48 protein-coding genes (2 of these 48 cut by a window edge) are annotated in these 57,671 nt (G+C 64.7%); 35 read left to right on the top strand and 13 right to left on the bottom strand.

Annotated elements, in window-relative coordinates:
• The 8 genes in view from ACUJB0_RS16815 to ACUJB0_RS16780 are tightly spaced (at most 12 nt apart) and all read left to right on the top strand, a layout consistent with a single transcriptional unit that may run on beyond the window.
• A protein-coding gene (locus ACUJB0_RS16815) for a TldD/PmbA family protein (protein ID WP_444846206.1) crosses the window boundary here: on the top strand, positions 1-185 show its 3' end. The gene continues 1,453 nt to the left of window position 1, outside the view; the window shows 185 of its 1,638 coding nt (coding positions 1,454-1,638); its start codon lies off the left edge, out of view; it ends in the stop codon at positions 183-185.
• 3 nt (positions 186-188) lie between these two features.
• Positions 189-1,526, top strand: coding sequence for a TldD/PmbA family protein (locus ACUJB0_RS16810; RefSeq protein ID WP_444846205.1), 1,338 nt, complete (start codon positions 189-191; stop codon positions 1,524-1,526).
• A gap of 9 nt (positions 1,527-1,535) precedes the next feature.
• The gene (locus ACUJB0_RS16805; RefSeq protein ID WP_444846204.1) at positions 1,536-2,156 is read left to right on the top strand and encodes a DUF4159 domain-containing protein; all 621 of its coding nucleotides are present in this window, start codon (positions 1,536-1,538) and stop codon (positions 2,154-2,156) included.
• A gap of 2 nt (positions 2,157-2,158) precedes the next feature.
• Entirely contained in the window at positions 2,159-3,157 is a 999-nt protein-coding gene (locus tag ACUJB0_RS16800; protein WP_444846203.1) for an AAA family ATPase, read from the top strand.
• 12 nt (positions 3,158-3,169) lie between these two features.
• Positions 3,170-4,117, top strand: coding sequence for a DUF58 domain-containing protein (locus ACUJB0_RS16795; RefSeq protein ID WP_444846202.1), 948 nt, complete (start codon positions 3,170-3,172; stop codon positions 4,115-4,117).
• Complete coding sequence (locus ACUJB0_RS16790; RefSeq protein ID WP_444846201.1) at positions 4,114-5,232, top strand: BatA domain-containing protein; 1,119 nt, start codon at positions 4,114-4,116, stop codon at positions 5,230-5,232. Before ACUJB0_RS16795 ends, ACUJB0_RS16790 begins: the two co-directional genes overlap by 4 nt.
• Positions 5,216-7,252, top strand: coding sequence for a DUF4175 family protein (locus tag ACUJB0_RS16785; RefSeq protein WP_444846200.1), 2,037 nt, complete (start codon positions 5,216-5,218; stop codon positions 7,250-7,252). Before ACUJB0_RS16790 ends, ACUJB0_RS16785 begins: the two co-directional genes overlap by 17 nt.
• Entirely contained in the window at positions 7,249-8,904 is a 1,656-nt protein-coding gene (locus ACUJB0_RS16780; protein ID WP_444846199.1) for a hypothetical protein, read from the top strand. The genes ACUJB0_RS16785 and ACUJB0_RS16780 overlap by 4 nt, the downstream gene beginning before the upstream one ends.
• 72 nt (positions 8,905-8,976) lie before the next feature.
• Here ACUJB0_RS16780 and ACUJB0_RS16775 read toward each other — a convergent pair whose 3' ends face one another.
• A complete protein-coding gene (locus ACUJB0_RS16775; RefSeq protein WP_444846198.1) occupies positions 8,977-11,700 on the bottom strand; it encodes a TonB-dependent receptor in 2,724 nt (907 codons plus the stop codon).
• Positions 11,701-12,373: 673 nt separating this feature from the next.
• On the opposite strand from ACUJB0_RS16775, the gene ACUJB0_RS16770 reads away from it, so the two are divergent.
• A complete protein-coding gene (locus ACUJB0_RS16770) occupies positions 12,374-12,814 on the top strand; it encodes a hypothetical protein (protein WP_444846197.1) in 441 nt (146 codons plus the stop codon).
• Positions 12,811-13,176 (top strand): hypothetical protein, encoded by a 366-nt coding sequence (locus ACUJB0_RS16765; RefSeq protein ID WP_444846196.1) that lies wholly within the window; start codon positions 12,811-12,813, stop codon positions 13,174-13,176. Before ACUJB0_RS16770 ends, ACUJB0_RS16765 begins: the two co-directional genes overlap by 4 nt.
• Before the next feature lie 36 nt (positions 13,177-13,212).
• On the opposite strand, the gene ACUJB0_RS16760 is transcribed toward ACUJB0_RS16765, so the two are convergent.
• Positions 13,213-13,869: a pyridoxamine 5'-phosphate oxidase family protein gene (locus ACUJB0_RS16760; RefSeq protein WP_444846195.1), complete on the bottom strand. Its 657-nt coding sequence runs from the start codon at positions 13,867-13,869 to the stop codon at positions 13,213-13,215.
• Between the two features lie 90 nt (positions 13,870-13,959).
• Between ACUJB0_RS16760 and pdxR the strand changes: the two genes are divergently transcribed.
• Entirely contained in the window at positions 13,960-15,447 is a 1,488-nt protein-coding gene (gene pdxR / locus ACUJB0_RS16755; protein WP_444846194.1) for a MocR-like pyridoxine biosynthesis transcription factor PdxR, read from the top strand.
• On the opposite strand, the gene ACUJB0_RS16750 is transcribed toward pdxR, so the two are convergent.
• The 9 genes from ACUJB0_RS16750 to ACUJB0_RS16710 all read right to left on the bottom strand — a co-directional run bounded on the left by ACUJB0_RS16750 (position 15,444) and on the right by ACUJB0_RS16710 (position 27,026).
• Positions 15,444-17,882, bottom strand: a complete 2,439-nt coding sequence (locus ACUJB0_RS16750) for a TonB-dependent receptor plug domain-containing protein (protein WP_444846193.1) — start codon at positions 17,880-17,882, stop codon at positions 15,444-15,446. The genes pdxR and ACUJB0_RS16750 overlap by 4 nt on opposite strands.
• A gap of 229 nt (positions 17,883-18,111) precedes the next feature.
• Positions 18,112-18,885 (bottom strand): spermine/spermidine synthase domain-containing protein, encoded by a 774-nt coding sequence (locus ACUJB0_RS16745; RefSeq protein WP_444846192.1) that lies wholly within the window; start codon positions 18,883-18,885, stop codon positions 18,112-18,114.
• A 63-nt stretch (positions 18,886-18,948) separates the two neighbouring features.
• Complete coding sequence (locus tag ACUJB0_RS16740; RefSeq protein ID WP_444846503.1) at positions 18,949-19,419, bottom strand: FxDxF family PEP-CTERM protein; 471 nt, start codon at positions 19,417-19,419, stop codon at positions 18,949-18,951.
• A 248-nt stretch (positions 19,420-19,667) separates the two neighbouring features.
• Complete coding sequence (locus tag ACUJB0_RS16735; protein ID WP_444846191.1) at positions 19,668-21,047, bottom strand: sensor histidine kinase; 1,380 nt, start codon at positions 21,045-21,047, stop codon at positions 19,668-19,670.
• Positions 21,047-22,387 carry a sigma-54-dependent transcriptional regulator gene (locus tag ACUJB0_RS16730; RefSeq protein ID WP_444846190.1) on the bottom strand — a complete coding sequence of 447 codons (1,341 nt, stop codon included), beginning with the start codon at positions 22,385-22,387 and terminating at the stop codon, positions 21,047-21,049. Before ACUJB0_RS16730 ends, ACUJB0_RS16735 begins: the two co-directional genes overlap by 1 nt.
• Before the next feature lie 47 nt (positions 22,388-22,434).
• Entirely contained in the window at positions 22,435-23,670 is a 1,236-nt protein-coding gene (locus ACUJB0_RS16725) for an ABC transporter permease (protein WP_444846189.1), read from the bottom strand.
• 12 nt (positions 23,671-23,682) lie between these two features.
• Complete coding sequence (locus tag ACUJB0_RS16720) at positions 23,683-24,999, bottom strand: ABC transporter permease (RefSeq protein WP_444846188.1); 1,317 nt, start codon at positions 24,997-24,999, stop codon at positions 23,683-23,685.
• A 10-nt stretch (positions 25,000-25,009) separates the two neighbouring features.
• Positions 25,010-25,738 carry an ABC transporter ATP-binding protein gene (locus ACUJB0_RS16715; RefSeq protein ID WP_117014482.1) on the bottom strand — a complete coding sequence of 243 codons (729 nt, stop codon included), beginning with the start codon at positions 25,736-25,738 and terminating at the stop codon, positions 25,010-25,012.
• 19 nt (positions 25,739-25,757) lie between these two features.
• A complete protein-coding gene (locus ACUJB0_RS16710; RefSeq protein ID WP_444846187.1) occupies positions 25,758-27,026 on the bottom strand; it encodes an efflux RND transporter periplasmic adaptor subunit in 1,269 nt (422 codons plus the stop codon).
• A gap of 192 nt (positions 27,027-27,218) precedes the next feature.
• Between ACUJB0_RS16710 and ACUJB0_RS16705 the strand changes: the two genes are divergently transcribed.
• From ACUJB0_RS16705 to ACUJB0_RS16635, 15 genes are all read left to right on the top strand, one after another.
• On the top strand, positions 27,219-28,772 hold the full coding sequence (locus ACUJB0_RS16705; protein ID WP_444846186.1) for a MutS-related protein: 1,554 nt from the start codon (positions 27,219-27,221) through the stop codon (positions 28,770-28,772).
• Positions 28,773-28,827: 55 nt separating this feature from the next.
• Positions 28,828-29,355: a GbsR/MarR family transcriptional regulator gene (locus ACUJB0_RS16700; protein WP_444846185.1), complete on the top strand. Its 528-nt coding sequence runs from the start codon at positions 28,828-28,830 to the stop codon at positions 29,353-29,355.
• Between the two features lie 75 nt (positions 29,356-29,430).
• A complete protein-coding gene (locus tag ACUJB0_RS16695) occupies positions 29,431-30,051 on the top strand; it encodes a DUF4166 domain-containing protein (protein WP_444846184.1) in 621 nt (206 codons plus the stop codon).
• Complete coding sequence (locus tag ACUJB0_RS16690; RefSeq protein ID WP_444846183.1) at positions 30,048-31,496, top strand: TIGR01777 family oxidoreductase; 1,449 nt, start codon at positions 30,048-30,050, stop codon at positions 31,494-31,496. The genes ACUJB0_RS16695 and ACUJB0_RS16690 overlap by 4 nt, the downstream gene beginning before the upstream one ends.
• 12 nt (positions 31,497-31,508) lie before the next feature.
• Positions 31,509-32,828 (top strand): SDR family oxidoreductase, encoded by a 1,320-nt coding sequence (locus tag ACUJB0_RS16685; RefSeq protein WP_444846182.1) that lies wholly within the window; start codon positions 31,509-31,511, stop codon positions 32,826-32,828.
• Complete coding sequence (locus ACUJB0_RS16680) at positions 32,828-33,292, top strand: DUF2269 family protein (protein WP_444846181.1); 465 nt, start codon at positions 32,828-32,830, stop codon at positions 33,290-33,292. Before ACUJB0_RS16685 ends, ACUJB0_RS16680 begins: the two co-directional genes overlap by 1 nt.
• Before the next feature lie 80 nt (positions 33,293-33,372).
• Positions 33,373-34,974 carry a methyl-accepting chemotaxis protein gene (locus ACUJB0_RS16675; protein WP_444846180.1) on the top strand — a complete coding sequence of 534 codons (1,602 nt, stop codon included), beginning with the start codon at positions 33,373-33,375 and terminating at the stop codon, positions 34,972-34,974.
• A gap of 112 nt (positions 34,975-35,086) precedes the next feature.
• Positions 35,087-38,080: a type VI secretion system Vgr family protein gene (locus tag ACUJB0_RS16670; RefSeq protein WP_444846502.1), complete on the top strand. Its 2,994-nt coding sequence runs from the start codon at positions 35,087-35,089 to the stop codon at positions 38,078-38,080.
• Positions 38,073-38,597, top strand: a complete 525-nt coding sequence (locus tag ACUJB0_RS16665; RefSeq protein WP_444846179.1) for an Ivy family c-type lysozyme inhibitor — start codon at positions 38,073-38,075, stop codon at positions 38,595-38,597. Before ACUJB0_RS16670 ends, ACUJB0_RS16665 begins: the two co-directional genes overlap by 8 nt.
• Positions 38,598-38,609: 12 nt before the next feature.
• Positions 38,610-40,472, top strand: coding sequence for a M23 family metallopeptidase (locus ACUJB0_RS16660; RefSeq protein WP_444846178.1), 1,863 nt, complete (start codon positions 38,610-38,612; stop codon positions 40,470-40,472).
• A gap of 2 nt (positions 40,473-40,474) precedes the next feature.
• The gene (locus ACUJB0_RS16655; RefSeq protein WP_444846177.1) at positions 40,475-41,038 is read left to right on the top strand and encodes a hypothetical protein; all 564 of its coding nucleotides are present in this window, start codon (positions 40,475-40,477) and stop codon (positions 41,036-41,038) included.
• Between the two features lie 161 nt (positions 41,039-41,199).
• On the top strand, positions 41,200-41,976 hold the full coding sequence (locus ACUJB0_RS16650) for a hypothetical protein (RefSeq protein ID WP_444846176.1): 777 nt from the start codon (positions 41,200-41,202) through the stop codon (positions 41,974-41,976).
• A gap of 8 nt (positions 41,977-41,984) precedes the next feature.
• Positions 41,985-42,872: a beta propeller repeat protein gene (locus ACUJB0_RS16645; protein ID WP_444846175.1), complete on the top strand. Its 888-nt coding sequence runs from the start codon at positions 41,985-41,987 to the stop codon at positions 42,870-42,872.
• Entirely contained in the window at positions 42,869-43,345 is a 477-nt protein-coding gene (locus ACUJB0_RS16640; protein WP_444846174.1) for a hypothetical protein, read from the top strand. Before ACUJB0_RS16645 ends, ACUJB0_RS16640 begins: the two co-directional genes overlap by 4 nt.
• 4 nt (positions 43,346-43,349) lie before the next feature.
• Positions 43,350-43,703, top strand: a complete 354-nt coding sequence (locus ACUJB0_RS16635; RefSeq protein WP_444846173.1) for a hypothetical protein — start codon at positions 43,350-43,352, stop codon at positions 43,701-43,703.
• Positions 43,704-43,706: 3 nt separating this feature from the next.
• Here the strand turns inward: ACUJB0_RS16635 and ACUJB0_RS16630 are convergent, their stop codons facing one another.
• Complete coding sequence (locus ACUJB0_RS16630) at positions 43,707-44,456, bottom strand: carbon-nitrogen hydrolase family protein (RefSeq protein WP_444846172.1); 750 nt, start codon at positions 44,454-44,456, stop codon at positions 43,707-43,709.
• Positions 44,456-46,426 (bottom strand): phosphoethanolamine transferase, encoded by a 1,971-nt coding sequence (locus tag ACUJB0_RS16625; RefSeq protein WP_444846171.1) that lies wholly within the window; start codon positions 46,424-46,426, stop codon positions 44,456-44,458. Before ACUJB0_RS16625 ends, ACUJB0_RS16630 begins: the two co-directional genes overlap by 1 nt.
• Before the next feature lie 291 nt (positions 46,427-46,717).
• Between ACUJB0_RS16625 and rpsL the strand changes: the two genes are divergently transcribed.
• From rpsL to ACUJB0_RS16580, 9 genes are all read left to right on the top strand, one after another.
• Complete coding sequence (rpsL, locus tag ACUJB0_RS16620; protein WP_008444270.1) at positions 46,718-47,101, top strand: 30S ribosomal protein S12; 384 nt, start codon at positions 46,718-46,720, stop codon at positions 47,099-47,101.
• A 148-nt stretch (positions 47,102-47,249) separates the two neighbouring features.
• Positions 47,250-47,720, top strand: coding sequence for a 30S ribosomal protein S7 (gene rpsG, locus ACUJB0_RS16615; protein ID WP_008444271.1), 471 nt, complete (start codon positions 47,250-47,252; stop codon positions 47,718-47,720).
• A gap of 114 nt (positions 47,721-47,834) precedes the next feature.
• Positions 47,835-49,940, top strand: a complete 2,106-nt coding sequence (gene fusA / locus ACUJB0_RS16610; RefSeq protein WP_161099789.1) for an elongation factor G — start codon at positions 47,835-47,837, stop codon at positions 49,938-49,940.
• A 69-nt stretch (positions 49,941-50,009) separates the two neighbouring features.
• Entirely contained in the window at positions 50,010-51,200 is a 1,191-nt protein-coding gene (tuf, locus tag ACUJB0_RS16605) for an elongation factor Tu (RefSeq protein WP_117012690.1), read from the top strand.
• Between the two features lie 129 nt (positions 51,201-51,329).
• On the top strand, positions 51,330-51,647 hold the full coding sequence (rpsJ, locus tag ACUJB0_RS16600; protein ID WP_117014469.1) for a 30S ribosomal protein S10: 318 nt from the start codon (positions 51,330-51,332) through the stop codon (positions 51,645-51,647).
• Positions 51,648-51,993: 346 nt separating this feature from the next.
• On the top strand, positions 51,994-54,744 hold the full coding sequence (locus tag ACUJB0_RS16595; RefSeq protein ID WP_444846170.1) for a TonB-dependent receptor plug domain-containing protein: 2,751 nt from the start codon (positions 51,994-51,996) through the stop codon (positions 54,742-54,744).
• Positions 54,745-54,868: 124 nt separating this feature from the next.
• Positions 54,869-55,714, top strand: a complete 846-nt coding sequence (locus ACUJB0_RS16590; protein WP_444846169.1) for a DUF817 domain-containing protein — start codon at positions 54,869-54,871, stop codon at positions 55,712-55,714.
• A gap of 130 nt (positions 55,715-55,844) precedes the next feature.
• Positions 55,845-57,302 (top strand): UbiA family prenyltransferase, encoded by a 1,458-nt coding sequence (locus tag ACUJB0_RS16585; protein WP_444846168.1) that lies wholly within the window; start codon positions 55,845-55,847, stop codon positions 57,300-57,302.
• Positions 57,302-57,671 carry the 5' portion of a GtrA family protein gene (locus ACUJB0_RS16580; RefSeq protein ID WP_444846167.1) on the top strand. Its footprint extends 62 nt past the window's final position, so only the first 370 of its 432 coding nucleotides appear in the window; it begins with the start codon at positions 57,302-57,304; its stop codon lies off the right edge, out of view. Before ACUJB0_RS16585 ends, ACUJB0_RS16580 begins: the two co-directional genes overlap by 1 nt.

The following is a 57,671-nucleotide window of genomic DNA, read 5'->3' as shown; positions in this document are numbered from 1 at the left end:
AGTCCAACACGCAGGAGTTCTGGAACGCCTGCTCGGCGCTGTGCGATGAACGCGACTGGCGCATGGGCGGTTCCTTCTTCGACGGCAAAGGCCAGCCTTCGCAAGTGAGCGCGGTATCGCATGGATCGCCGACCACGCGCTTCAACGGCATCAACGTCATCAACACCGCTCGCAAGATAGGATAAACAATGAAGATGCTGAACCAGGAAGAAGCAAAACGCATTTGCGACAAGGTGATGTCGCTGTCCAAGGCCGACGAGTGCCGCGTGCAGATCAGCGGCAGCCGCAATGGCAATATCCGCTACGCGCGCAACGCCGTGTCGACCGCCGGCCTGACGGAGAATACTCAGCTTACCGTCAGCGTCGCCTTCGGCAAGCGCCAGGGCACGGCCTCGATCAATGAATTCGACGACAAGGCGCTGGAGCGCGCCGTACGCCGTGCCGAAGACGTGGCGCGTCTGGCGCCGGAGAATCCCGAGTTCCTGCCGGCGATCAAGAAGCAGGAGTACAAGTCGTCCGCCACCTACAACGAAGCCACCGCCGCCATCGATCCCGAATACCGCGCCGAAGTGGCGGCGGCCAGCATCAACGCCTGCCGCAAGCAGGGATTGGTCGCTGCGGGATTCTTCAGCGACACCACCGGCTTTGAAACGATCGCCAATTCGAACGGCGTGTTCGGCCACCAGACCTTGAGCAATCTGGGCTTCACCATCACCACCCGCACCGAGGACGGACGCGGTTCCGGCTGGGCCACGCGCTCGGCCACCGATGCGAAGAAGTTCGACGCGCGCGAAGCCTCGGAAATCGCGATCGAGAAGGCGTTGAAATCGGTGGACGCCAAGGCGCTGGAGCCGGGCCGCTACACGGTGATCCTGGAGCCGGCGGCGACGTCGGAAATCATCGGCCGCATGTTCGGCGCCTTCGATGCGCGCCGCGCCGACGAGGGCCGAAGCTTCCTGTCGAAGAAGGGCGGCGGCAACCGCCTGGGCGAGAAGCTGTTCGACGAGCAGGTCAACGTCTGGGCCGACCCGTGGGACAAGGACGTGCCGGTGCTGGCGTGGGACGATTCGTCGATGCTGGCGCGCGAACGCACGGACGTGATCAAGGGCGGCAAGGTGGCCTCGCTCGACTACACGCGCTACTGGGCCGAGAAGCAGGGCCAGCGCGCGTCGGGCCGGCACGGCAACATGATCATGGCGGGCGGCGGCAAGTCGACCGAGGAGCTGATCGCGTCGACCAAGAAGGGCGTGCTGGTCACGCGTACCTGGTACATCCGCATGGTCGATCCGCAGTCGCTGCTGCTGACCGGGCTGACGCGCGACGGCACCTTCTACATCGAGAACGGCAAGATCAAGCATCCGATCAAGAACTTCCGCTTCAACGAAAGTCCGGTGTCGATGCTGAACAATATCGATGAACTGGGCAAGCCGGTGGTGATCGGCGGCGACGAGGTGCGGTTCCAGATGCTGATCCCGCCGATGAAGGTACGCGACTTCAACTTCACTTCCCTGTCGGACGCGGTTTAAAGGCAGGTTGTGGCCAACTACGATTTTTACTTCACCCGCCTGACCTACGAGTCGGGCGACTGGGATGTCGATATCCGCATGCCGAGCAACGTGCTCAATTCGCTGGTCGAATACACGACCCTGCGGGTTGATCCCGTTGAGCACATCGTCGCGCTGTCGGATTCGAAGATGCTGGAGGCGCCGTTCTGCTACTTCGCCGGCCACAAGCTGGTGCAGTTCACGCCGGCCGAGCGCAAGAACCTGGAGCGCTACATCAAGGGCGGCGGCTTCCTGTTCGTGGACGATTGCAACCACGATATCGACGGCTTGTTCGCCAAATCGTTCGAGGCCGAAATCGCCCGTATCTTCGGACCGAAGGCGCTGCACAAGATCCCGAACACGCATCCGGTGTATTCGAGCTTCTTCCATTTCGACGGCCCGCCCAACACCAGCGTGGAACTCAACGGCTGGGGCGACGATCTGGTGCACGATTACCTGAAGGCGGTGGAAGTCGGCGGCCGCGTGCGGCTTTTGTACAGCAACAAGGACTACGGCTGCGAGTGGGACTATGACTTCCGCAACAAGCGCTGGCTGGTGGTCGACAACACCCGCTTCGCGGTCAATATCATTCAATATGCGTTGGGAGCCTGATCTTGGATAGTGCAATCGCCTGGAGCGAAAATGAAATCGGCGCGCTGAGCGCCAAGGTGGCGGCGCTGAAGGCGAGCATGTCCCGTGTGATCATCGGCCAGGAAAACGTGATCGATTCGCTGATCATCTGCCTTCTGGCCGGCGGCCACGCGCTGGTGGAGGGCGTGCCGGGACTGGGCAAGACGCTGCTGGTCAAATCGCTGTCGCAGGCGACGGACATGGACTTCCATCGCGTGCAGTTCACGCCGGACTTGATGCCGTCCGATATCGTCGGCACCGAGATTCTTGAAGAGGACCACGCGACGCGCAAGCGCGAGTTCCGCTTCCAGCAAGGGCCGGTGTTCACGCAGGTGCTGCTGGCCGACGAGATCAACCGCGCGCCGCCGAAGACGCAATCGGCGCTGCTGGAGGCGATGCAGGAACGCAGCGTGACCTTCGCCGGCCAGACGCACAGGCTGCCCAAGCCTTTCTTCGTGCTGGCGACGCAGAACCCGATCGAGCAGGCCGGCACCTATCCGCTGCCGGAAGCGCAGCTGGACCGCTTCCTGCTGCGCATCGACGTGGTGTATCCAACCGAGGAAGAGGAGATCGCGATGGTCTCCGCCACCACCCACGCCGGCTTGAAGGACGCCGATCCGGTGATGGACGTGGAGACCTTGCTGCGCCTGCAGCAGCTGGTGCGCGACATCGAAATCGGCGACTATCTGCTGGCCTATGCGACGCGTCTGGTGCGCGCCACCCGTCCGGCGTTGACGACGGTGCCGGCGGTGAAGAAACATGTCGGCTGGGGCGCTGGCCCGCGCGCGGGGCAGGCGCTGGTGCTGGCCTCCAAGGCGCGCGCGTTGATGCACAACCGCCTGGCCGTTACGCGCGAGGATATCGCTGAGATGCTGCTGCCGGTGCTGGCGCATCGCGTGATCCGCAACTTCGAGGCGGAGGCTGACGGCGTGGCGATCGCCGACATCCTGCTGGCGCTGCGCGAGCATATCCGCCCGGACTAAGCCTGAGCCGCGATGCAATCGACCTTTAAACCGTCCGCGCCGGGCGCCAGTCCGGCAGGCGCTTCCACGCCCGCCGCCATGACGGCGATGATGGCGCAGACCAAGGACCTGGACCTGGTGATCCGCCACGTGCTGGCGGGGCTGGGCCACGGCCTGCACGCGGGCCGCGAGCGCGGCGCCGGCGTCGAATTCTCCGAGTACCGTGCCTACGCGCCGGGCGACGAGTGGCGCCGCGTCGACTGGAAGCTGCTGGCGCGGGCCGACCGCTACTTCGTCCGCGAGGCGGAGCGCGACAGCCACGTCGCCACTTGGTTGTGGCTGGACGCCAGCGCCTCGATGGCGGAGCCCAGTCGCGAGATCAACGGCGTCGACAAGCTGTGGTTCGCGCGCACCGTGCTGGCCTGCGTGGCCGCCATCGCGCAGCGGCAGGGCGACGCGTTTGGACTGGTGGTGTGCAGTGGTGGCAAGGTCGAATTCACGCAAGCCTCGCGCGGGCCGCGCCAGTTGCAGCGCGTGCTGGCGCAGCTGGCCAAGGCCAGGGCGGAAGGCGGCCTGCCCAGCGCCGAGGTGCTGAAGGCGAATTTGCACTTCGCCCGCTCACCGAGTCTGATATTCGCCGCCAGCGATTTCCTCGACTGGCCGTCGCCGCTCAGCGAAGCGCTGCTGCGCCTGCGCAGCCTGCGGCATGACGTGCGCCTGCTGACCTTGCGCACGCAAGCGGAAGTCGATGCCAGCTTCAAGGCCGGCGCGGCCTACCGCGATCCGGAGCAAAGCGACGGCTTGCGCCGCATGACCAACGCCGACCGCGAAAGCTACAAGCAGCAAAGCCGCGCGCACTTCGACGCCGTGGCGACCAGCTGCCGTCAAAACAATATCGTCCACTACGAGGCGCGCATCGAGCAGCCGTTGGGCGGAGTGCTGCGCAGCTGGTTGCAGCTGGCGGGAGCGCGCGCAAAATGATGTTGAGCTCATATCCATTGTGGTGGCTCGCGCTGCCGGTGCTGCTGCTGCCGATATGGTGGCACCGCCAGAAACGCCAGCGCCTGAAGGCCGAGCCGCTGGCGACCGCGCGCTTCCTGCCGTCGGCCGCGCCGGAGCAACTGCGCATATGGCGATGGCGCGACCGCTTGCTTCTGCTGGTGCGCTGCCTGATGCTGGTGACGTTGATCGCCTGGCTGGCCGCGACCATCTTCCCATGGCGAGGCGACACCGTGCTGCTGGACGCCGGCGCCGACAAGGCCTGGGCCGAACAGCAGATCACCGCCGCCGGCATGAGCGCCGCCCAGCGCATCGAACTGCCTCCGAACGGCCTGCAATGGCTGCGCCAGCACGAGCGCGATTGGCGCCCCGGCGCGCGCCTGCTGATCGTCTCCCGTGGCGAACAGATAGCGATGCCAGCCCGAGTGCCGCCTTTCAGCCACCAGATCGACCTTCGCACCAAGCTGCCATCCGCCGCCACCGCCGCGCCGCCGGCCGCTTCCATCGCCACCACGCTGGGCGCCCCCGCCGCTACGCCGGCCGCATCTTCCGGACGGCTGCGGGCCGAGCACCACATCGTGCTGGCCGGCGCGCAGGAGCAGGGCGCTGCCTGGCGTTCGTTGCTCGCCGCCTTTGGCCGCGCCGGCGATGGCGTCGAACGCTACACGCTCGCCGCCGAGCCGACCACCGCGACGGAGCTGATCATCTGGGAATCCCCATCCGCGCCGCCCGCCAACTGGCGCGCCCCGCACTGGTGGCTGGCTGCACCAAGCCCCGCGTTCCCCGAACTGGCAAGCACCTCCACGCTAACCATCAACGGCCTCACGCTGAAATACGCCGCCTCCCCGCGCGGCCGCATGTGGACCTCCGACGCCTTCCCCCCGCGCGACGCCGACACCGCCCGCGCGCTCTACGAAGCGTGGCAACAGCTAAGCCCCGCCCCAGCTCCGGCCTACCCCATGCCAACGCAAACCCTAGGCACCACCCGCAGCGCGCTGCCTGCCATCACCGACGCCAAGCCCGCCGCCTGGCTGGCGCTTGTCCTGCTTGCGCTGTTTTTACTCGAACGGATACTGAGCCATGCACGGCGAAGCTGATACCCTGCGCCGCCACCTCTGGGCCGCCGTCCTGCGCCGCCGCGTCCCCCAATGGCTGGCCGCACTGGCGCCGCTGGCCGCCGCCCTGGTCCTGCCGCACGCCGCACGCCCGCTGGTGATCGCGGCCCTGCTGCCGTGGGCCGCCTGGCTGGCCATCGACATCTATCGCTGGCGCCAGCGCATCAAACGCGAATGGACCTCCTGGCTGAACGCTGCCATCCCCGCACTGGAAGACAGCAGCACACTGCTGGCCGCCGACGCCACTACCCCCATCGCAAGGCTACAGCAACAACGCCTGCAAGCCCGCCTCGCCGACGTGCTGGGCGAAGATGACTATCGCAACATCGCCCGCACCCGCGTGCGAATGAGCATCCTGCCCATCCTGCTAAGCCTTGCCGCGGCAGGCGCCGCATGGGGCTACCACGGCAAGCAGACCGCCGCCAGCGCGCCAGCCGCCAACAGCCAGGCCCCAAGGGCCATCGTCGACGGCGAAATCTACCTGCGCGTAACGCCGCCGGCCTACACCGGCGCCAAGCCATTTGAGACCGCAGCCCGCGACATCCAGGTACCGCAATTCTCCGAAGTGCGCTGGTGCGTGCGCAACCCCAGCGGCGCGCAGCCGGCGGTGGAACTGGGCGACGGCGCCAGCCTGCCCGTCACCGAAGCCTGCGCGATGAAGCGCGTCGAAGAATCCATGTTCTGGCGCGCACGCGGCAAGAACAGCACCCGCTACAACATCCGTGTCACGCCCGACCAGGCGCCGCAAGTGACCATCGTAGAGCCGAACGAATTGATACACATCCTCTCCAAGGACGCGAGGACCGCGCAGATCTCCGTCAGCGCCCGCGACGATTACGCCATCGTCCGCGCCAGCCTGCACATGACATTGGCGCGCGGCAGCGGCGAGAACATCCGCTTCACCGACCGCGAAGTGCCACTGCCCCAATCGGCCGATCCGAAAACCCGCAACTGGAAAAAACAATGGACGCTGGCGGAACTCGGCATGGAGCCTGGCGACGAACTGTATTTCTTCGTGCGTGCCACGGATAACTCGCCGGACAACCCGCACACCACCCAATCTCCGACCTACACGCTGCGCCTGCCCGCCCCGGAAGCGGAAAGCCTGGACGCCACCGCGCTGCCGTCGCTGGCCAAGCCGGAAAACCTGCGCAGCCAGCGGCAGATCATCATCGACACCGAACAGCTGGTGGCCGACATGCAGGCCCACCCCAACATGCCGACGGCCACAGTGCGCGCGCGCAGCGAAGCCATCGCCTCGGACCAGGCCAGCCTGCGCCTGCGCTACGGCCAGTTCCTTGGCGAAGAATCCAGCCTGTTCGGCGATGAACACGACCACGAAGGCGAGGAGCACCACGGCGGCAAGGCAGCCTTCGGCAGTGAGATGTCGGTGGTGAAGGAGTTCGGCCACGCGCACGACCAGGAAGACAACGCCACCATCTTCGATCCCAAGACCAAAGCGGTGCTCAAGCGCGCGTTGTCGGCCATGTGGGACGCGGAAAAATCGTTGCGCGCGATCTCGCCCAAGCCCGCGCTGCCACCCGAATACAAAGCGCTGGACGCGATCAAGGAGCTGCAGGCCGCTGAGCGGATCTACCTGCACCGCACCGCCTTCGTGCCGCCCGCGCTGAAGGAAGAGAAGCGCATGAGCGGCGACATCGTCGGCGTATTAAGCTACAAGCGCGCACAAGGTACAGCCGGCGACACGGTGCCTGCCGAAGTGCGCGAACTGGTGCAGGCCTTGTCGCAGGACGGCGCGCTGCCGGCCCTGTGGAGCAAGGCCGCCCGCGACACCATCGCCGCCCGCATCACCGACCAGGAACAGAGGCTGAGCGCACAACGCGCGGTGCAGGATGTGCAGGATGGCTGCGCGCCGTGTCGCGGCGAATTGCGCGCATGGCTGCGCGGCACACTGACGGATGCCCCAGTGCTGCTGCAAGCACGGACATCGACGGACACGCCGTTCCGCCAGGCCTGGAGCGGTAAGGAGCCGTCGAAATGATGAACATGGAATTGACGGCCATCGCCGTACCCGCAGCGACGTTGGCCGCCGGCGCAGTCAGCGCCGTGCTGTATGGGCGCAAGCGCAAATGGATCGATGCCGCGCTGATCGTGGTGGCCTCGTCGTCGCTGGCGGTCGCGCTGGCCGATATACGCTTGCCGCAGGCCAGCGAGAACATCGCGAAGGTGGCGACCGACGCATCCGGCGGCATCGGCGAAGCGTCCCTGCAGGCGATAGCCCACGCCCAAACCATCGCCCTGAGCGGCGACGGCCTGCGCGAAGCGGAGTGGCGTGACCTGCCGGCGCGCCGCGTGCAGTGGGCGCCAGCCGCAACGGACCAGCTCTGGCTGGACTTCCCGCGCTCGATATCGCTGGGCCGCATCTTCACGCTGACGGTTCGCCGCGCGCCAGCGCCGGCGGGATGGCGCTTGCAGCTACTGGCCGAAAACAAGCAGGTGCTGGCGGATTCCAATCTGTCCGTCGCTGGAACGCCGTCGCTGAGCGTGCAATGGCTGCCGCCGGTGGCGGAGGCCATGGTGTTACAAGCCCGCCTGCTGGACGCCGCCGGAAAAGTGATCACCCAAGGACCGATACCATTGCAGGTAAAGGACCCGACACCCTTGCAGATACAGGGCCGCTTCGATGCGCCGTCGTTCGACGCGCGCGCCTTGAACCAGCTTCTGGCCGACGGCAACGCGGTGCTGGACTGGAGCGTCACCCTGGGCAAAGCCGTGGCACGCAGCGAAACCGCACGCGCTCCGTTGACGGCGCCGAATGCGATGTTCGTTGATGCGGCCTACGTGGAACACATGAACCCTTCCGCGCGTGGCGCGCTACTGGCGCAGACGCGGCAAGGCGTACCGCTGGTGGTGCTGGGTGCGAACGCCGCCGATGTCGCGATGTGGCAGCGCGAGTTCGGCCTGCGCCTGCATCCGCAATCGCCCACCACGGAGAAGGAAGACACGCGCCAGTTCACCGTCGCAGGCACCGTGCTGGCGATGCCTCCCGCCGCGCTCAATCCCGGCGATGATGCCACCGCGCCGTGGTCTGTGGCGGCGCGCGACAGCAAGAAGCAGCCCTGGCTCTGGCAGCGCGATTTGCAGCAGGGCCGTGTGGTGTGGATCGGCGTATCGGACTGGCACCGCTACGCCATCAACTCACCGCAAGCACTGGCCTTGTGGTGGCAGGGCGCGATGGACAAGATCGCGCTGGCGGGCGTCCAGAAAACCAGCTGGCGTATGCCGGACCCTATGCCGCTGCCAGGTTTGCGCGGCGAAGTTTGCGTCGTGGGAGGCGCGGCGGCAAGCGCGCAGCCGGCCGACGGCGGGCCCGCGCTGCCGCTGCTGGCGCGCGCCGACAAGGCCGATTCGCGATGCGGCGCATGGTGGCCGCGCAGTGCCGGGTGGATGAGGTTCGATGCGGCCGGCATGGAGGCGCCGGCGCTGGAATATGTCTACGACGTCAAGGACTGGCCGGCGTGGCAGCGGGCCTTGCGGCGCGACGCCACCGCGACCTATGCGGCGCGGATGGCGAGCGCCGGTGCCGATGGCGTGGCCGCCGCCGGCCGTCCCTTGCCGGTTGCGCCTTTCGCCCTGGCGTTTGCCTTGTGCATGCTGGGCTTGTGGTATCGCGAGTCCGGGCAGCGCCAGTAAAAAAGACCCTGCAACCGCGGTCGCAGGATCAAGGCCGGCCTGGTACTTCGGCCGGCATCCTTGGAACATCGGTCAGAACTTGTAGTTGACCCCAAACAGAACCGTGCGGCCATACTTCGCATACTCCAGCTGACGGTCCTTGCTGTTGGCGTAGGTCTCATACGCTTCGTTGGTCAGGTTGTTCACCTGGAGCAGAACGCCCATGCCCTTGAACGTGCCTTCGTTGAAGGTGTAGCCGATCTGGAAGTCCACCGGGCTGTCGCCCACCACGTAACGCAGCTGGCGGTCGCCGGCGAAGTTGCCGATCTCGCCCACATAATCCGAACGGCGGCGCGTGCTCACGCGGGTCGAGAAGCCGGCCTTCTCGTAGTACAGCGTCAGGTTGGTGACGTTGCGCGACAGGCCAGGCAACTGGATCTTGCCGATGGTCGCGTTGACCTGCTTGATGTCGATCCCGCTCTCGGTGTACGAGCTGCTGGCCAGCACGCCGAAGCCGTCCAGCGCTGGCGTCAGCAGTTCCAGCGGCACCGACACGGACAGCTCGGCGCCTTTCAGCATGCCGCCGTTGCCGTTGTAGGACGTGGTGTACTGGCCCATGTTGGTGATGGCGTTGGTGCCAGGCGTGAACTGCGAGAAGTCGCGCGTCTCGGAGAAGGTGTAGATGTAGGTGTCGAGCTTTTTATAGAAGCCGGCCAGCGCCACATAGCCCTTCTTGGCGAAGTACTTTTCCCACGAGACGTCGAAGGCCTTGGCGCGCCATGGATCGAGGCGCGCGTTGCCGCCACTGCCGCTCGGCAGGCGCGTGCCTGGATCGACGGTGAAGTTGAAGCCGGCGTTGAGCTGGTCGACGCGCGCGCGGGCGATCTGCTTGGCCACCGACAGGCGCAGCGTTTGCTCATGCGGCAGGCCGAAGGCCAGGTTCATGCTCGGCAGGATATCGTTGTAGGCCTTGCCGTCCTCGATCGGATGGGCCGTGCCGCCGTTGTCGGCGTACAGCGACTGCGAGGACTGGTCGGTGTGCACCAGCTGTGCGCCGAAGTTGCCGCGCACGGACACGCCGCCCCAGTCGCTGTCGATGTTGGCGCGGGCGTAGCCGGTGGTGATCTTCTCGGTCACGTCCCACGCGCGGCTGATGGTGCCGGCGTTGTTGGCCAGGCTGTAGTTGATCGGGTTGAAGTACTTGGCGATCACCGCCGGCACGTTCCACGACGGGACGATGCCGCCGCCGGCGAAGCCCAGGTCAACCGGGGAGTACAGCAGGTCGCTGGAGATGGTCGGATTCCCGTTGGCGAACAGCTGGCCGGATGGCTGGCGCTTGGTCTTGGTGCGGTCGCTGTAGTTGACGCCGACGTCGAAGCCGCCCAGGTATTTGTCCAGCATCTCCGGCGCCGGCAGCGTGGCGGCCAGCTTGAAGCTCTTCATCGTGTCCTTCAGGTGCGGCGAGTAGGTGCTGCCGTAGCCGTAGATCGAGTTGCCGGTATAGAGCTTGGACGCATCGCTGTAATCGAGCTTGCCGGCGATGGTGGCGAAGTGGCCGGTCGCCCAGCCCACCGTCATCAGCGGATCGTTGAAGGCGCCGCCGCCCGCGCTTTGCAGCTGCAGGTTGTTTTCGAGGTAGGTCTCATCGCGCTTGGCTTCCGAGTAGTTGGCGTCGGCCAGCAGCGACCAGCTGCCGAAGTTGAATTTGTTGGCCCAGCCGGCGGTGCGGATTTCATCCTTGCGGTTGTTGTACTGGCCGCGCACCAGCGGGTAGGCGCCGGTCGCGGTGCCGCCCAGCAGCGTGCCGTTGACGATGTTGGTGCTGCTGTAGTTGAAGCCCACCGGGTTGTTGCTGCCGTTGTAGCCGCCCAGGTTGACCTCGAACTGGTTGTTGGTGTCGACCTGCTTGAACTCGGAGGCGAAGACGTCCAGGGTGCTGGTCCACATCTTGTTCGGCCGGTATTCCAGCACGCCGATCAAGCCGGTGCGTTTGAGCGTGCCGCTCTTGGCCAGCGCCTTGACGCCGGCGGTGACGTAGGTGCCGGCCGGGACGCCGGACACCTTGCTCTGGTCGAACGGCTCGTAGGTGCCGGTCTCGTTGTCGAGGATGGGTGACTCCAGGCTGGCGATGCCGAGCGCCACGCCGACCGTGCGGTTGGCGAATTGGTCGATGTAGCTGGCGCTGATGCGGTGGCCGGTGTCCTTGGTGTTGGCGATCTTGCCCATCGAGTTCTGCTCGCCGCGCACATTGACCGACAGTGTGCGGCCGGAGAAGGCCAGTGGGCGCACGGTCTGCATGTCGATGGTGCCGGACAGGCCCTGGCCCACCAGGCCCGCGTCGGGCGTTTTGTAGACGGTCACGCCGCTCAGCAGCTCGGACGGATACTGGTCGAATTCCACGCTGCGGTTGTCGCCGGTGCTGACCTGTTCGCGGCCGTTGAGCAGCGTGGTGGCGAAGTCCGGCGACAGGCCGCGAATGCTGATCACCTGCGCGCGGCCGGCCACCCGCTGCGCCGCCAGGCCGGGCAGGCGGGCGATCGATTCGGCGATGCTGACGTCGGGCAGTTTGCCGATGTCCTCGGCGGAGATGGATTCGACGATGGAGGTCGAGTCCTTCTTGACCGAGATCGCGTCCTCGATCCCGCGGCGGATGCCCGCCACCACCACCGTGGACATCGGCGCGTCGGACGCTTGCGGCGCGGCGCTCTGCGCGTGCACCGGCGCGGACAGCGCCGACAGCAGCACCGCGCAGGCGGCGGCCACCGGGGTGAGAGGGAACGCGGCGCGGACGCCGGACGAGTGCGTAGTGAACTTCATGTTGACTGTCTCCTGGTGTTGTAGGGATTGCTTTATGAACGGCATTCTTTGGCCGCTTGAAAACAATCTTGTATTAAAACTAGAGATCAAGTCAAACAGATATTCCTTCCGGAGCGCCAAAAATCGCCGGGAAGTCAGGCTTTCTCCTGCGGGAAGCGCTTCCATGTTGTATTTTGATCATTTTGGTGGCGAGCGATATGTAAGTAAACTACATTCAATTCTGCCGGCCCGGGATTCTTTTTCAAGGAAGGGATCATCCTGTTAGTCCCTCCTCCGCATATGTGATTGCACCCGGAGATTTGCTGGAGCTTGCGAGCAGCGGCCGTTCCGAAAAACGGCCGCGAACGGAGTAAGCGCCGGGGACGGGCTGACATTCAGACACTGGTTGAGCATCAAGGCTGACCTGCTCTTGATTTGCGCGGAATTCTTGTCGGTCCGATCCTTTCCATATCATTTTTGAGTTTACGAGGTGTCTCAGACAAGCCAAATGCAGACTATTTGGCAATCGAAAATGCGACAAGAGACGTTCATTGCCCGGATGGCGCGATATTGGAGTACGGACCTTGGGGGGAGTCGGGACGAATGGCAAGATGTCAGCTCGCGCATGGTGCGTTTATCGCCGCTGAGCATGGGAAAATTGTCGTGCGAAGTGAGTACGCCATGGGGAAGTTAATTGCTGAAAAAAGAGCGCAGTAGATTGATGACCTTCGGTGCTGTGGTGCTGCTGCTAACTGCTGCGATCGTGGCAATAGGTGTGTATTGGAGGAGCACCCAGCGATCGTCTTCGTACGGGATGGAAGAGCAGTATGCTTTAAGCGATAAAGCGGTTGCTGACCTAAAGCCTCTGGCACTTGCTGGCGACTGCGCCGCAGCGAGACGCTTGTCCCTGCACTATTTGAATGTCGCCTTGAATTTTGATGAGGGCTTACGATGGGCGAGGGTAGCCGCGCGTTGCCCAGACGTTCTGGACAAGATGAGACTCGTCGTTCTGCTGCGGCAGTTGCAAAGGAGCCCGGCTGTCGATCTGGAAATCGAGCGAACGGTTGAAGAAATTGGGCGCATCGATCCGGGCGAAGGTGAACGGGTGCGTTCGACGGTCAACGAGAAGCCATGAAGACAATGGTTATTCGCATGAGGGGACGAAGTGCGTTGAGCGTCATCCTGCTTATCATCAGTGCAGCCATTGTCGCGAGTGTTGGTTTGTGCGCGTTCAAGTCGCACTCGCGCAATGCGGCATTTGACGCTGTGCGGGTGGGTGACACGGAGGCGGCGGTGATTGCTCGTTTCGGCGCGCAGCCGTCTGTGCGAGAGAAGGCGGGTGCCTTGTTTGCGCGATACGCGTCTCAACCGTGCGACGGTAGCTGCGTGGAGCGCCTCTGGTTCGAGAACAGCTTGTCGCTCGATACCGAGGCATGGTCGGTGGCATTGGATAAGGACAGGCGCGTTGTCGGCAAGTCGCGCTGGGTGTCGCCGTAGGCGCGGCGCGCGCCTGTCCCGGCTAGCGCCGCAGCGTTACCACTTCTGCCAGCCCATCACGTAGGCCGGCGCGGCGTGGGTGCAGGCTGGATCGGCGATGGGCTTCATCTGCACGCGCTCGAACGGCAGCACGCCTGCCCACACCGGCCAGCTCATGTCCTCCTCGTCGTCCTCCGGGGCGCCGGCGCGCACCTTGCAGGCCGCTTCGTCGAGCGCGATGCGCATGATGGTGGTGGCCGCGTACTCCTTGTCCGAGCCCGGACGGATCTCGGCCTGGCGGCCCGGCGCCAGCTTCTCCATGAACGTCTCCATCGTGCGGCGACGTTCGCCCTCGTCCGCCACCACCTCGAAGCGGCCGTACACCATCGCCGAGCGGTAGTTCATCGAATGGTTGAACGCCGAACGCGCCATCACCAGGCCGTCGAGGTGCGTGATGGTCACGCAGGTCTCGCTCTCCGTCAAACGCTTGAGCATGCGGCTGCCGTTGGAACCGTGGATGTACAGGTGGTTCCCCTCGCGCCAGCAGGCGGTCGGAATGCAGTGCGATCCTTTGTCGTCAGCGAAGGCGATGTGGCACAGATAGGCGTCGTCGATGATCGCGTGCAGCGTGGCGGTGTCGTAATGCGCGTTGGTCGGAATGCGGCGGACGCGGGTGCGTTCGCTCGGTGCGGCGTGGTTTGCTGGTTCGGTCATGATCTCCATCCAAAAAGGTTGAAGCCGCAATATAATGGCTGGCTGGCCCCTTAAACAGGTCCAGCAATCGTCATTTTTATGGAGCCACGAATGGACTTTGCCTTGCTGATCGACGGCTACGCCGCGCAGAACCGCCATCGCGGCTGGCCGCGCCAGCGCATGCTGCACGAATGCCTGCGCGCGGCGATCCGCAACGGCACGCTGGCGGCGGGCACGCGCCTGGCCGCGTCGCGCGCGCTGGCCGAGGAGCTGGGCCTGGCCCGCAACACTGTGCTGTACGCCTACGAGCAGCTGGCCAGCGAGGGCTTCGTCACCACCGACCGGCGCGGCACCGTGGTGGCCGCCGTGGCGCCGGACCGCAAGCCCGCCGCGCAGCGCCAGGCCGCCGTGCCGCAGGCCGGCCTGTCGCAGCGCGCGCGCTCCCTGCGCCCGCCGCAGGGAGCGGCCGAGATGATGGGCGCCTTCGTGCCCGGCGTGCCGGCGCTCGATCATTTTCCGCTGACGCTGTGGCGCCGCATGCTGGAACGCGCGTGGCGCACGCTGACGGTGGAGCAGCTCAACTACGGCGACCCGGCCGGCGAGCCGCAGCTGCGCGAGGCCATCGCCGACCATCTGCGCGCGGCGCGCGGCGTGGTGTGCGAGGCGGCGCAGGTGTTCATCACCGACGGCACCCAGAGCAGCCTGGATCTGTGCGTGCGCGCGCTGGCCGACGTCGGCGACACCATCTGGATCGAGAGCCCCGGCTACGGCGGCGCGCTGGCGGCGGCGCGCGCGGCCAGCCTGAATGTGGCCGGCATCGAGGTCGACGACGACGGCATCGCGCCCGCCGCCGCCGACTGGCTGCTGCGGCCACCGCGCCTGATCTACACCACGCCGTCGCACCAGTACCCGGTGGGCAGCGTGCTCAGTCTGCGCCGCCGCATGGCGCTGATCGCCGCCGCGCGCGAGGCCGGCGCCCTGATCATCGAGGACGACTACGACAGCGAATTCCGCCACGACGGCGCGCCGCTGTCGGCCATGCAGGGCCTGGCGCCGGACGCGCCGGTGGTCTACCTGGGTACCTTCAGCAAGACCATGTTCCCGTCGCTGCGGATCGGCTTCGTGGTGGTGCCGCCATGGCTGGCCGACGATTTCGCCCGCATGCGCGCGCAGTCGTCCGCGCGCGGGCGCGTGGCCGAGCAGCTGGCGCTGGCGGAGTTCCTGCGCAGCGGCCAGTTCGCGCTGCACCTGCGCCGCATGCGGCGGCTGTACCGGCAGCGGCGCGACGCGCTGGTGGCGGCGCTGGAACAGCATCTGGGATCGGTGGCGACGGTGCACGGCGGCTCGGCCGGCATGCACCTGGCGCTGCGTTTCACACGCGCGGACCTGGACGACCACGCGATCAGCGCGCAGGCGCTGGAACACGGCATCGTGGCCGAGGCGCTGAGCGGCAAGGACACGCAGGGGACGTCGGGCTGGAAGGGACTGATGCTCGGCTACGCACAAGTGCCGGCCGAGCGGATGGAGGGACTGGTCAAACAGTTGGCGGCCATACTGCACCTGGCGGCGTTCGCCGCCAACCGTTCAAGCCGGCATTAGAACGCGGTGTCGGCGCGGATGTACATCGAGCGGCCGTTCACGCCGATCGGGCAGGTTTCCCAGCAGCGGGTGAAGCCCAGTTTCGGGAACGCGCCGCCGTTGGTCCACTCCGACGGCAGCTGGTTGAACATATTGTTCACGCCGATGCTGAAGAAGGTGCGCTTGGTGTAGGCGTAGCGCACGGAGGCGTCCACCAGCCACTTGGCGTCCCACTTCTGCAGGGGGCTGAAGTTTTCCGCTTCCACTTCACCGTAGTAGTTGGCGCGGGTGTTCACGTTCCACTGGCCGGCGGTGTAGTCGGCCGCCACCACGTGGTGCTTGCGTGGCTGGCCGTGTTCGATCAGGGTCACTTGCGACTTGTCGAACAGCTGCTCGCCGGTCAGCACCGACGACGTCGAATGACGCTTGGTGACTTCGGTCTTGTTGAAGCCCAGCTGGCCGGACAGCACCAGGGTCGACGCCGCGAACTTGGAGGTATGCTCGGCCACGATGTCCAGGCCGCGCGTGCGGGTGTCGACCGCGTTGGTGAAGAACTGCGCCTGGCCCACGCCCAGCGGCTTGAGGATGTTGGCGATCGGGCCGCCGTTGGCCTCAGGTGCGATCTCGCTCGAGAACACGATGCGGTCCTTGATCTTGATCTCGTACAGGTCGGCGGTCAGCGACATGTTCTTCGCCGGACGCAGCACCATCCCGACGCTGCCGCTGGTCGAGGTTTCCTCTTTCAGCGGCGCGATGCCGAAGGCCTGGGTGACGGCGCTGCCCTGGCGCGCGGTCAGGGTTTCGGTCAGCACGCCGTTATTCAGGTTGGTCGACACGGAGCTGTAGAACTCCTGCTGCACGCTCGGCGCGCGGAAGCCGGTGGACAGGCTGCCGCGGAAGCCGATTTCCTTGGTCGGGTCGAAGCGGGCGCTCAGCTTGCCGGTGACGGTGCTGCCGAAGTCCGAGTATTTTTCGTAGCGCACGGCGCCGGCCAGGGTCAGGTTGTCGACCGGCTTGTGCTCGGCGTCCAGGAACAGGGCGATGTTGTGGCGGCCCGAATCGACCGCGGTGGCCGGCGTGTAGCCAGGGAAGCCCTGGATGCCGGAGGCCGCGGTGGCGCCGCTCGGGGTCTTGATGACGATGGCCGGGTTGTTGGTGCGGCCGTACTGGTAGGAGACCGGGTCGCCGGCGACGATCTGGTAGTTGTCGGCGCGGTATTCGAAGCCGGTGGCTAGGAAGATGCTGCCGTCGCCGACCTTGACCGGGCCCTTGACGTCGGCGTTGAAGGTCAGCTGGTTGAACTTCAGCGTGCCGGTGTTGGCGTCGCGCGGCGATTCGCCGTAGATGCTGCCGTCGGCCTTCTTCTCGTACCAGTAGCTGACGTTGACGCTGTCCGACTCATGGAAACCGAGCTCGCTGGCGCCGTAGTTGATGCTGACGTCGGCCTTCCAGTCGTTGGCCAGGTCGCGGCGGTAGCCAAACGCGAACGAGGCGTCCTTGATGTCGGTGTGGATGGCCGGCAGGTAGCCGTTCGGCGCGATCGACGGGATGGTGCGGTCGTCGCCGGCCGAGCGGAAGAAGCCGTACGAATCGCTCTTGCGCTTGGAGATGCCGCCGAAGGCGTAGAACTCGCTGGCCTTGTCGATCGGCAGGCCGGCGTTCCACCACAGGTAGCCGTCCTTGGTGTTGCTGTCGCCGATGTGCTGGGTCACGCGTGGCGGACCTGGCAGGGTGCGCAGCGAATCCGGGCCGGCGCGGTTGGTCTCGCCGCGCTTGCGCGCCTCGGCGGTCAGGTTGAGGAAGCCGCCGTCCTGGCCCAGCGCGAAGCCGGTGTTGGCGGTGCCCGAGTACAGGTCGCCGTCGCCTTCGGAGGTGGTGCCGTAGCTGCCGCTCAACTGGGTCTCGTTGACCTGCGACTTCAGCACGATGTTGATCACGCCGGCGATCGCGTCCGAGCCGTACTGGGCGGCGGCGCCGTCGCGCAGCACCTCGATGTGGTGGATGGCGCCCAGCGGAATCGCGTTGATGTCGGTGCCGGCCGAGCCGCGGCCAATGGTCTGCTGCACGTTCACCAGCGCCTGCTGGTGGCGGCGCTTGCCGTTGACCAGCACAAGGACCTGGTCCGGGCCGAGCGAGCGCAGCGTGGCGGGGCGGATCGAGTCGGTGCCGTCGCTGATGAAGGTGCTCGAGAAGTTGAACGATGGGTCCAGCGTCTGCAGCAGCTTGCCCAGCTCCAGCGGGCCGGCGGTCTGCATGTCCTTCAGGCTGATCAGGCCGACCGGGGCCGAGGTGTCCAGCGCGGTCTTGGCCACCGAGCGCGAACCCAGCACGACCACGGTTTGTTCGGGGGCCGGCGTGGTGTCGGCCGGGGCGGTTTGGGCGCTGCCCTGGCCAGCGGCCAGCAGCAGGATCGCGCTGGCGACCAGTGTGCGTTGGAAGTGGGGTGCTCTTGTCATGTATCTCTCTCGTTGTTGGGGACGCGCGCGGATAGCGCGGGCGAGAAAAATACTATCGTGGCGGCGAACTGGGCGGCAACGCGGCATGCACCATCATGTTGCAAATTATGCACATTCGACAATATTGCGTGCGTTATGTGACGACTTGTCGTAATCTGACCGACGGGCCGCCGCAAAACGGTGCAAAACTGTGGTGCGGGCGCATCAGTATAGTGCTTTGCGTGGCGCGTTACTGCTGGTCCAGCATCCAGCCCTTCAAGCCGTTGACCCAGGACTTGGCCGGCAGGTTCAGGCTCTTCTTGATGGCGCCGGCGCGCTCGTACAGCACGCTGAAGTCCAGCACCGGCGACTGCTTGAAGGCGATCACCACGATATTGGCGTCGTGCACCTCGGGCAGCCAGACCACGGCGTCGAACACCTGCTCCATCGCCTGCAGGTTCTTGTCGTAGTTCGCGAAATCGCCGAACACATTGGTGGTCATCATGCCGCCGTCGCGCAGGCAGTCGAAGCAGGCCTGGTAGAACTCGGGCGAGTCCAGCACCGGGCCGCGCGCCTCCTCGTCGTACAAGTCCACCTGCAGGATGTCGACGCTGCCGTGGTTGGCCGGATCGAGCACGAAATCCATGGCGTTCATTTCCAGCACGTTCAGGCGCTCGTCGTTGGGCGGCAGGCCGAACTGCGCGTGGCAGATGGCGATCACGTTGGGATTGAGCTCGACCGCCGTCACGCGCGCGCCGGGCAGGCGGCGGTAGCAGAACTTGGTGAGCGCGGCGCTGCCCAGGCCGAGCTGGACGATGTGGCGCGGCTGGTCGTTGAAGAGCAGCCACATCATCATCATCTGCACGTATTCGAGCTCGATGTTGTCCGGCTTGGCCAGGCGCATGGCGCCCTGGACCCAGGAGGTGCCCAGGTGCAGGCTGCGCACGCCCTGGTATTCGGTGATGGTGGCGGGAGGGTGGCCGGGCGCGTCAAAGCGGGCGGCGGAGGCGGGTAATTTGGACATGGCGTAGTTTACCAGCCCGCGCGGGATAAAAAAAAGACGCCGCAGCGTCTTTTTGAGCGGAGCTCAAGACCGGCGTCGTCGTGCTACCGCGCCCATCAGCGCCAGACCGCCCAGCAGCATGCCGTAGGTGGCAGGCTCCGGCACGGCCGACTTGATGTCCAGCGTGCCGCCATAGCTGGCGGTGCCGACGTCGGTGCCCTTGATGGTCAGCGTGATCAAGCCGCTCACCGGCACGCTGAAGAACACGCTGCCCGACGAGAAGCCATTGAAGACCGGCAGCGAGGTGCCGTTGAGGTCGGCCCAGCTGAAGTTCAGCATGGTCGGCGGCCCGGCCTCGAAATTGACGAAGTTGGCGAAGAAGCCTTGCGCCATGCCCGGCGAACCGTCATACGAGAACGTAAAGGTGTCGGTGAACGCCTGTCCGTCGCTGTGCGTGGTGCCGAACGACGTGCTCCAGCTGCCGGCGCCGCCCGTCATGGCGATCACCGGCGACGTGTAATCGTTGGCCATGGCGCCACCCGCTGCCGCAACCATCAACCCCGCTGCCAAAATTGATTTTAATTTCATATTATCTCCGCAATAGATCTGACTAAAGACAAGAAACCCCGGTGCTACCTATGCAAATTACGCTGGGTCAATTTCGATGTCAATTAGCTATTTTTTGATCGTGGCGGCAACTACGATAGCGTATTTCTATCACACGGGCTAAGTAATAAATAATTTCTACCAGTCAATTTCTACTATGCAAATCGACAACACAGTTTCAATTTTCTTATCGTCGATTAGTTGTTTGTAGCCGACACTGGCAGGATCAGCGTGACGGTCAATCCGCCGCCATCGCGGTTGGCCAGCGTGATGCGGCCGCCGTGCGCCTCGGCGATCTCGCGCGCCAGCGCCAGGCCCAGGCCGGTGCCGCTGCGCTTGGTCGAGTAGAACGGCACCAGCGCGTTGGTCAGCACCGTGTCGCTCATGCCGGGGCCGCGGTCCTGCACGTCGATCCGCACCGCGCCGTGCAGGCGCCGCACCTCCAGGCTGACCTCGCCGGCCGGCGAGCCGGACTCGTGGGCGTTCTTGAGCAGGTTCAGCAGCGCCTGCTCCAGCTGCGAGGGATCGAAGGCGCACGGCTCGTCGGGCGGCGTGCCGCTCACCGTGAAGTCGACCTGGGCCGCCAGCTGGGCCAGGAAGGCCGGCCACGCCTGCTGCTCCAGCCGCGGCGCCGGCAGCTTGGCGAAGCGCGCGTAGCCGAGGATGAAGCTCTCCAGGTGGCGGGTGCGCTCCTCGATGGTGGCGAGGATCTGCGGCAGGCGCTCGGTCTGGCCGCGCCGCACCAGCTCGGCGCCGGAGTGGGCCAGCGAGGTCAGCGGGGCGAGCGAGTTGTTCAGCTCATGGCTGATCACGCGGATGACTTTTTTCCAGGTCTGCACCTCCTGCCGGCGCAGCTCCATGGTCAGCTGGCGCAGCAGCAGCAGCTCGTGCTTGCGGCCGTTGAGGTTGAAGCTGCGCCGCGCCAGGTGGTAGACCTCTTCCTCCTCCACCTCGGCGCCGGCCTCGCGCGTGGTGAACAGGCCGTCGCCGCCGCGCGCCAGCGCCTCCAGCAGGGCCGGCGAGGCGTGCGCCAGGATGTCGTCGAGCCGGTGGCCCTCCAGCCGCCGGCCCTGGTGCAGCAGCTGGCGCGCCGCCACGTTGGCGTAGACGATGGGGCCTGCCTCGCTCACCAGCAGCATCGCCACCGGCGTGTTCTGCACCATGGTGTCGAGCAGCAGCTCGCGCTGCACCAGGTCCAGGCGCTGCTGGCGCAGCACGTCGCCCAGCGCGTTGTGGGCCGCCACCAGGTCGCTCAACTCGTCGTTCTGCGGCCAGTGCAGGCTGAACGAGAAGTCGCCGTCCTGGTAGCTGGTCACGGTGCCGGTGAGCGCGCGGAACAGCGACAGCATCGACTCCAGCTGGGCGCGGATGGTGATGATGGAGATCGGCAGCACGCACAGCAGGCACACCGCCAGCACCAGGCCCGGATGGTTGGGGAAGAAATGCGTCAGCGCCAGCGCGATCAGGATGCCGACCGTCAGCAAGGTGCCGACCATCGCGGTCCAGCGCGTGAGCAGCGAGAGGCGCATGCCGGCCGGGCGCGTGGCCGGCGGGCGCGCTGGCGGCCGGGAGCCCATCAGGGGCGGGCGATGCCCAGCCGCTCCATGCGGCGGTACAGCGCCTGGCGCGACAGGCCCAGCTCGGCGGCGGCCTGCGCCACCACGCCGCCGGCCCGGCTCAGCGCCAGGCCGATGGTGTCGCGGTCCGGCTCGCGCGCGCCGTCGTCGGCGATGGCGCCGGCGGCGGCCGGCAGGCCGAGGTCGGCCGCCTTGATGACGTCGCCAGCGGCCAGCAGGCCGGCGCGCGCCATCACGTTCTTCAGCTCGCGCACATTGCCCGGCCACGGGTGGGCCAGCAGCGCCTGCTGCGCGGACGGATGCAGGTCCTTGCCGGCGCCCAGGAAGTGGCGCGCCAGCGGCAGGATGTCGGCCGGGCGGCCCGCCAGCGGCGGCAGCCGCAGCTCGATCACGTTGAGGCGGTAGAACAGGTCCTCGCGGAAGCTGCCGGCCCGTATCATGGCCTGCAGGTCGGCGTTGGTGGCGCTGACCACGCGCACCTTGACCTGGCGCTCGCGGTTGGAGCCGAGCCGCTCGAAGCGGCCGGTCTCCAGCACCCGCAGCAGTTTCATCTGTCCGGCCAGCGGCAGGTTGCCGATCTCGTCGAGGAACAAGGTGCCGCCGTCGGCCGCCTCGAACTTGCCCTCGCGCGCCTTGGAGGCGCCGGTGTAGGCGCCGGCGTCGGCGCCGAACAGCTCGGCCTCGATCAGCTCGGCCGGCAGCGCGCCGCAATTCAACACCACGAAGGGGCCGTCGCGCACGGCGGAGTTGGCCTGGATGATCTCGGCGATGCGCTCCTTGCCGGTGCCGTTCGGGCCGCTAATGAGGACCGGGACGTCGGCGCGCGCCACCTGGCAGGCCAGGTGCACCACGCGCTCGGTGGCCGGGTCCTGCCACACCATGCCGCGCAGGTCGTAGCCGCGTTCGAGCTCGCGCCGCTGGCGCAGCTCGGTCTGCAGGCGCTGCTGCAGCGCGCGCTTGGCCTGGCCCAGCTCGATCAGGTTGTTGACCGTGGCGATCAGGCGGTTGTCGTCCCACGGCTTGGCCAGGTAGTCGGCCGCGCCGGCCTTGACCAGCTCGACCGCCGCGTCCAGGTGGGTCCAGGCGGTCAGCAGGATCACCGGCAGCTCGGGATGGCGCTCGCGGATGGCGCGGAACAGCGCCGTGCCTTCCTCGCCCGAGGTGGTGTCGGCGGAGAAGTTCATGTCCTGCAGCACCAGGTCGACGCTGTGCTGTTCCAGCAGCGCCAGGCCGGCTTCGGGGGAGGCGGCGCGCAGCGCGTCGATGTCGTGCAGCGAGAACAGCACTTCAAGCGCGATGGCGACGGCGGCGTTGTCGTCGATGATCAATACGGTAGGCATGCCGTAAGCATAACATTGTCGCGGCATGCCCGGTGCAGCCAACATCGTCAGGCGCTGCGGGTGGCGGTGGCCGGCGAGATCGACGCCGCGCGCCAGGCCGGGCCGTACACCGCGAGCACGCCCAGCGCCCAGAACACGGCGGCGCCGGCGATCAGGTAGCCGGCCGGCAGGCGCGCCATTTCCAGCTGGCTCACCAGCAGCTGGTTCAGGCCCAGCGCCAGCACCACGCCGGCCGCCACGCCCACGCTGGTGATCATGAAGTTCTCGGTGACGAAGTAACGCAGGATGTCGACCCGGCGCGCCCCCAGCGCGCGCCGCACGCCGATCTGCTTGCGCCGCTGCGTGACCCACAGGCTGGCCATGCCGACGATGCCGCTGGCGGTGATCAACAGCAGCAGCACGCTGACCGTCACCAGCATCCACGCCAGCGCGACGTCGGCGCGGTAGCGGTCGCGGCGCAGCTCGGCCATGGTCCTGGACTTGACGATCACCGGCGTCGGCGAGGACGCGCGCAGCGCCGCCTCGGCCTCCTTGATGACGCGGTCCATCTGGCCCGGTTCGGCGCGCAGCGTGTAGTTGTTGGCGTTGTCGCCGGTCAGGCGCGCCGGCACCAGGGTGGAGAAATCGCCGCGTTCGCCGATATGGGCGTTCGGCGACTGCAGCCGTTCGATCACGCCGACCACCTGCACCGCCCTGGCGGTCTCGCCGGTGCCGAAGAAGAGGGTCTTGCCGACGTAGCTGCTTTGGCCCGGCCACAGCTTCTCGGCCTGCTGGCGCGTGATGATGACCACCTTGGCGAACTCCTGGCTGGTGGTCTCGTCGATCTCCGGAATCTCGCCCGGCAGGAAGTCGCGTCCCTCCACCAGTTGCAGGCCCCAGGTCTTGATCAGCGAATCGGGACTGACGTAGGAGGTGGTGGTGAGGGTCGACTTGACCTGGCGGCGGTCGGTGGCCAGGCCGGTGTAGTTGCCCGAGCGCGACAGCGGCATCTGCGTGGTGATCGCCACCGACGTCACGCCCGCCACGGCGCGCAGGGTGTCGGTTTCGCGGTGCTGGGCCGCCAGCTGTTCCTGGTGGTTGCCGGTCTTCAGGCGGCGCACCTGCAGGTTGAACACGTCGGCCTCGTTGGCGATGCCGCTGGGGCGCGCCGACACGGCCTGGCGCACCTGCACGATGTGCAGCGCGTTGGCCAGGATGCCGAGGCTGAGGGCGACCTGCACCGCCACCAGGATGGGGCCGGTCTTATTGCGCAGCAGCGCGGACAGGATGGGACGGATTTCCATGATGGGCCTCGTTTATTGGGATTTGAGTTGCAGGGCCGGCGTGACCTGGCAGGCGCGCCAGGTCGGCAGCAGGCCGGCCAGCACGGCCGACAGCACCGCCATCGCGAAGGTGGTCAGCAGCATGATCCAGTCCATGTGCGCCACCACCGTCAGCGCCTTCGACTGCATGGCGATCAGCGCCAGCGCGCCGAAGGCCAGCAACAGGCCGAGCGCGCCGCCGACCAGGCCCACCACCGTGGTCTCGATCAGGAACTGGTTGAAGATCTCGCGCCGCGACGCGCCCAGCGCGCGGCGGATGCCCACCTCGGCGGCGCGCACCGAGAACTTGGCCAGCAGCAGGCCGATGGTGTTGACCAGGCACAGCACCAGGAAGCCGAACGCCAGCCAGGCCGACAGCTTGCTGTCGTTGCCGACCACCTTCATGAAGTCCAGCCATTCGCGCACGTCGTACAGCACGTTGGGCGCGTTGCGTTTCAGGCGGCCCAGCTTGCGCTGCTCGGCGGCGTAGCTGTCGAGGTAGTTCTGCAGCGCGGGGCGGTCGCTGGCGCTGCGGGTCTCGAACCAGAACTGGATCCAGGTGCACTCGGAATCGAGGAAGGCCTGGTAGCCAGGGCTGATGTCGCTGGTGCAGGTGGTGCTGCCGTTGCGCGGCAGCTCGTTGCGGATCGCCGCGTTGAAGGGCACGAACATGTCCTCCTCGTCGCTGAAGGCGCCGTCCTGGCTGCCGATGATGCGGTGGAAGCGCGGCACCACGGTCCAGTTGTCGAGCACGCCGACGATCTGGTACTGCTGGCCGCTCATGGTCATGCGCTGGCCGACCGGGTCGGTGTCGCCGTACAGCTTGTCGGCCAGCTTGCGGCCCAGCACCACGACGTTGGCGCCGGCCTTGTCGTCGGCCGGGCTCCAGGCCTGGCCGTGCAGGAAGGGCGCGTCGAACATGTTGAAGAAGTCGCTGCCCACGCCCAGGCCGCGCGAGATGAACACCGCCATGTCCTTGCGCGCCGGCTCCACCGCCACGCTGGTGCCGTAGATCGCCGTGGCGCGCTCGGCCGCTTTGCTGTTGAGGAAATTGATGGCGTCGCGGTAGCTGACCTGGTTGTCGGGACGCTCGTCGCCCGGCTTGTAGCCCTCGATCGGGCCGTTGTCGACCAGCGGCACGAACAGGCGGTCGCTCTTGTGCGGGATCGGGTCTCCCGACATCACGTGCAGGATGGTCAGCGTGGCCACGCTGGCGGCCACGCCGACGGCCAGGGTCAGCACCATCAGCGCGGTCAGGGCCGGGTTGCGGCGCAGGCTGCGCAGGCCCAGCAGGAAGTAGTAGTGGAACATGTGGCGCTCCTTATGCGACATGGGACTTGCCGTCGGCGTGCGAGTTGGCATCGAACAGCGTCGGCGCCTTGCGCACCAGGTCCGACACCTGGCCGTCGATGATGTGGACGTTGCGCTGCGAGCGCACCGCCAGTTCGGGATCGTGGGTGACCATCAGGATGGTGGTGCCCTGGGCGTTGATCTCCTCCAGCAGCTCCATCACGCCGCGCGCCATTTGCGTATCCAGGTTGCCGGTCGGTTCGTCGGCCAGCAGCAGCTTGGGCGAGCCGGCCAGCGCGCGCGCGATCGCCACGCGCTGTTGCTGGCCGCCCGACAGCTCGGCCGGGTAGTGCTTCATGCGCGAGGCCAGGCCGACCTTGGACAGCGCGTCCTCGATGCGCTCCTTGCGCTCGGCCGCGTTGAAGCCGCGGTAGCGCAGCGGCACGTCGACGTTATCGAACAGCGACAGGTCGGGGATCAGGTTGAAGCCCTGGAAGATGAAGCCCAGCTTCTCGTTGCGCAGGCGCGAGCGGGCGTTGTCGTCCATGCCCTTGACGTTGATGCCGTCGAGGATGTACTCGCCGTCGGTGAACTCCTCCAGCAGGCCGGCGATGTTGAGGAAGCTGGTCTTACCGGAGCCGGAAGGGCCGGTCACGGTGACGAACTCGCCCTGCTTGACGTTGATCTCGAAGCCGCGCAGCGCGTGGGTTTCGATCATGTGGGTACGATAGACTTTGCTCAGGTTTTGCATGCGCAGCATGGAGGGCCTCTTTAAAAAGTTATTGGTTGATCGAGACGCGCTCGGCGTTCTCAAAGGTTTCGGTACCGGAGATGACGACCTTGTCGCCCTGTTTCAAACCGCCGAGGATCTCCACCGCGGAGACGCTGGTGGCGCCCATCTTGATCGGGGTGCGGATGGCGATGCCGTCGCGCACCACGTAGGCGAAGCGGCCGCCCTCGGATTCCACGAACGGGCCGCGCTGCAGCATCAGCGTGTTCGGCTTCTCGTCGATCAGCAGGCGCGCGGTCACGCGCTGGTTCTGGCGCAGGCCGGCCGGCTGGACGCCGGTGAAGCGCACCCGCGCCAGCACCTGGTTCTTGACCACCTCCGGCGACAGCGCCGACAGCTTGGCGTTGGCGGTGCCGGTGCCGTAGTTGACCTCGGCGTTCATGCCCAGGCCGATGTCGGACACATAGGTCTCCGGCACTTCCAGCTCCACCTCCAGGCGCGACAGGTCGACCAGGGTCATCAGCGGCGCGTTGGCCGGCACCACGCTGCGGTTGGCCACCGACAGCGTGCCGATGAAGCCGTCCACCGGCGCGCGCACGGTCAGCTCGTCGACGCGGCGCTGGGCATTGGCCAGCGACAGGCGCTGGCGGTCCAGCTCATTGATCTTGGTCTTGAGCTCCAGCGCCACGTTGTCGCTTTCCAGCTCGGCCGCCTGGCCGGCGTGCTTGGCGCGGATCTCGGCCGAGTTCAGCGCGTCCTTGGCCTTCTGGTATTCGATCTTGGCGATGATGCCTTCGTTGGAGACGGCGTTGTAGCGCTCCAGCGTGCGCAGCGCGGACAGGCGCTCGATCTCGGCGGTGTCGGCGTCGCGCCGGGCCAGCAGTTTTTGTTTGCGGGCCAGGATCTGCTGGCGCGCCACCTCGGCCTCCAGCTGCAGATAGCTGGACTGCTCGCGTTTGAGCGCGTCGGTCAGGTCGGGCGATTCCAGCACCGCCAGGATGTCGCCCTTCTTGACCGTGTCGCCGGCGGCGGCCTTCAGCGTCACCGTGGCCGGCGAGGCCGAGTACAGCGTCGGGCTGATGGCGGCGACGATGCGGCCGTTGACGGCGGCGTCGCGGATCAGCGTGCCACGGCCCACTTCGGCGATGCGCAGGCGCGACAGGTTGACCGAATGGTCGCTGCCGCGCCACGCGTGGACCACGGAATAGGCCGCCGCCGCAACGGCCACGGCGCCCAGCGCGATCAGCAGGCGGCGCTTGGTGGCGTGCCCTTTGGGGGCGGCGATGACGGCGTCTTGATTGGAGGTGTCGCGTATCATGATCGTGTAAGTGTTTAGAGACAGGCAATGTTATGCAGAAACCGTGCCAATGGCTAAGTATCTGATTTCATTGACAATAGGTGGCGCCGTCCGCTGTCCGCCCGCCTGTCCGGTCGTCCGCCTGTCCGCCCGCGCTTGATAAAACGGCAAGCGTGACCATGTGGCGTACTGTCGCCACCACCCGAGTACCGCATGAGCCTGTTCGACCGCCTGTCCCGCCTGCTGCTGCCCGCCGAAGCGCCGGTCACCGATTACCCCTTTGTCGCCAGCGACGTCGCGCTGTACCGGCGCACCGCGCACCCCGGCGACAGCGTGCTGGACGCGCAGACCTGGGACGACATGCTGCTGCCGCAATACAGCGCGCTGCTGGCGAAGGAGACCAGCATCTTCGGCCAGCAGGAGCTGCACCGGCGCTTGCACGCGGATGGCGGTGCCGTGGCCGCGTCCGCCGTCCGGGTGCGGACACTGGCGCAGGACGCCGGACAACGGCAACGCCTGCACGCGGCCTGTAACGGCCTGCGCCGCGCCGACCGCGAGGTCAGCGAGACCTTGTTCGGCGCGCCGCTACCGCCGTCGCCGCGCTGGATCAAGCTGTTGCCGTGGCTGCCACCGGCGCTGCTGCTGTCGGTGGTGCTGGCGCTGGTCACCGGCGTGGTGGCGCTGTGGGGCGTGGTGGTGGCGCTGTGGATGGCGTTGATGGCGGTGCAGGTGCTCCATCACGAAGCGATCGAGGAATGGGACCGCGTCCGCGCCACGCTGCAGCAACTGCTGCGCAGCCACGGCCTGCTGGCCGCGCTGGACGATCCGCTGACGGCCGATTTGCGCGACGATGCCGCGCAGGCCGGCAAACTCAATTCTAAGCTGAGCCAGTCGGCGGTCGGCAACCTGCCCGGCGTGCGCGAATACCGCGACTGGCTGTGGCAGATGAATGTGCGCCACTACTACGCCAGCCGCGATACGGTGCGCGGCCAGCTGGCGCTGCTGCGCTCCAGCTTTGAGCGCGTGGCGGCGCTGGAGGCCGACCTGGCGCTGGCGCGTCACCTCGCGCAGACACCGCGCCACTGCTGGGCGCAGCAGGGCGGCGAGCTCAAGCTTGAGGAAGTCGTGCATCCTTTGCTGGCGCGGGCCGAGCCGCTGTCGTTCGCGCTGGCGGGGCGGGGCGCCTTTATCTCCGGGCAGAACGGCATCGGCAAGAGCACGCTGCTGCGCACGGTGGGCCTGAACCTGATCGTCGCCCGCGCCTTCGGCTTCTGCTACGCGCAGCAGGCCGTCACGCCGCTGCTGCCGGTCCACTCCAGCATGCAGAGCGAGGATGCGCTCGAAGGCGGCGAGAGCCTGTACATCGCCGAGCTGCGCCGGGCGCACGAGCTGCTGGCGCTGGCCGAACGCGCGCCGGCGGTGTTCATCATCGACGAGATCTTCCGCGGCACCAACCACCTGGAATCGATCTCGGCGGCGGCGGCGCTGCTGCACACGCTGTCGCAGCGGGGTACGGTGATCGTCTCCTCGCACAACCTGGTGCTGGCGCCGTTGCTGGAGGAACGCCTGACGCCGTGGTGCGTGAGCCGCGTGGGCGACGGCCTGCGGGTGGCGCCGGGCGTGCTGCGCGAGACCAACGGCATCGCCCTGCTGGCCGCGCGCGGCTTCGATGCCGCGATCTCGGCCAAGGCCAACCGCGTGTACGACTGGCTCAGCAATTACATGGCGCATCCTACCGACTGCGAGGGCATACGGAATAGCCTTTGACTTTCGGGCGGCATAGTTCTATGATTTCTGTAACGACAGAAATAAAGGAAATGCCATGACGCTCGCACCGACCATCCAGAAGTACATCCTGCACTGGGGGGAGATGGGCACGCGCTGGGGCGTCAACCGCACGGTGGCGCAGATCCACGCGCTGCTGTTCCTGGCCAACCGCCCGCTGCCGGCCGAGGAGATCGCCGACACGCTGGGCGTGGCGCGCTCCAACGTCAGCAACAGCCTGAAGGAGCTGCAGGGCTGGGGGCTGGTGCGCATCAGCCACGTGGCCGGCGACCGCCGCGACCACTTCGTCGCCCTGCAGGACGTGTGGGAAATCTTTCGCGTCATCGTCGAGGAGCGCAAGAAGCGCGAGATCGACCCGACGCTGGCCGTGCTGCGCGAATGCGCGGCCGAGGCGGAAAACGATCCGGCGCTGGAGCAGGCCACCAAGGTCAAGATGGACCAGGTGCTGGACTTTCTCGAAATGCTCACCGCCACCTACGGCGACTACAAACACCTGCCACCCGCCACCATGCAGCGCTTCCTGAAGATGGGCGGCAAAGTGGCGCGGCTGCTGGGCGGAGACTGACCCGTACGGCCTTCCGGGGCCCTTTTTTTGATGCGGTATTTCTGTTTTGACAGAAACAACAGACAAGGCGGTGCCATGACGATCCCTTCCGAAGGTGAGCTGTTCAAGAAAATCCTGGGGCCGGAATGGCGCCGGCTGCATCCGGATATCCAGGCGCGCTTCGACAAGAATCCGCTGCCGGGCAAGCCGCTCAACTACAGCGGCAGCCTGTCCGAGCTGACGTGTTCGCGCATCGGGCGGCTGCTGGGCTACCTGACCATGCCGCTGATCCAGGGCGCGCTGATGCCCTACAACGACGCCGACTTCCCGGTCGACATCCAGGTCTACTCCAAGCCCAATTGCGCCTCGATCTTCAAGCAGCGCATCTACCGCCTCAACGGCCGCAAGCCGGTGATGTTCACCTCCTTCATGGCCGAGAGCAGCAAAGGCGAGGTGCTCGAATACGTCGGCATGGGGCTGGGCATGAAGCTGCTGCTGGACGTCCGCGACGGCAACCTGCACTTCGAAAGCGACGGCTATTTCTGGGAGGTGCTGGGCGTGCGCATACCGCTGCCGGGCGTGCTCACCCCGGGCAAGACCTTCCTCTGCCACCGCAACAACCACGCCAACCAGTTCGACATCCGGATCGAGATCCGGCACGCGCTGTTCGGCACCACCTTCACACAAGCAGGCGTATTTCGCGAGGTCACAGCATGAATACCCATCTGATAGCACTGCAGCTCATGGCCGCCCAAGGCTGCCTTGGCGCGTTCGACACCCTGTACCACCACGAGCTGACCGAGGCGCTGCCTGGCCGCGCCACCGCCCGGCGCGAGCTGACCATCCACGCGGTGCGCGCGCTGATCTACAGCGCCTTGTTCATCGGCCTTGCCGGCTGGGCCTTCCACGGCGCGTGGGCGCTGGTGCTGCTGGCCGTGTTCTCGATCGAGATCGTGCTGACCTTGTGGGACTTCGTGGTGGAGGACCGTACCCGCCTGCTGCCGGCCACCGAGCGCGTGACCCACACCGTGCTGGCGATGAACGGCGGCGCCTTCATCGCGCTGCTGGCGCTGAACACGCCGGAGTGGTGGGCGATGCCGACCGCGCTGGCCTGGCAGCCGCAAGGCGCGTTGAGCGTGTTCCTGGCTGTGTGCGGCGTGGGCGTCGGCCTGTCCGGCATGCGCGACGCGTTTGCCGCACGGGCCCTCGGCCAGCTGGCGCTGCGTGAGGGCGCCACGCCGGAGCCGGGTTTCGGTGCGCCGGAGCGCAGCTTCCTGGTGACCGGCGCCACCGGCTTTATCGGCCAGCGCCTGGTGCGCGCCTTGCTGCGCGACGGCCATCGGGTGACGGTGCTGACCCGCCAGGCGCGGCAAGCCGCGTGGCTGTTCGATGGCCGCGTCGATTGCGTGGACAGCATGGCGCAATTGCCGGCATCGCGCCGCATCGATGTCGTGATCAACCTGGCCGGCGCCCGCATCCTGGGCTGGCGCTGGACCGCCGCACGCCGCGCCGCGTTGCGCGCCAGCCGCGTCGCGTTGACGAACAACTTGGTGGCCTGGATCGCCGCGGCCGAACACAAGCCGGCGCAGTTGATCTCGGCCTCCGCGATCGGCTACTACGGCACGCAGCGGCGCGGCGACGATACCGTGCTGACCGAGGGCGACGGCCCGCAGCCCATGTTCATGTCCGACCTGTGCCGCGAATGGGAGCAGGCGGCGCAAGGCGCGGCGGCCCACGGCGTACGCGTGGCCTGCACGCGTTTCGGGCTGGTGCTGGGCACGCAGGGCGCGCTGCCGATGATGCTCTTGCCGATCAAGCTGGGACTGGGCGGACCGCTGGGCGGTGGTACGCAATGGCTGTCGTGGATCCATGTGGACGATGTGATCGGCGGCATCGCGCACCTGTGCCGCTCGGGCGAGGTGGGAGCCTTCAACTTCACGGCGCCGGAGAGCCTCACGCAAGCGCGCTTCAACCGCGTGGCGGCGGGCGTGCTGCATCGTCCATACGGCTTCCCCACGCCGGGCTGGCCGATGCGGCTGATGCTGGGCGAGCAGTCCGACCTGCTGCTGGAAGGCCAACGCGTCGCGCCTGCGCGGCTGCTGGCCGGCGGCTACGCGTTCCGCCATCCGCAACTGGAAGGCGCGCTGCGCAGCCTGGCCTGATTGGAGGATGACATGAGAGCACTGGTACTTGGCGCGACAGGCTTGGTCGGCGGCCATGCGCTGCGGGCCTTGCGCGCCGCTGGCTGCACGACGGTTGGCGCCAGCCGCCGCCGCCCGCAAGATGAGCATCCGGATGATTGGATCGAGATCGACTTCGCCCGCATGATCAGCGAAGACGACTGGCTGCCGCTGTTGGCCGGCGTGGATGCGGTGGTCAATTGCGTCGGCATCCTCCGCGAGGAACAAGCCGGCGATTTCGACCTGCTGCACCACGCCGCGCCGGTCGCCCTGTTCGGCGCCTGCGAGCGCCTCGGCTTGCGGCGCGTGGTGCAGCTGTCCGCGCTCGGCAGCCGTGCGGACGCGGTGACCGCCTACTGGCGCAGCAAAGGTGCGGCGGACGCCGATCTGCTGGCGCGCACGCTCTGTGCCACCATCGTCCGGCCCTCGCTGGTGTATGGCGAGGAAGGCGCCAGCAGCGTCCTGTTTCGCGCGTTGGCGACCTTGCCGGTGCTGATGCTGCCGATGGCGCACAAGGCCAAGGTACAGCCGATCCACATCAACGACCTGGCGGCGTTGATCGCGCGGCTGGCGATGGCCGGCGACGACGCGCCGCGCGAGCTGGCGGGGGCCGGGGCGCCACGCGAGTTGGCGGCGGAGGAGGCTCCGCGCGAGCTGGATGCGGTCGGCCCGCGCGCGATGACACTGGCCGGCTACCTCGACGCGCTGCGCGGCGGCATGCAAGCGGCGCCCTCGCTGGTGCTGGACCTGCCGATGCCGCTGGCGCGAACGGCCGCGCGCGTGGCGGCATGGATACCATCGAGCGCGCTGACGCCGGACTCGCTGCGGATGCTGGAGCAAAGCGCCGACGGCGGCAACACGGCCGACGCGGCTCCCATCGCGGCGATGCTGGGCCGCCCGCTGCGCGATCCGGCTCGCTTCGCACGGCCATCGCAGCGCATCGGCGCCGTCTGGACATGGGCGGCGCCGCTGATCACGATGGCGGTCGCGCTGCTGTGGCTGGTCACCGCCTGGGTCTCCTGGTTCGGCTGGCCGCATGCGCAAAGCATGTCATGGCTGGCGGCCTGCGGCGTGCCGGCCGCCTTGCAAGAGCCGATGCTGCTGGCGGCCAGCTTCATGGACGCCGCCGTGGGCGCGCTGCTGTTGCTGCGGCCGCGCCGCTGGCTGTGGGCGGCGCAGCTGGCGCTGGCCGGCGGCTACACCGTCATCATGAGCGTGTGCCTGCCGGAGTTCTGGCTGCATCCTTTCGGCCCGCTGAGCAAGAACCTGCCCTTGCTGGCATTGATGTTGTTGATGTGGAGAGTGAGCAAATAATGGACTACCTCGCGATCAAATGGCTGCACATCCTGTCGGCCACCCTGATGTTCGGCACCGGCTTCGGCACGGCGTTCTACATGTTCTTCGTCAATCGCAGCGGCAACGTGCAGGCGATGGCGGTGGTGACGCGCCTGGTCGCCAGGGCCGACTGGTGGTTCACCACGCCGGCGATCATCATCCAGCCCTTGTCCGGACTGTGGATGATCCACCTGGCGGGCTTCCCGTTCACGGCGACGTGGATCGTGTGGTCGATGGCGCTGTATCTGCTGGCCGGCGCCTGCTGGCTGCCGGTGGTCTGGCTGCAGCTGCGGATGCGCGACATGGCCGTTCATGCGGCGCATAGCGGCGAGACGCTGCCGGCTCGCTACTGGCGCTACGAAAAAATCTGGACCGCGCTTGGCTTCCCCGCCTTCGCCGGTTTGCTGGTGGTTTATTGGCTGATGGTGCATAAACCTGCCTGAAGCCGGCGCCCTCCCGGATCAGAAAACCTTGAAATTTGATATAGTATTTCTTATTGGAAATATCAATCTTTGGAGGCGGGATGAATAAGGTCACTGTGCGGGCAAGCTTGCTTGGCGTGCTGGTGTTGTTTACTGCGATGTTGCTCGCCGGCGCAGGCCTGGGCATTTTCGCGCTGCAGCAGTCCAACAAGTCGATCGCGGAGGTGCACGCGATCTCCTCGCAGATCATCACCATCAACGACGCCTACAAGGACACCACGCGCACCCGCTCGGCGCTGACGCGCGGCTATTCCGCGCTGAAGGAAAGCGACAACAAGGCCGAGCGCGATTCCGCGCTGGGCAGCGCCAAGAAATCCTACCAGCGCACGCTGGACTTCCTCGACAAGTTTGAAAAGGCGCCGGCCTTCCCCGGCCAGGATGCGCAGCTGAAGAAGGACCTGCTCGAATCGGGCCGCAAACTGTCGGCGGTGCTGGACCGCGCGGCCGACGCGCTGGTCAAGGATGACACGGCCACCTATTCGGCCATCAACTCCAAGGAGCTGACGCCGGTGGGCGCGGCCTTCTCGGCGGCGCTGGAGAAATTCCAGAAGCTGGGCGATGAGCAGGTCACGGCGCTGGCCGAGAAGCGTGCCAGCGAATACGGCATCGTCATGTGGCTGGTGGCGCTGGGCTTGCTGATCGCGCTGGGCGTGGTGGCCGCCACCCACCTGATGCTGCGCTCGACCGTGCTGCTGCCGCTGGAAGGCGCCGTCGAGCAGCTCGACCGCGTGGCCAGCGGCGACCTGACTGCCACCATCGAGGCCTCGGGCGACAACGAGATCCAGCGGCTGCTCAAGGCCATCCAGCGCATGCAGGGCGACCTGCTGTCGACCGTGTCGCGCGTGCGCAATGGCGCGGCGGTGATCAATTCCGGCTCGCAGGAACTGGCGGCCGGCAATATGGAATTGTCCGCGCGCACCGAGACGCAGGCCAGCTCGCTGGAAGAGACCGCCGCCTCGATCGAGGAACTGACCAGCACCGTCCGGCAGAACTCCGAGAACGCGCAGCACGCGCGCTCGCTGGTGGAGGGCGCGTCCAACACCGCGGCCCAGGGCGGCGAGGTGATGCAGCAGGTGGTCTCCACCATGAACGCCATCAACGACGCCTCGCGCAAGATTGTCGACATTACCGGCGTGATCGACGGCATCGCCTTCCAGACCAATATCCTGGCGCTGAACGCGGCGGTCGAGGCGGCGCGCGCGGGCGAGCAGGGCCGCGGCTTCGCGGTGGTCGCCACCGAGGTACGCAACCTGGCGCAGCGCTCGGCCTCCGCCGCCAAGGAGATCAAGGTGCTGATCGACGATTCGGTGCAGAAGATCCAGCTGGGCACCACGCTGGTGGAACAGGCCGGCAACACCATGACCACGCTGGTGGGCAACGTCCACCAGGTGACGGAGATCGTCGGCGAGATCGCCACCGCCAGCCGCGAGCAGAGCGAAGGCATCGACCAGGTCAACCAGGCGGTGGCGCAGATGGATCAGGTGACGCAGCAGAACGCCGCGCTGGTGGAGGAGGCGGCCGCCGCGACCCAGTCGCTGCAGGACCAGGCCAGCCAATTGCAGCAGACCGTCAGCGTGTTCAAGATCAACGAAGGCGCGGCGCCTGCCGCGCGCCGCCCCGGCAGCCAGCTGGCGCTGCGCTGACCTTCCCGAGGGGCTTGGGGAGCCCCCGATTCAATTGAATCACTCTTGCCTGAAATGAACTTCTCAGGTGTAATGCGAAGCCCGAGCATGATAAATTGCCAACTCTCGCATGATGCTAGAACTTCTGAACACTTTTACCCAAGCGACGCGCCTGCTCCGCCTGACCACCCCGCTGGGCGCCGACGCCCTGGTGGTCGAATGCCTGCGCGGAGAAGAGGGCATCAGCCAGTGCTATGCGCTGCAAGTGACGGCACTGTCGGTCGATGCGGAAATTTCGCTGAAATCGCTGCTGGGCCAGCCCGCCTTGCTGGAGCTGGATACCGCGCTGCCCGGCGGCCCGCGTTATTTTCACGGTCACATCACCGAGACCAGCATCCTGGGCGCCGACGGCGGCCTGGCGCGCTATGCGCTCACGATCAGCCCGTGGTACAGCTTTTTACGCCACGGCCGCGACAGCCGCGTGTTCCAGGACAAGAACGTGCTCGACATCCTGTCGGCCTTGTTCCAGGGCTGGCAGGGCGTCGGCAAGCTGGTGCCGGACTGGCGCTTCGACGTGCAGGACCCGGCCGCCTATCCGGTGCGCTCGCTGACCTGCCAGTACCAGGAATCCAATTTCGACTTCGCCGAACGGCTGATGCGCGAAGAGGGCCTGTTCTATTACTTTGAACACAGCGGCGCGCCGGACAGCGATACCCTCGGCGGCCACGTCATGGTGATCGCGGACCACAACGGCAGCTTCCAGCCCAACCCGCAGCCGGTGGTGCGTTTCAGCCAGCCCGGCGCGGTGATGCGCGAGGACAGCATGGACCGCTGGCGCACCGAAGCGCGCTGGGCGCCGGACGCGGTCGAACTGGCCAGCTGGGATTACCGCACCAACAGCACCCGTCCGGTCGGCGCGGCCGGCGAGGTGACCGGCGACGTGCCGCACACCAGCCGCGACACGCCGGGCGCCTACGCCTACCCGTCGCGCGAGCAGGGCCAGCGCATCGCCGACCGGCAATTGCAAGCCATCGAAGTCCTGCGCGAGACGCACGTGGGTGCGGGCACGGTGCGCACGCTGGCGCCCGGCACGACCTTCACGCTGAGCGGCCAGGCCCAGCTCGACCAAGCCGCCGACGACAGCGAGCGTACGTTTGTCGTCTTGCGCGTGCTGCACCTGGCGCACAACAATCTCAGCACCGACATCAAGCATCAGGTGGCCGGCATGCTGGGCCTGAGCGCGCTGGCGCAAACGGTCAGCAAGGAGCAATCGGGCAGCCTGCACGCGGTCGGGCAGGACAAGGGCGAGCGTCCGCTGTACCGCAACCGCATCGACGCCATCCGCAGCGACGTGCCTTACCGTAGCAGCGATGTCGACGGCCATGGCCGCGTGCTGCACCCCAAGCCGACCGTGCGCGGACAGCAGACCGCTGTCGTGGTGGGGCCCGCCGGCGCGGTCATTCATACCGACCGCGACCACCGCATCAAGGTGCAGTTCCATTGGCAGCGGGGCGAGCAGAGCCACAGCCGCCTGAACCATCCGGCGCCGGACGGCCATGTCGGCGCGCCCGGCGACGACCAGGCCGGCACCTGGGTGCGGATCGCCACGTCGCTGGCCTCGGTGGCCGGCGCCAACTGGGGCGCGGTGGCGGTGCCGCGCGTCGGCAGCGAAGTGCTGATCGATTTCATCGACGGCAATATCGACCGGCCGGTGGTGATCGGCAGCGTCTACAACGGCAGGGGGCAGGCGGATGCCCAGCACAACCAGGTCAGCCAGGGCGCCGGCGTGGCGACCGGCAATGCGCCGGCCTGGTTCCCCGGCGACGGCGGTGCGCATGCGCATCCCGCGGTGCTGTCGGGCATCAAGTCGCAGGCCATGGCGAGCAGCCAGGCCGGCAGCGGCCCCTACAGCCAGATGGTGTTCGACGACACGCCGGGCGAGCCGCGCGTGGCGCTGCAGCGGCATGCGGCCGCGCACGCCGGCACCGATGAACTGAATCTCGGTCATTTGCGCCATCAGACCGATAACCAGCGCTTGCAGACGGCAGGCTTCGGCGCCGAACTGAAGACGGAACACAGCGCCGCGCTGCGCGCCGGCCAGGGCATGTTGCTGTCGACCGATGCGCGCAATGGCGGCAATGGGGCGCAGCTTGACAGCCGCGAAGCGCAGGCGCAGATCGACGCCGGCCGGCAGTTGCAGCAGAGCCTGGCCGAAACGGCGCAGAAGCACAACGCCAGGCTGAAGGACAGCAAGGGCGCCGATGAACCGGCCGCGGAGAAGCTGCCCGCGCTCGTGGGCATGGCCGACGCGGCCAAGGTGGTGGCCGGCACGCAGGCGGGCGGCGGCGGCGACGCGGGCGGCGCCGGGCGGGTGACGGCGTACAGCGAGCCGCATCTGCAATTGTCCAGCCCGGCCGGCATCGCGGCCACCACGCCGGCCAGCGCGATTGTGCGCGCGGGCGCGACGTCGAGCATCGCTGCCGGACAGGATGTGAATTTCGCGGCGCAGGGCAACAGCGCGCATCTGGTGAAGGACGGCATCAGTCTGTTCACCTATGGCAAAGCCAGCAGCGCCGACAAGCCGAACCAGGAAACCGGCATTAAATTGCACGCGGCAAGCGGCAAGGTCAGCGTACAGAGCCAGTCGGACGTTACCAAGGTGATGGCCGACAAGCTGGTCACCGTGGCCAGCGTGAGCAAGAGCGTCAACGTGGCGGCCAAGGAGCATGTGATGCTGACGGCGCAGGGCGCTTACCTGAAGCTCGAGGGCGGCAACATCATGATCCATGGACCGGGGACGATGACGTTCAAGGCGTCGATGAAGGAGATGACGGGGCCGGCAAAAGGTGCTCCGGAATTGCCGCATCTACCAAGTCTGGGCCCGGTTGACGTGGCTGCCGGAGAAAAGATTTACAGCACGCGGGTGGACGCGGCGGGATTGTTTGAGGACACTGCAGCTGCGGCGGGGGCCGCTTATGTGATACAGCGGCAGGACGGTACGCTGCTGAAAGGTAATTTAGACCAATTTGGCCGTACAGCACGTCTATTTACGCCGGCATCGGAGAAGGTGACTGTGCTGGTTGGCGATGGCGAATGGGAAATTTTAGAGGATTCCGAATATGACTAAGAACAAGTTGGCGCTGGCAACGGTATTGTGTACCAGCCTTTTGCTGTCGACATTGGGGGCCTGCACTGCCGCAGAATCGGGCAGCGGGCAGCCGGCGGCAGACCAAGCGGCGATCGCCGCATACAACACGCAATTATTCAGCTTATTGATGAACAAAAAAAGTCCGGTGGATGGGAAGAACCACTATCAAAAAGACTTTGATCTTGCGTTTGATGCCTTGCTGGCCAAATCGACACTGGCGAAATCCGCGAAACCGGCTGTTCCTTTGAAGAAGCGCCTCATCAGCGGCCCGCAACCGGATCCAACCATCGTGCAGGACCAGCACAGTGGCCGCCAATATGTCTACTACGAAGCCTGCCAGGCGCATGCCTGCGACGAGACAAATCTGGCGTTGTTGTATGCGCCTTCCTCGAAAACCATGCTGGCCCGGTTGCACCTGGATGGCAAGGACGAGTACCTGGGTGACCCATCGCCAGCAGAAAAGACGCTGCTGGATCATTCGAAAAATACACCTTAAAGACGGTTTGTTATGAGCAAGGGAGATATCGACGCATTCCTTAAAGCGTTATTCCAGCGCGAAGCGGGGAAAAACACTCAAGTGATCAATTACGCCGGTTATATCGGCAAGTATCAATTTGGCGAAAGTGCGCTGGTGGATCTGGGGTACTACACCGCGGACGGCACCAAGGAGAACGATTGGGACGGCAAGTGGACCGGCAAGCACGGCATCAAGCAGCGTAGCGATTTCCTGGGCAGCGAGCAGGCGCAGGACGTTGCGGCCAAGGAGTGGGTGGAACTGCTGTGCAAGCGGATGAAGAAAATGAAGCTCGATGCTTATATCGGCAAGACGATCAAAGGCATCAAGATCACCGAGTCGGGCATCATCGCGGGTGCTCACTTGAAGGGCTTCGGTAACGATAAGCATCCGGGGGTTGCGCAATTTCTCAAGTCAAACGGTGCGATTGACGCGCAGGATGGCTTGAAGACCACCGTGTCCCACTACGTTGAATTATTGGCCGATTACGACCTGGGATGCTGCAATAAACTGAACCTCGCGTTCGCCGAAAAGAAGACGGGCGCGCCGATTGCCGGCCTCGATGTAAAGGTGGAGAAGAACGGCAAACCGCATGCATCCGCCAAGACTGACGACAAAGGTGTTTTGCCGCCCGTCCATGGACTCAGTGCGGGCGACCAGTATCACATATGGGTTGCCAAGTTGTCCGGTGGGTATAAGTTGTTAAAAGCCGGGGTGATGAAGGATGTGGACGCCACTCTGGCATTCTTGAGCCCGAAGGCAAAGACCACCACCTCGACGGATGAGCATAAAGGTCCTCCCGCTGAAAAAAAGGCGCCTCCCGCGCCCGTGCCGCCGAAACCGGCACCTAAGGTGGAGCGACCTGCGAATCGCCCGGAATTCACTAGCATCAAGCCGACCGAACCCGATCAACTCGATAAAAATTCGGCGATATGGGACAGGCTGCAGGCGCTGCCGTCTGTGGCAGTCGAACCATCCGCTGCCTCGTCAGAAACGTCGCCGGCGGAGCCGCCGCCAGTTCCGGTCAATGCTGCTGGGCCCGTGGAGCCTCCACAGCCTGCTGCGGAGGCTGCGCCGCAGACATCGGTTGAGCAAGCAAAGGTCACAGCAACAGAGGCCACGCCATCGGCGGGTTCGACGCCTGCTGCTGCGGCGCCGTCACCTGCTGCTGCCCCGTCGCCGCCTGCCGCCGCAGCGTCACCCGCTGCCGCCTCATCGCCTGCGACGCCGCCGGCGGCCCAAAAGCCCACTGCATCGGCAGCGTCGGTTGAGGCCGAAAAAACCCGTAGCGAAAAAGGGCATCCCAAAGCGGTCGCAAAGAAAACACCTCCACCGCCGCCACCGCCACCGCCAGCGACCAAGATGCAAAAGACGATTCCTGGGTTACTTTTCCCTCTTGAGAAGCGCCCTGAGGAGTCTTACCATGATGGCGCACGGCGCTTTGGTTCCAACCGCAGCGGCGGAACACGCAAGCATGCCGGTATTGACCTTTACGCGCCAGTGGGTACGCCGGTACGCGCGATGGCGGATGGGGTGGTTCTGCAAGTCTACGCGTTTTATGAAGGTACCTGGGTCATTGAAGTGAATCACGGCACGTTTATCGCCCGCTATGGCGAGGTCGCCAAAAAAGGCATCACGGTGAAGGCGCTCGACGACGTGAAACGCGGACAAAAACTGGGTAACGTTGGAAAACTGAACAACTTGGACATATCGATGTTACATCTGGAACTATATGGCACGACTGAGAACCCCAAGGAAAAAGGTAAAGCCCTGACCCAAAAGACGCGGCAGCCATTTCAGCGCCGGGATGATCTGATCAACCCGACGGAAAGTATCGACCAAGCAGTATTGGAGTAATAATGAATTCAAACTTTTTCAAATCGCTGCGCGCAGGTGCGCTTTTGGTATTAGCCGTTGGTGCAGTGCAGGTTGCGTGCGCGCGTCAGGAGTCGCCTGCGGCCGCGCCGGTAGTCGCGCAGCAAGCGCCGCTCGGTGTGGTGATCGGCGCATTGGCGGACTATAAGTCCTTTCGCCTCAAGAGCGCCCAGCTCCACGCGATAATCGCGCCATATTGCACCAAGGTCCGGGATAAAGCCCAAAAGCCGATGATACTTTGGGAATATACGTGTGCGCCGGACTCCGGTATTACGGGAATCAGCATGGACTCGCGGGAGGGATTCGGCGAGCCGCTTCCGAACTACATGATGTCGATCGTCGTGGACTTTCCGGCAGATCGTTTTCCGGCCATGAAGGCATTAGTAGAGAAGAAGCTGGGCCGCCCGAAGAAAAGCGGAAGTGACCATTCGGAATGGCGATATACCCTCGACAAGTCCTTAAATCAGAACGGAAATCCTGTCATCAATCTGTCTCGCGAAGACGCTGAGAGCGCCTCCCTGCAAATCGTTTTAGAGCAGGGACCGTGACGCGGCGAGGGACATCTATCTGTACACCTCGCCAGGTAAACTCATGAAATACCCTGTCCTTACACGGCCTGCCTTGCTTGCCGCCCTGATCGTGGGCGCGAACGCCGCCGCGTATGAGGATGAAAACGCGGTACCAGTTGAAACTGGGCCTGGAAGCCGGCATGGTCGTCGTCGAACAGATCGCCGTCAAGCTCGATGGCCGGGATGTGTCCATCCTGACCACGCTGCGGAACGGCGAAGCGCGCGCTTCGCAAATCGGCTGGTACGCCAGCACGCCACAATTCACCTTGCTCGGCGAGGGCGAGGAGCACCTGGACAAGTCCTTCTCCGATGTCGGCGCCACTTTCAATGGCCTTGCGATGAAACCGGCCGTCTACCGGCGCGGCTACTTCATGGGGCGCGACATCACCGAGGAATTGTTTCGCGCCGGCCTGGCGCCGTTGCCCGATCTTCAGGCCGACGCTAAAAAGCTGGCCCGGTTGCCGATGGTACGGGGACTGCGCTTCGACCAATGGCAGGGCTACGTGGCCTATTCATGGAACGCCGCCATCGCGCCGCATGCGTCGGCCGTGGTCGAGGTGCTGTACCGGGCGCTGCCGCAATTTTCGCTGACCGAGCTCGACTCGCCAGCCTTCGATCAGGCAGTGCTGCAGCACTGCGGCAATCCCGATGCGTTACGCAGCCGACTGCGCCAAACGGCCGCCGAGCCGGTGCAGGTGATGGTCGAGCGCTATGAGATTCTTTTGGCATTCATGCTGATGCGCGATGTGCAGTTGACGATCTCACAGCCGCAGTCCAACTGGCAGCGGGCGCATCCCGCCGTGTCGCTGGTGTGCGGACTGGCCAATCCTGGCTTGACGGCCAACGTATCTGGTGAGGTGAGCAATGCCAATCTCGGCTTGTCGGTGCTGGTGGTGTCGTCGATAAAGACGCCATAGGAGTGGCGATGAAATTTCTGGCCATATTCATGGCGGGCTTCATCCTGGCGCATTCCGCGTTGGCCGATGTCCATGCCTTCGACTACCGCCTCGGCGCGACCAGTGTCAGCGAGGACCAGCATCAGATTGTGATCCACGCGCAGCCTGCCGTTGCCGTGGCGATTCTGCCGGGAGGCAAAGCCTGGCCGCCGTTGTCGCTTGACGAGGCCGGGCGCATCTACGCCGGCGGCACGGTGATCGATAGCGCCACCGGCCGCGTGGCGTCGCGCGCGGATGCTGCGCTGGCGTTGCCGCACGGCGTGGAGGTGGCGGTGCTGAATGAGCGCTATCGCTTCCGGCGCGACGGCAAGGAATGCCGTCTGTCGCCACAGCAGCTCCGTCTCGATGCGAAGAAGGAGGCGCTCGATGCGCTGAAAGATGCGAATCTGGTCCTGGCCAGCGCAAGCGATACGCTGCTGGCGATGGCCACGCGCTTCGGCGCGGATGGCGCGGTGGCCGGCTATCTGGTCGAGCGTATCGACATCGCCCGCTGCCAGGTGGTGGCGGCGCAGCGGCTGGGCAACCCGGATTTACTGGTCGAGCTGGCGCATTCCGATCGGGGCGGGTGGTGGATCACCGGCTCGGTCGAGCAGACGCTGCTGCGTTCGCGCGATGGCCGCCGCTGGAGCAAGGTCAGCCTGCCTGGGGGCTTGTCGTCGCTGGTCAGCGCCTACGCGGTCAACGAGCGCGAGATCTGGCTCGCGGCCGCGCTGCCGGACGGCGACGGCCCCAGTCCGTATCTGCTGGTATATTCGGGCGACGGTGGCAAGCGCTGGCGAAATCTGAAGGTTAATGATGCCTTGCTTGCCCGGCTGCCGGCCGCCTGGCTGGAGGGACAGAAACGGCGGACACCGTGAAACTATTTAAGAAAGCTCTCTGCACCATCTTCTGTATGCTCGCAACCCAAGTCGCCCACGCCGGTTCGGTTGAGGGCCCCCATCTTGTCTGGATTAACTTGGCGCCATCTCCGCAAACCAGCAACGCCATCCTTCGCGAATTTGTGAGCGGCGGTGAACAGCTTTGCTGGGATGACGGTTTGCTCTTGTTTATGAGCGAGCGTCCACCCGCGATGACCAGTGAATTAGTGCGCGACGGCGTGGTCAGGAGGAACGCCGCTTCAATCAGAAAATTAAACGCTCTGTTGACACTTCCTTTCAAAGCGGCTTCGGATGGATTTGATGGTATTGTCGTTTATGCTGAGGACAGGAAGCCCATGCTTTATAGTCTGACGACAGGGAAGACAAACGTTCAGTCCGACACTGTCGACCGACCCTTGCATCTCAAGGGCGCTTTTTGCAACGTCATCCTACCTACCGTACGAAAGCCTTAGCTCTATGCGTCAATTAAAACTTCTCCTTCCCTGGTTGCTGTGCGCGACCGCGGGCCATGCCTCGGCATGCGCCATCAATGAGCAAGACTTGCTTCAGTCGTGGAGCCGATCCAAAGGTGGTGATTTTGAGGAGTTCAAACTGGCGCGTGAAGGCGGTGTCCGGTCGTTTTCGTCCTTTTTGGATCATCGACTGGAAATGACGGGGAGTTGGATTTTCACGAAGTGCCTTCTTCACGTTGCCAACGGAAGCAACGCAAAGCTATCGTTCGACTATAAAGTGGTGAGCTTGGACAAGGGCGTCTTGACCCTGCAGGATCGCGATTCTGGCGAGACGTCTGTGTATAAGCGCTTGCGCTAAGCGTCACGTCCCGATTGGCGCGACAACGTGCGCGTTGCCGTTCTTGTCGACCACCAGCAGGGCGCTGCCCGCCCCGGCCACCTCTGCCGATAGCACGCCGCCCGCAGCCCACCAGGCGCTGCGGCCCGCCGCCGCATAGCCGCCCGACGGCGCGGCGTGATTCGCCATCAGCACGCCCATGCCGAAGTCGCCGGCGTAGCGCTGCAGCTTGGCTGCGTCGTTGGCGTAACCCGTTTCGGAAATCAGTACTCCCGCCAGATAGATCGACGCGCCGTCCGTCGCCGCATCCGCCGCGTGCTGGGAATGCGTGGCGTCGGCGCAGATCGCCTGGGCGTAGCGTTGCCCACCCAACTCCTGGCAATGTGCGCCCATCGGCCCCGGTCGCGCGTACAGTTCTTCGCCAGGATGCAGGTACTGCTTGCGGTAGATGGTGCTTGTGCCATCGGGCAGGAAGCTGAACGCGGCGATGTGGGGCAGGGCGTCGCTGTCGCCGGCCAGCGGGGCGCCGGCGATGATGCGCATGCCGGTCGCCATGGCGGCGTCGCGTAGTGGCGCCAGGCGCGCGTCGTCCGGCGTCAGCAGGCAGTCGCGCAGCAGCGGCAATTCATAGCCGCACAGCGACAGCTCGGGAAACAGCAGCAGCTCCACGCCCTGCGCCTGCGCGGCTTCGATGAAGCGCAGGTGGATGCGGACGTTGGCCTCGATGTCGCCCGCGATGGATGGCGATTGCGCGGCGGCGATGCGGATGCCCATCACTTCTCCTGCTTCAGCGGCTTGCCCTTGTCGATCACCTCGCGGCAATCGCCCTTGAAGCTGGCGTTGTCGTAGTTGCTCCAGCCGTAGCTGTCGACGTAGCGCTTGTGCTGTTTGAACTGCTTGTTGATGAAGCTCCATTCCAGCCGCTCGTCGTCGTACTGGATGTCGCCCAGGTCCAGCAGCGTGTGGAAGATGTTCTCCGTCGCCAGCCGCGCCTTGCGGTGGCGCACCAGCTGCTTCACCTTCTCCGGATAGCGCGTCTTGTATTCGTCCGAGTACCACACCATCGCCGGCACGTGGAATTCAAACTGCGTGTTGTGGCCGTGGAAGGCGAGGTTGCAGCTGTTGTCGTACAGCGTCTGGCCGTGGTCGGCCACGTAGACCATCGAGCTCAATTGCTGCGTGTCCTTCAGCTGGTGGATCACCTGCGACAGGAACCAGTCGGTGTAGAGGATGGAATTGTCGTAGCTGTTGTTGAGCTGCGGCTTGATCTTGGTGTCGGTGTAGACCGGCTTGTCGACACCGAACAGCGACGGCTGCCACTTGTCGAACGCCTTCGGATAGCGCTGGCTGTAGTTCCAGTGGTTGCCCAGCGTGTGCAGCACGATCAGCTTTTTCGGCGCCGGGTCGGCGATGGCGTGCTGCAGCGGCTCGAGCAGGATCTGGTCGAAGTTGGAGTTGTTGGTGAAGCCGCCCAGGTTCATGAACTGGATCACGTCCGCTTCCTTGGCGAACACCGACACCGGCGTGTCGAACTGGCCGAACGAGATCTGGTTGGACAGCCACCAGGTCTTGAAGCCGGCTTCTTTATAAGCGGTCAGGAAGGATTTTTCCGAGAAGCCGTCCTTCAGGCTCTGCGTGGCCGGCTTGCGCGAGATGATCACCGGCACCGACAGCCGCGTGGCCGACACCGCCGTGATCACGTCCGGCAGCGTGACCAGGTTGGCTTCCTGCTTGAGCAGCGGCGTGGTGTCGCGCTGGTAGCCGTTGATGCCCCAGCGGTCGTAGCGCGACGATTCGCCGATCACCATGATGACGATTTCCGGCGTGTCGTTCTTTTGCGGCTGGTGCGCCTTGAAGGTGAAGCTGCTGCTGCGCCGGCCCAGGTCGGCGAGGTATTTGCGTTCCTTATAAAAGTCGACGCCGCGCGCGGTCAGGCCGAACGGCCACGACGAGGCGAAGTCGTCGAAGCCCAGCGGCGAGCGCACCCACCACGGCATCTGCGCCAGCGCCCAGCCGGTGCGGCCGGCGCCGGCGATGGCGGCGTGCTCGGGTGAGCTGTCCTCCTCGGCGTCTTCTTCTTCCTCGTCGGACGCGTCGTCGCTCGCCGACGCATCGCTGGCGCCGGCCGAGGCGGTGGTGCCGGCCTGGCTGGGCGCCGATTCAGGCGCCGAACCGCTGGCAGAACCCGGCGCCGGGCCGGCCGCCTTGGATGCCGACACCGACGCGGCCTTCTGCGCCGGCTTGGCGCGCACGCCGAACTCCCAGCCGTAGAGCCACAGCGCGGCGATGGCCGCCAATATCAGCAGCGCGATCCAGCGCGTCTTGCCGCGCCAGGCCAGCATGGGGCTGCGGCGCGCGGCCATCTGCACGGCGATCCACCACGCGATCACGGCCAGCATCACCGCGCCCATCAGCCACACTTTACGGCCGAGGAATTCCAGCGCCTCCCTGGGACTGGTCTCGGCGATGATGCCCAGGTGGTGGGTGGAGATGCCCTGGCCATAGTAGATGAACAGGTAGATCTCGGTCGGCAGCGCCAGGAAGGCCGGGATCAGCAGCCAGTGGAACCAGGCCGGACGCTGCAGCACGCCCCACACGGCGGTCCAGGCCAGCAGCTCGACCAGCAGGATGCGGCCCAGCTCCGGCACCTGCCGTCCCAGCAGCAGCGGCACGCACGGCACCAGCGACAGCAGCAGGTAGCTGGCAAGGACAAACAGCGGGGCGGGGCGCAGCAAAGATCGCATAGGGAAGAATAATGAGAGACAGTCTGCTATTATCAAGTGTTTCTTGACCTTTCAGCTAGTGTTTGCGTACCCGCCGGGGCCGCATTCCGCCGCGAAATAGATTGACTGGTGTCCCAACCACGTCTATACTCGCGAGTTCTCAATTTATTCTGCACATCGTATACGCTGTTTCAGGCCGCTCCACGCGAGTGGCTATTCGCGCCTCCGTTGTGTCCGTAGATAGGGACGAGGTTTTAGTCGCCGGACAGCTGTCCGGGTTATTAATGTTGTAATTTTGTTGGGTTTATAACGATGCCAACCATCAATCAACTGATTCGCAATCCACGCGTCGCCCTGACCGTGAAAAGCAAATCGCCGGCGCTGGAAAACAGCCCGCAAAAGCGCGGTGTTTGCACCCGTGTGTACACCACCACTCCTAAGAAGCCTAACTCGGCTCTGCGTAAAGTGGCCAAAGTGCGTCTGACCAACGGTTTCGAAGTGATTTCGTACATCGGCGGTGAAGGCCACAACCTGCAAGAGCACAGCGTTGTTCTGCTGCGCGGCGGTCGTGTAAAAGACTTGCCAGGTGTGCGTTACCACATGGTTCGCGGTGCACTGGATACCCAGGGCGTTAAAGACCGTAAGCAAGCTCGCTCGAAATACGGTACCAAGCGTGCCAAGCAAGCCAAGAAGTAATCTGCATTAAAAGTTTTCGCTCAGTGGCAGCTAACTAAGTGAATGTAATCGACCGCAGTGGTCGAGTAAGTGGATGGCTATGATGGCCCTCCGCGAGAGTGCGAATCCCATATCTGCGCACCTCAACTGAAGATTGAAAGGAATTGATATGCCACGTCGTCGTGAAGTACCCAAGCGCGAGATTCTGCCGGATCCAAAATTCGGCAACACGGATGTCGCGAAGTTCGTGAACGTTCTGATGCTGTCCGGTAAAAAATCGGTCGCAGAAAACATCATCTACGGTGCCTTCGAGCACATCGCCGCCAAGTCGGGCAAAGACCCGCTGGAAGTGTTCGCTACCGCGATCAACAACGCCAAGCCACTGGTTGAAGTCAAATCCCGTCGCGTCGGTGGTGCAAACTACCAGGTGCCGGTCGAAGTGCGCCCAGTGCGTCGTATGGCCCTGTCCATGCGCTGGCTGCGTGAAGCTGCCAACAAGCGCAGCGAAAAATCCATGCCACAACGCCTCGGCGGTGAGCTGATGGAAGCGGCTGAAGGCCGCGGCGGTGCGATGAAGAAGCGTGACGAAGTTCACCGTATGGCTGAAGCGAACAAGGCGTTCTCGCACTTCCGCTTCTAATAAAATCGGCCAGATCCTTCTTGGTCTGGCTGTTATCCGTTGTTCGAGGCCGGGCTCATTTTTGTCACCAAAAATGGCGCTCGGTTTTGTCCATTAAACGATTTAGGATTAATTATGGCCCGCAAGACCCCCATCGAGCGCTACCGCAATATCGGTATCTCCGCTCACATCGATGCAGGTAAGACCACCACCACCGAGCGCGTTCTGTTCTACACGGGCGTGAACCACAAGATCGGTGAAGTTCACGATGGCGCCGCCACCATGGACTGGATGGAGCAGGAACAAGAGCGCGGCATTACCATTACCTCGGCAGCGACTACCTGCTTCTGGAAGGGTATGGCTAACAACTTCCCTGAGCACCACATCAACATCATCGACACGCCGGGCCACGTTGACTTCACCATTGAAGTTGAACGCTCGATGCGCGTGCTGGATGGCGCTTGCATGGTTTACTGCGCAGTGGGCGGTGTACAGCCTCAGTCGGAAACCGTATGGCGTCAGGCCAACAAGTACAAAGTGCCACGTCTGGCCTTCGTCAACAAGATGGACCGTACCGGCGCCAACTTCTTCAAGGTCTACGAGCAGATGCGCGCTCGCCTGAAGGCCAACCCGGTCCTGATCCAGATCCCGATCGGCGCTGAAGAAAACTTCAAGGGCGTGATCGACCTGGTCAAGATGAAAGCCATCATCTGGGACGACGCTTCCCAGGGCATGAAGTTCGACTACGTCGATATCCCTGCAGAGCTGGCCGATTCGGCCGCCGAGTGGCGCGAGAAGATGGTTGAAGCCGCTGCTGAAGCGAACGAAGACCTGATGAACAAGTACCTGGAAGAGGGCGACCTGTCCGAAGCCGAAATCAAGAAAGCGCTGCGTGATCGCACCATCGCTTCCGAGATCGTGCCGATGATGTGCGGTACCGCTTTCAAGAACAAGGGCGTACAGGCCATGCTGGACGCGGTCATCGAGTTCCTGCCATCGCCGCTGGACATCGACGACGTCAAGGGCACCGACGAGCACGACGAGCCTGCCACCCGTAAAGCTTCCGACGAGGAGAAATTCTCGGCGCTGGCGTTCAAGATCATGACCGACCCGTTCGTTGGCCAGCTGGCCTTCTTCCGCGTGTACTCCGGCATGATCAACTCGGGCGACACCGTGTACAACTCGGTCAAAGGCCGTAAAGAGCGTCTGGGTCGTATTCTGCAGATGCACGCCAACCAGCGCGAAGAGATCAAAGAAGTGCGCGCCGGCGACATCGCCGCCGCGGTTGGTCTGAAAGACGTGACCACCGGCGAAACCCTGTGCGATCCGACCTCGATCATCACCCTGGAAAAAATGGTCTTCCCAGAGCCAGTGATTCAACAGGCTGTGGAACCAAAAACCAAGGCTGACCAGGAAAAAATGGGTCTGGCACTGAACCGTCTGGCTCAGGAAGATCCTTCGTTCCGCGTCAAGACCGACGAAGAGTCGGGCCAGACCATCATCGGTGGTATGGGCGAGCTGCACCTGGAAATTATCGTCGACCGTATGAAGCGCGAATTCGGCGTGGAAGCGACCGTCGGCAAGCCACAGGTGGCGTACCGCGAAACGATCCGCAAGACCTGCGAAGAATCCGAAGGCAAGTTCGTCAAGCAGTCGGGTGGTCGTGGTCAATACGGTCACGTGGTTCTGAAGATCGAACCGCAAGAACCAGGCAAGGGCTTCGAATTCGTTGACGCGATCAAGGGCGGTACCGTTCCTCGCGAATACATCCCTGCGGTGGAAAAAGGCGTGCGCGGCACCCTGAACACCGGTGTTCTGGCTGGCTACCCAGTGGTCGACGTCAAGGTCACGCTGTTCTTCGGTTCGTACCACGACGTGGACTCGAACGAAAACGCGTTCCAGATGGCCGCTTCGATGGCATTCAAGGAAGGCTGCCGCAAAGCGTCGCCAGTCATCCTGGAGCCGATGATGGCTGTGGAAGTGGAAACGCCGGAAGACTACGCCGGTACCGTGATGGGCGACCTGTCGTCCCGCCGCGGTATGGTGCAGGGCATGGACGAAATCCCAGGCGGCGGTGGCAAGATCATCAAAGCTGAAGTGCCTCTGTCGGAAATGTTTGGTTACTCGACCACCCTGCGTTCCGCAACGCAAGGCCGTGCGACCTACACGATGGAATTCAAGCACTACTCGGAAGCGCCTAAGCACGTTATCGACGCGATCGTTACCGCTAAAGCTAAGTAATCAGTATCTATTGCCGCCGGGGAGATCCTCCGGCGGCATATTTAAAACATTGTTCTAAGGAAGAATAAAATGGCAAAAGAGAAATTCGAACGGACCAAGCCGCACGTCAACGTCGGCACCATCGGCCACGTCGACCACGGCAAGACCACCCTGACCGCTGCGATCGCAACCGTTCTGTCGAAGAAATTCGGCGGCGAAGCTAAAGCCTACGACCAGATCGACGCTGCTCCAGAAGAAAAAGCACGCGGCATCACCATCAACACCGCACACGTCGAATACGAAACCGCTGGCCGTCACTACGCTCACGTTGACTGCCCAGGCCACGCCGACTACATCAAAAACATGATCACCGGCGCGGCACAGATGGACGGCGCGATCCTGGTTTGCTCCGCAGCTGACGGCCCAATGCCACAGACCCGCGAGCACATCCTGCTGGCCCGTCAAGTTGGCGTTCCATACATCATCGTGTTCCTGAACAAGTGCGACCTGGTCGACGACGCGGAACTGCTGGAACTGGTTGAAATGGAAGTGCGCGAGTTGCTGTCGAAGTACGACTTCCCAGGCGACGACCTGCCGATCGTTAAAGGTTCGGCCCGTATGGCGCTGGACGGCGACACCGGCCCAATGGGCGAGCAGGCCATCATGGCCCTGGCCGAAGCACTGGACAGCTACATCCCTACGCCAGAGCGCGCAGTGGACGGCGCCTTCCTGATGCCAGTGGAAGACGTGTTCTCGATCTCGGGTCGCGGTACCGTTGTGACCGGTCGTATCGAGCGCGGCATCATCAAGGTCGGCGAAGAGATCGAAATCGTCGGCATCAAAGACACCGTCAAAACCACTTGCACCGGCGTGGAAATGTTCCGCAAGCTGCTGGACCAGGGTCAAGCTGGCGACAACGTTGGTCTGCTGCTGCGCGGCACCAAGCGTGAAGACGTGGAACGTGGTCAAGTTCTGGCCAAGCCAGGCTCGATCAAGCCACACAACCACTTCACCGGCGAGATCTATGTTCTGTCGAAAGACGAAGGCGGCCGTCACACCCCGTTCTTCAACAACTATCGTCCACAGTTCTACTTCCGTACGACTGACGTGACCGGTTCGATCGAACTGCCAGCGGACAAAGAAATGGTTATGCCAGGCGATAACGTGTCGATCACCGTCAAGCTGATCAACCCGATCGCGATGGAAGAAGGTCTGCGCTTCGCAATCCGCGAAGGCGGCCGTACCGTTGGTGCAGGCGTTGTTGCTAAAATCATCGCTTAATTTTTAAGCGCTGACGTAAAACAGGGTCGACAAGGTGTGATACCATGTCGACCCTGTTGTGGTAAGAAACCGTTCTTTTTAAATTGCTGACGCTACATAGTTGTCAGTTCGCTCTTTTGAGGAAATATCATGTCCGTTACCAATCAAAAAATCCGTATCCGCCTGAAGGCTTTCGACTACAAGCTGATCGACCAGTCCGCACTGGAAATCGTTGACACCGCCAAGCGCACCGGCGCCGTGGTCAAGGGCCCAGTCCCACTGCCAACCCGCATCCAGCGTTTCGACGTTCTGCGTTCGCCACACGTCAACAAGACCTCGCGCGACCAGTTCGAAATCCGCACCCACCAGCGCCTGATGGACATCGTCGACCCAACCGACAAGACCGTTGACGCACTGATGAAGCTGGACCTGCCAGCTGGCGTTGACGTCGAAATCAAGCTGCAATAATCGCTTTCAAGCCGGCCGGCGGAGCAGTTCTTCCGCCGCCAGCTGATGATGGGGCCGGGCCTGTTCGCAATCGCGAGCACGCCCGGCCCCATTGTTTTTTGTATGAATATTCATAACGAAATTGTTCCGAAAAACAACAGATCCATACATAAACTAACTAAAGTGTAATGTAACGCTCTGTAACGCTTGTCCGCGCACCAAGCTTGTGCGAAATTTGCGGCAGACGTGAAAAGCTAGGTTCATCTTTACCCAGATGAGCGATAGCGAACGCGCAGATTATTGACACCGCATCTGGGAGCAGTTCTTGAAAAACACACTTTTTAAAAAAAGTGCGATCGCACTCGCATTGACCGTCGCTTACTCACAGCACGCCTACGCTCAGCAAGCCGCTGAAGCCGAACCAAAACTCCAACGCGTCGAAATCACCGGTTCCAGCATCAAGCGGACCCAGCTTGAAGCCGCCGCCTCGGTGCAGATCCTGAGCCGCGACGACATCGAGCGCACCGGCCAGCACACCGTACTGGGCCTGCTGCGTTCGTCCAGCGCGACCGCCACCAACCTCAACTCGGCATCGAGCAGCTCGGGCAGCTTCGCCACCGGCGCTTCCGGCATCGAAATGCGCAACCTGGGCAAAGTCTCCACCCTGGTCCTGGTCAACGGCCGTCGCATCGCGCCTTACGGCCTGGCTGACGGCGCCCAGGAAAACTTCACCAACCTGGACGCGATCCCGACCGACGCCGTTGAGCGCATCGAGATCCTGAAAGACGGCGCATCGGCGATCTACGGTTCCGACGCCGTGGCCGGCGTGATCAACATCATCCTGCGCAAGGACTTCGAAGGCGGCAAGGTCACGGTCAACTACGAGACCGCCGACGGCTTCCAGGACAACCGCAACCGCAGCGCCTCGGCGATCTACGGCTACGGCGACATCGACAAGCAAGGCTTCAACACCTACCTCACCTTCGAAGGCTACAAGCGCGACGGCTACACCATGGGTGAGATGCGCGACAAGTACCCTGACTGGTACCGTCAGACCCCAGGCCACTCGACCTGGGATGCCAAGAGCCAGTACTCGCCGACCGGCAACTACTTCTTCAACAGCGCCAAGATCGTTGCCCGTCCTGGCTGCCCTGCCGACCAGATCGACCCGGCCGACAAGCTGTGCAAATTCGACCCGCTGCCGTACACCGGCCTGACGACCAACAACAAGCGCTACGCGGCGATGAGCAACACCCACTTCAAGATCGGCGCCAATATCGACGCCAACTTTGAAATCACCACCGCCGGCGCGACCAACGATTACCTCGTCGCCCCCCTGGCCACGTTCTCGACTACCTCGTCCAACGTCTGGTACAACGCGATCGACGGCAAGATGGTCGGCCCGTTCTTCTATCCGAAACTGCCAGTTGGTAACAACGGCAATATCAACCCGCAGGCGGTTGAGCTGCGCGCGCGTCTGATGGACACCGGCGACGGCTTCAACTTCAACCGCACCGAGTCCGACCAGACCCGCGCCATGCTGGCCCTGACCGGCAGCGTCGGCGACTTCGACTGGAAATCGGCGGCTGGCTACATGACCTCGTCGGCCACCAAGGCCACCCGCGCGACCAGCAAGGACGGCTACACCAACGCGATCCTCAACAACACCTACAAGTTCGGCCAGAAAAACGATCCAGCCCTGCTGGAAGCGATGTTCCCGGTCCGTACCACCAAAGGCAAATCGAAGATTTCGTTCTTCGACGCCACCGTGTCCGGCCCAGTGGCGCAACTGCCTGCTGGTCCTCTGAGTGTCGCGGTCGGTACCGACCTGCGTCGCGAATCGTACGAAATGGCGAGCTCGGACAACGTCCTGCGCGGCGACCTGGTCGGCATCTTCGGCCTGCAGGTCAAGGACACCGTCAGCCACTACGCGGTCTTCACCGAAGCGACCATTCCAGTCGTCAAGAAGCTGGAAATGAGCGCCGCGCTGCGCGCCGACAAAACCAGCGGCAGCGAGGCGCACGTTTCGCCTAAGCTTGGCCTGAAATTCAACGCCACCGACGCGCTGCTGCTGCGCGGTACCGTGTCGGGTGGTTTCCGTGCACCGAACATCGTTGAATCCGGTAACGGCCTGGGCCGTAGCTCGGTCGCGACCAACGTCAACGACCTGCGTCGTTGCCCGATCGCCACCACGCTGAACAATCTGGTCCAGAATGCGCCGAACGCGACCACCACCGACAAGGCGAGCGCCAACACCTTCCTGACCAACGATTGCAAGGCTTCGCTGCCAAGCTTCGTGAAGTCGAATCCTGACCTGAAGCCAGAAACCTCGCGTTCGTACACGCTGGGTATGGTGTTCGAACCGGTCAAGAACTGGACCCTGGCACTCGATTACTACAACATCGAGCGCAAGGACGAAATCGGTACCCGTACCGTTGGCGACGTGCTGAAAGGCGAGGCTTCGCTGCCAGCCGGCCAGCTGCTGCGCACGGATAACACCGCGGCCGACAACGAGTTCCTGGCACTGGTCAAGAAGTACGTACCGGGCAACACCACCAACTTCCAGGGCATCGGCAAGCTGGGCCTGGTCTACAACCCGTACGTCAACAGCGGCAAGACCAAGGCATCGGGCTTCGACTTCGACATGTCCGGCCGCGTGAAGATCCCGAACGTGGGCGAGCTGCGTCTGAAACTGGAAGGCACCTACGCGCTAAACTACCAGGTCTACCAGGTCGCCGACGGCGCCTACGGTATGAACTCGGCCGGCAACTACGACACCGGCGCGCGTCTGCGTACCAAGCTGCGTGCCTCGCTGAAAACCGGTCCTCTGGACCACGGCGTCACCGTCAACTACTACGGCGGTTACAGCCTGAACAGCGACGACAACGAGACCTACTGCGCAACCAGCAATGTCAGCGCCGCCAACATGCCAGCATGCGAACGCGTGCGCAGCAACACCACGGTGGACTACAACCTGGCGTACACCGGCATCAAGAACGTGAAACTGGCCCTGTACATCAACAACCTGTTGAACCAGGACGCGCAAGTGAACTATCGTGACACGTTCACCACGCCGCAGTTCCGCACCTTCGGCGCGAGCGCTTCCTACTCGTTCTAATCGCTTAGAACCCGTAGTGCGAAAAACCAGGCACCCGGTGCCTGGTTTTTTTTTCGTCCGTGGCGACTGGACAGCGGCTGGCCGCGGCGTTACAGTCGCCTGCTAAAAACTCAACCGTGACGCCATGCTTGCTGCGCTCGATCTTCATCTGCTCGACCACTCGGACCGTCCGGGCCTGCGCGGCTGGCCGCGCTTCGTGCGCGAGTTCCTGTACTTCGGCCTGAAGGAGGCGAGGGCTTGCCTGTTCGTCGCGCTGTTCTTCAGCGCCGTGCTGCTGGTGCCCCGCGCCGGCCTGCTGGGCTTGCCCCGCTACGACGTGCTGCTGGTGGCGGCGCTGGCCATTCAGCTGGGCATGGTGTGGAGCGGACTGGAAACCTGGGACGAGCTCAAGGCGGTCAGCCTGTTCCACGCGGTCGGCTTCGGGCTGGAAGTGTTCAAGGTGTCCGGCGCGATCCAGTCGTGGAGCTATCCCGACTTCGCCTACACCAAGCTGTGGGGCGTGCCGCTGTTCTCCGGCTTCATGTACGCGGCGGTGGGCAGCTACATCATCCAGGCCTGGCGCCTGTTCGACCTGCGCATCCGCCACCACCCGCCGTACTGGATGGCGGTGCTGATCGCCGTGCTGATCTATGCGAACTTCTTCACGCACCACTACATCGGCGATTACCGCTGGTACCTGGCGGCCTACGCGCTGGGGCTGTACGCCCGCACCACGGTGGTGTTCCGGCCGCTGGACCGCGAGCGCCGCATGCCGGTGCTGCTGGCCTTCGTGCTGATCGGCTTCTTCATCTGGCTGGCCGAAAACCTCAGCACATTCTGGGGCGTGTGGCGCTATCCCAACCAGCTGGGCGCCTGGTCGGCGGTGCACGTGAACAAATGGAGTTCATGGTCGCTGCTGGTGGTGATGACCTTCACCATCGTCGCCCACCTCAAGCACATCAAGGCCAGCATCCACGTGCCGGAACATTGACGGCCAGCGTGTCTGGGCACTGCCGGTTTCCGTGGGATGTGGAGCGCTGGTTGTCATTTAGCTGCAAAAATGCTATGGTTGCCGAATTTTTAAAGTCACGCTCCCGCCTTTTATGTCCCTGAGCCACCCCATGCCTCCGCCCGATGTTTCCGGCGCCGACGAGCTGCCCCTGGTCGTCGACCTCGACGGCACACTGATCAAGACCGACTTGCTGGTCGAGACCGCCAGCAGCTTTCTGGTCGAACAGCCGTGGCGTGCCGGCAGCCTGCTTGGTTGGCTGGCCGCCGGACGCTCCACGCTCAAGGCCCGCCTGGCGCAGGACACCCGGGTGGAGCTGGCGTCGCTGCCGTATAACGAGGAACTGCTGGCCTGGCTGCGCGCGGAAAAGCAGCGCGGACGCCGCCTGGTGCTGGCCACCGCCAGCCACCAGACGCTGGCCGACGGCGTGGCCGGCCACCTGGACCTGTTCGATGAGGTGCTGGGCTCGGACGCCACCACCAATCTGAAGTCGCACGCCAAGCGCGACGCGCTGGTCGCCCGCTATGGCGAGCGCGGCTATGAATATGTCGGCAACGACTGGCCGGACGTGGCCATCTGGCGCGGCGCCGCGCGGGCCCACGTGGTCAGCCGCTCGCCGCGCCTGATCGCGGCGGCCCGCCAGCATGGCAACCTCGGCCGCGTGATGGGCGACGGCCGGCTGTCGCCGCTGGCCGGCCTGCTGCGCGCCATGCGGCCCCACCAGTGGCTGAAGAACCTGCTGGTGCTGATGCCGCTGCTGGCGGCCCACCAGTACGGCGACGCGCTGAGCGTCATGCACGCGCTGCTGGCGTTGGTGGTGTTCAGCCTGACCGCGTCCAGCGTCTACCTGCTCAACGACCTGGTCGACGTCGGCGACGACCGCCACCACGCGCGCAAGCGCCGCCGTCCATTCGCGTCCGGCCAGCTGAGCCTGGCGGCGGGTTGGCTGGTCTGGCCGCTGCTGCTGGCGGCCGGCGCTGGCCTGGCCGCGCTGGCGCTGCCGCCGCGCTTCATCGGCGCGCTGGCCGTGTATTTCGCGCTGACGCTGGGCTACTCGTTCCGGCTCAAGCAGGTCCCGGTGGTGGACGTGCTGTCGCTGGCCGCGCTGTACACGCTGCGCATCGTCGCCGGCGCCTTCGCGGTCTCGGTGGAGCTGTCGTTCTGGCTGCTGTCGTTCTCGATGTTCGTCTTCCTCAGCCTGGCCTTCATCAAGCGCTACAGCGAGCTGCACGCGGCCCGCCAGGCCGGCCAGAGCAAGCCGCTGCGCGGACGCGGCTATGTGCAGCAAGACCTGGAGCTGGTCTCCAGCCTGGGCAGCAACGCCGGCTATATCGCCGTGCTGGTGCTGGCGTTCTACATCCAGGACGCCCGCACGGCGCGGCTGTACGCGCACCCGACGCTGATCTGGCTGGCCTGTCCGCTGATGCTGTACTGGATCTCGCGCGCCTGGCTGATCGCCCACCGTGGCCAGATGCACGACGACCCCATCGTGTTCGCGCTCAAGGACCGTGTCAGCTGGCTGGTCGGCGCGCTGCTGGCCGGCGTGTTCGTGCTGGCGAGGGCGCTGTGATGCGCGGCGGCGCCCGCCTTGCCGCGCTGTACGCGGTGTTCGCCCTGATCGCCACCGCGGTCAACATCGGCTGCCAGGCCGTGGTGATCTGGGCTTATCATGGCCCGTACGCCGTGCCGCTGTCCATCCTGGTGGGCACCGGCGCCGGCCTGCCGGTCAAATACCTGCTGGAGAAGCGTCACATCTTCGGCTTCGAGTCGGAAAGCCTGGCGCACGACGGCAAGCTGTTCGTGCTCTACAGCGTGATGGGCGTGGTCACCACGGCGGTGTTCTGGGGCGTCGAGTTCGCCTTCTCGCATCTGTACGGCACCGACGCCATGCGCTACGTCGGCGGCGCGCTGGGCCTGACCATCGGCAACCTGATCAAAT

The organism is Duganella caerulea, assembly GCF_040362985.1.
Taxonomy (GTDB): domain Bacteria; phylum Pseudomonadota; class Gammaproteobacteria; order Burkholderiales; family Burkholderiaceae_D; genus Rugamonas; species Rugamonas vulcania.
The sequence above is the reverse complement of the archived record's forward strand: the minus strand, read 5'-3'. Positions and strand labels throughout refer to the sequence as shown.

What these genes read in the sequence shown, in the direction of transcription:
- ACUJB0_RS16810 (WP_444846205.1), top strand. Translation starts at nt 189, where the DNA reads ATGAAGATGCTGAACCAGGAAGAAGCAAAACGCATTTGCGACAAGGTG.
- ACUJB0_RS16795 (WP_444846202.1), top strand. Translation starts at nt 3,170, where the DNA reads ATGCAATCGACCTTTAAACCGTCCGCGCCGGGCGCCAGTCCGGCAGGC.
- ACUJB0_RS16790 (WP_444846201.1), top strand. Translation starts at nt 4,114, where the DNA reads ATGATGTTGAGCTCATATCCATTGTGGTGGCTCGCGCTGCCGGTGCTG.
- ACUJB0_RS16785 (WP_444846200.1), top strand. Translation starts at nt 5,216, where the DNA reads ATGCACGGCGAAGCTGATACCCTGCGCCGCCACCTCTGGGCCGCCGTC.
- ACUJB0_RS16780 (WP_444846199.1), top strand. Translation starts at nt 7,249, where the DNA reads ATGATGAACATGGAATTGACGGCCATCGCCGTACCCGCAGCGACGTTG.
- ACUJB0_RS16775 (WP_444846198.1), bottom strand. Translation starts at nt 11,700, where the DNA reads ATGAAGTTCACTACGCACTCGTCCGGCGTCCGCGCCGCGTTCCCTCTC.
- ACUJB0_RS16765 (WP_444846196.1), top strand. Translation starts at nt 12,811, where the DNA reads ATGAAGACAATGGTTATTCGCATGAGGGGACGAAGTGCGTTGAGCGTC.
- ACUJB0_RS16760 (WP_444846195.1), bottom strand. Translation starts at nt 13,869, where the DNA reads ATGACCGAACCAGCAAACCACGCCGCACCGAGCGAACGCACCCGCGTC.
- pdxR (WP_444846194.1), top strand. Translation starts at nt 13,960, where the DNA reads ATGGACTTTGCCTTGCTGATCGACGGCTACGCCGCGCAGAACCGCCAT.
- ACUJB0_RS16750 (WP_444846193.1), bottom strand. Translation starts at nt 17,882, where the DNA reads ATGACAAGAGCACCCCACTTCCAACGCACACTGGTCGCCAGCGCGATC.
- ACUJB0_RS16745 (WP_444846192.1), bottom strand. Translation starts at nt 18,885, where the DNA reads ATGTCCAAATTACCCGCCTCCGCCGCCCGCTTTGACGCGCCCGGCCAC.
- ACUJB0_RS16740 (WP_444846503.1), bottom strand. Translation starts at nt 19,419, where the DNA reads ATGGTTGCGGCAGCGGGTGGCGCCATGGCCAACGATTACACGTCGCCG.
- ACUJB0_RS16735 (WP_444846191.1), bottom strand. Translation starts at nt 21,047, where the DNA reads ATGGGCTCCCGGCCGCCAGCGCGCCCGCCGGCCACGCGCCCGGCCGGC.
- ACUJB0_RS16730 (WP_444846190.1), bottom strand. Translation starts at nt 22,387, where the DNA reads ATGCCTACCGTATTGATCATCGACGACAACGCCGCCGTCGCCATCGCG.
- ACUJB0_RS16725 (WP_444846189.1), bottom strand. Translation starts at nt 23,670, where the DNA reads ATGGAAATCCGTCCCATCCTGTCCGCGCTGCTGCGCAATAAGACCGGC.
- ACUJB0_RS16720 (WP_444846188.1), bottom strand. Translation starts at nt 24,999, where the DNA reads ATGTTCCACTACTACTTCCTGCTGGGCCTGCGCAGCCTGCGCCGCAAC.
- ACUJB0_RS16715 (WP_117014482.1), bottom strand. Translation starts at nt 25,738, where the DNA reads ATGCTGCGCATGCAAAACCTGAGCAAAGTCTATCGTACCCACATGATC.
- ACUJB0_RS16710 (WP_444846187.1), bottom strand. Translation starts at nt 27,026, where the DNA reads ATGATACGCGACACCTCCAATCAAGACGCCGTCATCGCCGCCCCCAAA.
- ACUJB0_RS16705 (WP_444846186.1), top strand. Translation starts at nt 27,219, where the DNA reads ATGAGCCTGTTCGACCGCCTGTCCCGCCTGCTGCTGCCCGCCGAAGCG.
- ACUJB0_RS16700 (WP_444846185.1), top strand. Translation starts at nt 28,828, where the DNA reads ATGACGCTCGCACCGACCATCCAGAAGTACATCCTGCACTGGGGGGAG.
- ACUJB0_RS16695 (WP_444846184.1), top strand. Translation starts at nt 29,431, where the DNA reads ATGACGATCCCTTCCGAAGGTGAGCTGTTCAAGAAAATCCTGGGGCCG.
- ACUJB0_RS16690 (WP_444846183.1), top strand. Translation starts at nt 30,048, where the DNA reads ATGAATACCCATCTGATAGCACTGCAGCTCATGGCCGCCCAAGGCTGC.
- ACUJB0_RS16685 (WP_444846182.1), top strand. Translation starts at nt 31,509, where the DNA reads ATGAGAGCACTGGTACTTGGCGCGACAGGCTTGGTCGGCGGCCATGCG.
- ACUJB0_RS16680 (WP_444846181.1), top strand. Translation starts at nt 32,828, where the DNA reads ATGGACTACCTCGCGATCAAATGGCTGCACATCCTGTCGGCCACCCTG.
- ACUJB0_RS16675 (WP_444846180.1), top strand. Translation starts at nt 33,373, where the DNA reads ATGAATAAGGTCACTGTGCGGGCAAGCTTGCTTGGCGTGCTGGTGTTG.
- ACUJB0_RS16670 (WP_444846502.1), top strand. Translation starts at nt 35,087, where the DNA reads ATGCTAGAACTTCTGAACACTTTTACCCAAGCGACGCGCCTGCTCCGC.
- ACUJB0_RS16665 (WP_444846179.1), top strand. Translation starts at nt 38,073, where the DNA reads ATGACTAAGAACAAGTTGGCGCTGGCAACGGTATTGTGTACCAGCCTT.
- ACUJB0_RS16660 (WP_444846178.1), top strand. Translation starts at nt 38,610, where the DNA reads ATGAGCAAGGGAGATATCGACGCATTCCTTAAAGCGTTATTCCAGCGC.
- ACUJB0_RS16655 (WP_444846177.1), top strand. Translation starts at nt 40,475, where the DNA reads ATGAATTCAAACTTTTTCAAATCGCTGCGCGCAGGTGCGCTTTTGGTA.
- ACUJB0_RS16650 (WP_444846176.1), top strand. Translation starts at nt 41,200, where the DNA reads ATGGTCGTCGTCGAACAGATCGCCGTCAAGCTCGATGGCCGGGATGTG.
- ACUJB0_RS16645 (WP_444846175.1), top strand. Translation starts at nt 41,985, where the DNA reads ATGAAATTTCTGGCCATATTCATGGCGGGCTTCATCCTGGCGCATTCC.
- ACUJB0_RS16635 (WP_444846173.1), top strand. Translation starts at nt 43,350, where the DNA reads ATGCGTCAATTAAAACTTCTCCTTCCCTGGTTGCTGTGCGCGACCGCG.
- ACUJB0_RS16630 (WP_444846172.1), bottom strand. Translation starts at nt 44,456, where the DNA reads ATGGGCATCCGCATCGCCGCCGCGCAATCGCCATCCATCGCGGGCGAC.
- ACUJB0_RS16625 (WP_444846171.1), bottom strand. Translation starts at nt 46,426, where the DNA reads ATGCGATCTTTGCTGCGCCCCGCCCCGCTGTTTGTCCTTGCCAGCTAC.
- rpsL (WP_008444270.1), top strand. Translation starts at nt 46,718, where the DNA reads ATGCCAACCATCAATCAACTGATTCGCAATCCACGCGTCGCCCTGACC.
- rpsG (WP_008444271.1), top strand. Translation starts at nt 47,250, where the DNA reads ATGCCACGTCGTCGTGAAGTACCCAAGCGCGAGATTCTGCCGGATCCA.
- fusA (WP_161099789.1), top strand. Translation starts at nt 47,835, where the DNA reads ATGGCCCGCAAGACCCCCATCGAGCGCTACCGCAATATCGGTATCTCC.
- tuf (WP_117012690.1), top strand. Translation starts at nt 50,010, where the DNA reads ATGGCAAAAGAGAAATTCGAACGGACCAAGCCGCACGTCAACGTCGGC.
- rpsJ (WP_117014469.1), top strand. Translation starts at nt 51,330, where the DNA reads ATGTCCGTTACCAATCAAAAAATCCGTATCCGCCTGAAGGCTTTCGAC.
- ACUJB0_RS16590 (WP_444846169.1), top strand. Translation starts at nt 54,869, where the DNA reads ATGCTTGCTGCGCTCGATCTTCATCTGCTCGACCACTCGGACCGTCCG.
- ACUJB0_RS16585 (WP_444846168.1), top strand. Translation starts at nt 55,845, where the DNA reads ATGCCTCCGCCCGATGTTTCCGGCGCCGACGAGCTGCCCCTGGTCGTC.